Below are 57,671 nucleotides of genomic sequence, written 5' to 3'. Positions count from 1 at the left end.
GGTCTCGTTGCTGCGCAACATGGAACAGTTCTTTGCCCGTGAGTCGTGCGGTTTCTGCACCCCTTGCCGTGATGGTCTGCCGTGGAGCGTCAAGCTCTTGATGGCGATCGAGCACGGCGAAGGTCAGCCCGGCGATATCGAGACCCTGCTGGGTCTGGTCGGCTTCCTCGGCCCTGGCAAGACGTTCTGTGCTCACGCACCGGGTGCCGTGGAGCCATTGGGCAGCGCGATCAAGTACTTCCGTCCAGAGTTCGAAGCCGGTATTGCCCAGGCAAAACCCGGTGTACCGCCTCTGGCACGCCCGATTGTAATCGGCGCGTAACGCTCTGAAGGCGAGCGGTCCGTGCCGCTCCCTGATCGTTCGATAACGCCGCAGGGCTGAGTTGTTTCGAACGCATAACAAGATTCCATTAGCCACGCCCGCTGACACCGGGCCAACGAAGACCTTTGAACCATGGCCACTATCCACGTAGACGGCAAAGATCTCGAAGTCGATGGGGCAGACAACCTGTTACAGGCATGTCTGTCGCTGGGCCTCGATATCCCGTATTTCTGCTGGCACCCTGCCTTGGGCAGTGTTGGCGCTTGCCGCCAATGCGCCGTCAAGCAGTACACCGACGAGAACGACAAGCGTGGTCGTATCGTCATGTCATGCATGACCCCGGCCACCGACGGTAGCTGGATTTCCATCGACGACGAAGAAGCGAAAGTGTTTCGCGCCAGCGTCGTTGAATGGCTGATGACCAACCACCCGCACGACTGCCCTGTGTGCGAAGAAGGCGGCCACTGCCATCTGCAAGACATGACCGTGATGACCGGCCACAACGAGCGCCGTTATCGCTTCACCAAGCGTACCCACCAGAACCAGCAACTGGGCCCGTTCATTTCCCACGAAATGAACCGCTGCATCGCTTGCTACCGCTGCGTGCGCTTCTATAAAGACTACGCCGGCGGCACTGACCTCGGTGTGTTCGGCGCCCACGACAACGTGTACTTCGGTCGCGTTGAAGACGGCGTGCTCGAAAGCGAGTTCTCGGGCAACCTCACCGAAGTCTGCCCGACCGGCGTGTTTACCGACAAAACCCACTCCGAGCGCTACAACCGCAAGTGGGACATGCAATTCGCGCCAAGCATCTGCCACGGTTGCTCCAGCGGCTGCAACATCAGCCCGGGCGAGCGTTATGGCGAGCTGCGTCGTATCGAAAACCGCTTCAACGGTTCGGTCAACCAGTACTTCCTGTGTGACCGTGGCCGTTTCGGCTATGGCTACGTCAACCGCACCGACCGTCCACGTCAGCCTTTGCTGGCCGACGGCACCAAGCTGAGCCTGGACAACGCGCTGGATAAAGCCGCTGACCTGCTGCGCGGCCGCAACATCGTCGGTATCGGTTCGCCCCGCGCCAGCCTCGAAAGCAACTATGCGTTGCGCGAACTGGTGGGTGCCGAGCACTTCTACTCGGGCATCGAAGCCGGTGAGCTGGAACGCATCCGCCTGGTGCTGCAAGTCTTGAAAGACAGCCCGCTGCCAGTACCGAACATGCGCGAGATCGAAGATCACGACGCCGTGTTTGTGCTCGGTGAAGACCTGACCCAGACTGCCGCCCGTATGGCGCTGTCCGTGCGTCAATCGGTCAAGGGCAAGGCTGAGGAAATGGCCGACGCCATGCGCGTTCAGCCGTGGCTCGACGCCGCAGTGAAAAACATCGGTCAGCACGCGCTGAACCCGCTGTTTATCGCGACCCTGGCTGAAACCAAGCTCGACGACGTGGCTGAAGAATGCGTCCACGCAGCTCCGGATGACCTGGCCCGTATCGGTTTCGCCGTGGCCCACGCCATCGACGCCAGCGCCCCTGCCGTTGCCGGCCTGGACGCTGAAGCACTGGAGCTGGCCAAGCGCATCGCCGACGCCCTGCTCGCGGCCAAACGCCCATTGATCATTGCCGGTACTTCCCTGGGCTCCAAGGCCCTGATCGAAGCCGCAGGCAACATCGCCAAGGCCCTGCACCTGCGTGAAAAAGCCGGTTCCATCAGCCTCGTCGTGCCGGAAGCCAACAGCCTCGGCCTGGCCATGCTCGGCGGCGAATCGGTAGACGCTGCCCTGCAAGCGGTGATCGACGGTAAAGCCGACGCCATCGTGGTGCTGGAAAACGACCTGTTCACCCGTGTCGATGCGGTCAAGGTCAACGCGGCGCTGGACGCGGCCAAAGTGGTGATCGTTGCCGATCATCAAGCGACTGCTACCACCGAACGTGCCGATCTGGTACTGCCGGCGGCCAGCTTCGCTGAAGGCGACGGTACCCTGGTCAGCCAGGAAGGCCGCGCCCAGCGCTTCTTCCAGGTGTTCGACCCGACTTACCTGGACGCCAACATCCTGGTTCACGAAGGCTGGCGCTGGTTGCATGCCCTGCGCAGCACCCTGCTGAACAAGCCGGTTGACTGGACCCTGCTCGACCACGTGACGCAAGCCACTGCTGCCAGCACCCCGGCACTGGCCCGCATCGTCGATGCCGCGCCGTCTGCTGCGTTCCGCATCAAGGGCATGAAGCTGGCCCGCGAACCGCTGCGTTACAGCGGCCGTACTGCCATGCGCGCCAACATCAGCGTACACGAGCCACGCACCCCGCAAGACCCGGACACCGCGTTCGCCTTCTCCATGGAAGGTTACTCGGGCTCCGTTGAACCGCGCCAGCAAGTGCCGTTCGCCTGGTCGCCGGGCTGGAACTCGCCACAAGCGTGGAACAAGTTCCAGGACGAAGTCGGTGGTCATATCCGCGCTGGCGATCCGGGCACCCGCCTGATCGAAAGCAAGGGTGACTCGCTGAACTGGTTCGCCAGCATTCCGGGCGCTTTCAACCCGGCCCGCGGCACCTGGCAAGTCGTGCCGTTCTTCCACCTGCTGGGCAGCGAAGAGAACTCTTCGAAAGCCGCGCCGGTTCAGGAACGCATTCCAGCCGCCTATATCGCCCTGGCCAAGTCCGAAGCCGACCGCCTGGGGGTCAACGATGGCGCCCTGCTCAGCCTCAACGTTGCCGGCGTGACCCTGCGTCTGCCGCTGCGTATCAATGAAGAGCTGGGTGCCGGTCTGGTGGCACTGCCAGCAGGCCTGGCCGGGATCCCGCCAGCGATCTTTGGCCTTACCGTTGACGGTTTGCAGGAGGCAGCCCAATGACCTGGTTTACGCCTGAAGTGATCGACGTGATTATCTCGGTGGTCAAGGCCGTGGTAATCCTGCTCGCCGTAGTGGTTTGCGGCGCGCTGCTCAGCTGGGTGGAACGTCGCCTGCTGGCCCTGTGGCAGGACCGTTACGGTCCGAACCGCGTGGGCCCGTTCGGCGCGTTCCAGATCGCCGCCGACATGATCAAGATGTTCTTCAAGGAAGACTGGACGCCACCGTTCGCCGACAAGGCAATCTTCACCCTGGCGCCGGTCGTGGCCATGAGTGCGTTGCTGATCGCCTTTGCGATTATCCCGATCACCCCGACCTGGGGCGTGGCGGATCTGAACGTCGGTATCCTGTTCTTCTTCGCCATGGCCGGTCTGTCGGTCTATGCCGTGCTGTTCGCCGGCTGGTCGAGCAACAACAAGTTCGCCCTGCTGGGTGCCTTGCGTGCCTCGGCGCAGACCGTGTCCTACGAAGTGTTCATGGGCCTGGCGCTGATGGGCATCGTGGTTCAGGTCGGCTCGTTCAACATGCGCGACATCGTTGAATATCAAGCGCAGAACCTGTGGTTCATCATCCCGCAGATCTTCGGTTTCCTGACCTTCTTTATCGCTGGCGTGGCCGTGACTCACCGTCACCCCTTCGACCAGCCGGAAGCGGAACAGGAACTGGCCGATGGTTACCACATTGAATACGCCGGCATGAAATGGGGCATGTTCTTCGTCGGTGAGTACATCGGGATCGTATTGATCTCGGCGTTGCTGGTGACTTTGTTCTTCGGTGGCTGGCACGGACCGTTCGGTCTGCTGCCACAGATTCCGTTTATCTGGTTCGCCCTGAAGACCGCGTTTTTCATCATGATCTTCATCCTGCTGCGCGCTTCCATTCCGCGCCCACGGTATGACCAAGTGATGGACTTCAGCTGGAAGTTCTGCCTGCCGCTGACCCTGATCAATCTGCTGGTGACCGCCGCAGTCGTGTTGTTGAACACGCCTGCCGGCGCGGTTCAGTGAGGATAGAGACCCATGTTCAAGTATCTGTTTGACATCGTGCATGGCACCTACACCCAGCTTCGCAGCTTGGTGATGGTGTTTGGCCATGCCTTCCGCAAGCGTGACACGCTGCAGTACCCGGAAGAGCCGGTGTACCTGCCGCCGCGCTACCGTGGCCGGATTGTCCTGACCCGCGACCCGGACGGCGAAGAGCGTTGTGTAGCCTGTAACCTGTGCGCCGTGGCGTGCCCAGTAGGCTGTATCTCGCTGCAAAAAGCCGAAACCGAAGATGGCCGTTGGTACCCGGAGTTCTTCCGCATCAACTTCTCACGCTGCATTTTTTGCGGCCTGTGTGAGGAAGCCTGCCCGACCACCGCGATCCAGCTGACACCGGATTTCGAGATGGCCGAGTTCAAACGTCAGGATCTGGTGTACGAGAAAGAAGATCTGCTGATCTCCGGTCCCGGTAAGAACCCTGATTACAACTTCTATCGTGTTGCCGGGATGGCCGTGGAAGGCAAGCCGAAAGGCGCTGCCCAGAACGAAGCCGAGCCGATCAACGTGAAGAGCTTGCTGCCTTAAGGAAGAACGATGGAATTCGCTTTCTATTTCGCATCGGGTGTCGCTGTCGTGTCCACGCTACGCGTGATCACCAACACCAACCCTGTGCACGCCCTGCTCTACCTGATTATTTCGCTGATTGCCGTGGCGATGACGTTCTTTAGCCTGGGCGCACCCTTTGCCGGTGTGCTCGAAGTGATCGCCTACGCCGGTGCCATCATGGTGCTGTTTGTGTTCGTGGTGATGATGCTCAACCAGGGCCCCGCCTCGGTGACGCAAGAACGCCACTGGCTCAAGCCGGGCATCTGGATCGGACCGAGCATTTTGTCCGCCATCCTGCTGGCCGAACTGCTGTACGTGCTGTTCGCTCACCCGAGCGGTGCTGCGATCGGTCAAACCACCATTGATGCAAAAGCCGTGGGCATCAGCCTGTTCGGCCCGTATCTGCTGGTGGTCGAACTCGCCTCGATGCTGCTGCTTGCTGCAGCTGTGACGGCGTTCCACTTGGGCCGCACTGAGGCGAAGGAGCAATAACATGCCAGGAATACCTCTCGAACATGGTTTGGCCGTTGCCGGCATCCTGTTCTGCCTCGGTCTGGTTGGCCTGATGGTACGTCGCAACATTCTCTTCGTATTGATGAGTCTGGAAATCATGATGAACGCTGCGGCACTGGCCTTCATCGTTGCTGGTGCACGCTGGGCGCAGCCGGATGGACAAGTGATGTTCATCCTGGTGATCACCCTGGCAGCCGCCGAGGCCAGTATTGGCCTGGCGATCCTGCTGCAGCTGTATCGCCGCTTCCATACGCTTGATATCGATGCTGCCAGTGAGATGCGCGGATGAACCTTCTCTTTCTGACTTTCGTATTCCCCCTGATCGGCTTTTTGCTGCTGTCGTTCTCCCGTGGACGCTTCAGCGAAAACCTCTCGGCGCTGATCGGCGTCGGCTCCATCGGCCTGTCGGCCATTGTGGCCGCGTTTGTGATCTGGCAATTCAATGTCGCACCGCCACCGGGTGGCGAGTACACGCAAGTGCTGTGGCAGTGGATCTCGGTAGAAGGCTTCAAGCCCAACTTCGCCCTGCACCTGGACGGCCTGTCGGTCACCATGCTCGGCGTGGTGGTCGGCGTGGGCTTTCTGATCCACGTCTTCGCCTCGTGGTACATGCGCGGTGAAGACGGCTACTCGCGTTTCTTTGCCTACACCAACCTGTTTATCGCCAGCATGCTGTTCCTGATCCTGGCCGATAACCTGCTGTTCGTGTACTTCGGCTGGGAAGGCGTGGGCCTGTGCTCGTACCTGTTGATCGGTTTCTACTACAGCAACCGCAACAACGGTAACGCAGCACTCAAAGCCTTTATCGTGACCCGCGTCGGCGACGTGTTCCTGGCCATCGGCCTGTTTATCCTGTTCCAGCAACTGGGCACGCTGAACATCAAGGAGCTGCTGGTGCTGGCACCGCAGAAGTTCCAGGCCGGTGATTTCTGGATCGTGCTGGCAACCCTGATGCTGCTGGGTGGTGCTGTCGGTAAATCCGCGCAACTGCCGCTGCAAACCTGGTTGGCAGACGCGATGGCCGGCCCTACGCCGGTTTCGGCCCTGATCCACGCCGCAACGATGGTAACCGCCGGTGTGTACCTGATTGCCCGTACCCACGGCCTGTTCACCCTGGCCCCTGAAGTGCTGCACCTGGTCGGCATCGTCGGCGGTGTGACCCTGGTACTGGCCGGTTTCGCCGCACTGGTACAAACCGACATCAAACGTATCCTTGCCTATTCGACCATGAGCCAGATTGGCTACATGTTCCTGGCATTGGGCGTGGGTGCCTGGGATGGCGCGATTTTCCACCTGATGACCCACGCGTTCTTCAAGGCCCTGCTGTTCCTTGCGTCCGGTGCGGTGATCGTTGCCTGCCATCACGAGCAGAACATCTTCAAGATGGGCGGCCTGTGGAAAAAACTGCCACTGGCCTACGCCAGCTTTATCGTCGGTGGCGCGGCGCTGTCTGCCTTGCCATTGCTGACGGCCGGTTTCTACTCCAAGGACGAAATCCTCTGGGAAGCCTTCGCCAGCGGTAACAACGAACTGTTGTACGCCGGCCTTGTGGGCGCGTTCATGACCTCGCTGTACACCTTCCGCCTGATCTTCATCACGTTCCACGGTGAAGCCAAGACCGAAGCCCATGCAGGCCACGGCGTTACCTACTGGCTGCCACTGAGCGTGCTGATCGTACTGTCGACCTTTATTGGCGCCATGATCACCCCGCCACTGGCTGGCGTACTGCCACAAAGCGTTGGCCATGCTGGCGGTGAAGCCAAGCACAGCCTGGAAATCGCCTCGGGTGCCATTGCCCTGGCCGGTATCCTGCTGGCTGCCCTGTTGTACCTGGGCAAGCGTCGCTTTGTAACCGCAGTTGCCAACAGCGGCATCGGTCGCTTCCTGTCGGCCTGGTGGTTCGCTGCCTGGGGCTTCGACTGGCTGTACGACAAACTGTTCGTCAAACCGTACCTGTTGATCTGCCGCCTGCTGGCCAAAGATCCTCTGGACCAGACCATTGGTTTGATCCCGAAGATGGCCAAGGCCGGGCATAACGCTCTGAGCCGCAGCGAAACCGGTCAACTGCGTTGGTACGCTGCATCTATGGCCGCCGGTGCTGTACTGGTCATGGGCGCCATCGTACTGGTAGCGGTCTGATATGAACCTTCGACTTTGCGAAAGGAATTGAGCCCGTCATGATTCTGCCTTGGCTAATCCTGATCCCCTTTATCGGCGGCCTGCTGTGCTGGCTGGGTGAGCGCTTCGGCCCTACCCTGCCACGCTGGATTGCGTTGCTGACCATGTCCCTTGAGCTTGCCCTCGGCCTATGGCTGTGGTCCCAGGGGAACTACTCATTTGCACCGGCGCCTGGCGCCGATCCGACCTGGGCCCTTGAGTTCCAGCACACCTGGATCGCCCGCTTCGGTATCAGCGTGCACCTGGCGCTGGACGGCCTGTCGCTGCTGATGATCCTGCTCACCGGTTTGCTCGGTGTGCTGTCGGTGCTGTGTTCGTGGAAAGAAATCCAGCGTCACGTGGGCTTCTTCCACCTGAACCTGATGTGGATCCTGGGCGGTGTGGTGGGCGTGTTCCTCGCCATCGACCTGTTCATGTTCTTCTTCTTCTGGGAAATGATGCTGGTGCCGATGTATTTCCTCATCGCGCTCTGGGGTCATAGCTCGTCGGACGGCAAGAAAACCCGTATCTACGCCGCGACCAAGTTCTTCATCTTCACTCAGGCTTCCGGCCTGATCATGCTGGTGGCGATCCTGGGTCTGGTGCTGGTCAACTTCAACAACACCGGCGTGATTACCTTCAGCTACGCCGAGTTGCTGAAAACCAAGATGTCACTCACCACCGAGTACATCCTGATGCTGGGCTTCTTCATTGCCTTCGCCGTGAAGCTGCCGGTCGTACCGTTCCACTCCTGGCTGCCGGATGCTCACGCTCAGGCACCTACCGCAGGTTCGGTCGATCTGGCCGGTATCCTGTTGAAGACCGCTGCCTATGGTCTGCTGCGTTTTGCCTTGCCGCTGTTCCCGAATGCCTCGGCCGAGTTTGCGCCGATCGCCATGACCCTGGGTCTGATCGGGATTTTCTACGGTGCTTTCCTGGCTTTCGCACAAACCGATATCAAGCGTCTGATCGCGTTCTCCAGCGTTTCCCATATGGGCTTCGTGCTGATCGGTATTTATTCCGGCAGCCAGCTGGCCCTGCAAGGCGCCGTGATCCAGATGCTGGCCCACGGTGTGTCGGCCGCTGCGCTGTTTATCCTCAGCGGCCAGTTGTATGAGCGTCTGCATACCCGTGACATGCGTGAAATGGGTGGCTTGTGGTCGAAGATCGCCTACCTGCCGGCCATCAGCCTGTTCTTCGCGGCCGCGTCGCTGGGCTTGCCGGGCACCGGTAACTTTGTGGGTGAGTTCCTGATCCTGATTGGCTCGTTCGCCAGCTTCCCATGGGTCACGGCCATTGCCACAACCGGTCTGGTGTTTGGTTCGGTCTACTCGCTGATCATGATTCACCGTGCCTACTTCGGCCCGTCCAAATCGGACGCGGTACTGGCCGGCATGGATGCACGTGAACTGATCATGGTGCTCGGTCTGGCGGTACTGCTGGTATTTATCGGCGTGTACCCACAACCGTTCCTCGATACCTCCGCTGCGACCATGCATGGCGTGCAGCAATGGCTCGGCACCGCCTTCACTCAACTCGCTTCGGCCCGGTAAGAGCGCTATGGAATTCACGATCCAACACTTTATCGCGCTTGCTCCACTGCTGATTACCAGCCTCACCGTTGTTGTGGTGATGCTGGCAATCGCGTGGCGCCGCAACCATTCACAGACCTTCCTGCTTTCGGTGGCGGGTCTTAACCTGGCACTGCTGTCGATCTTCCCGGCGTTGAAAGTTGTTCCACTGGCTGTCACCCCGCTGTTGATGATGGACAACTTCGCCTACCTGTACATCGGCCTGATCCTGGTCGCGACCTTGGCGTGCGTCACCCTGGCGCATGCCTATCTGGGTGAAGGCGGCACGGGCTACCCGGGCAACCGCGAAGAGCTGTACCTGCTGATGCTGCTGGCTGCGACCGGCGGTATCGTGCTGGTCAGCGCGCAACACCTGGCCGGCTTGTTTATCGGTCTGGAGCTGCTCTCGGTACCGGTCTACGGCCTGGTGGCCTATGCCTTCTTCAACAAGCGTTCGCTGGAAGCCGGCATCAAGTACATGGTGCTGTCGGCTGCCGGTTCTGCGTTCCTGCTGTTCGGCATGGCCTTGCTGTACGCCGAAGCCGGCAGCCTGAGCTTCAGCGGTATCGGTCACGCCCTGGCGGCCACTGGCGCCCCTAGCGCCATTGCCCAGCTGGGCCTGGGCATGATGCTGGTGGGCCTGGCCTTTAAACTGTCGCTGGTGCCCTTCCACCTCTGGACCCCAGACGTGTACGAAGGTGCTCCGGCGCCGGTGGCCGCGTTCCTGGCTACCGCGTCGAAAGTGGCGGTGTTTGCGGTGATGGTGCGTCTGTTCCAGATCACCCCGTCGGCAACCACCGGCGTGATGAGCGATGTACTGACCGTGATCGCGATTGCCTCGATCCTGTTCGGTAACCTGCTGGCCCTGACCCAGAACAACCTCAAGCGTCTGCTGGGTTACTCGTCCATCGCCCACTTCGGCTACCTGCTGATCGCCCTGGTGGCGAGCAAGGGCATGGCTATGGAAGCCATCGGCGTGTACCTGATCACCTATGTGCTGACCAGCCTGGGTGCCTTTGGTGTGATCACGTTGATGTCCTCGCCGTACAAGGGCCGTGACGCTGACGCACTGTACGAGTACCGCGGCCTGTTCTGGCGTCGTCCGTACCTGACTGCGGTGATGACCGTGATGATGCTGTCGCTGGCGGGCATCCCGTTGACGGCCGGCTTTATCGGCAAGTTCTACATCATCGCCACGGGCGTTGAAGCTCACCAATGGTGGCTGGTGGGTTCCCTGATCCTGGGTAGCGCCATTGGCGTGTTCTACTACCTGCGTGTGATGGTGACCCTGTACCTGGTCGAGCCGAAGCTGCATCGCCACGATGCGCCGCTGAACTGGGAACAGAAAGCGGGCGGCGTGATGCTGCTGGCGGTCTCGGTACTGGTGTTCTTCCTGGGTGTATACCCGCAGCCGATGCTGCAACTGGTGCAACAAGCATCGCTGGGCCTGATTGGCTAAGCGTTGGCGGCTGTACCCAAAACCCCGTGGAGGCCTGGCCTTTGCGGGGTTTTTTGTTGCACCACAAATCATGTGGGAGTTGTAAATACTCAGGATTTCTATGCGACGCTAAACCTGTGGGAGCGGGCTTGCCCGCGATGGCAGCACTTCGGTCATCCAGACAGAACGAGGTGCCTGCATCGCGGGCAAGCCCGGCTCCCACAGAGAAAATATGCCGGTCGCAAATCCCGCCTCAAAACAGGCCGGCCGGTCGGCCGCCTCGGGCGCTTTTGATCTGGCTTTTGATCTTGATCTACCCGCCCATCGGGAGGCTGAGAGGAGGTTCTGTGGAGTGGCGTACTAAACCGGACGTAGCCTCGTTCTACTCGTCAACTGCTACAGGTGCCGGCGTGATCCGGGTGCCAACTCTGTAGATACTCTGTTGCCGGTCAAGTGCTCTTTATATGGGTTTCGGCCTTCTGTGAGGGACATTCGCGTGGCTACAGCAAAATCAAAACTTTTAAACAACGCCAATCCCTTGTGGGAGCGGGCTTGCCCGCGATGGCAGCACTTTGTTCCTCCAGATAGAACGAGGTGCCTGCATCGCGGGCAAGCCCGGCTCCCACAGTGGAAATATGCCGGTTGCAGATCCCGCCTCAAAACAGGCCGGCCGGTCGGCCGCCTCGGGCGCTTTTGATCTGGCTTTTGATCTTGATCTACCCGCCCATAGGGAGGCCGAGAGGAGGTTCTGTGGAGTGGCGTACTAAACCGGACGTAGCCTCGTTCTACTCGTCAACTGCTACAGGTGCCGGCGTGATCCGGGTGCCAACTCTGTAGATACTCTGTTGCCGGTCAAGTGCTCTTTATATGGGTTTCGGCCTTCTGTGAGGGACATTCGCGTGGCTACAGCAAAAGCAAAACTTTTAAACAACACCAATCCCTTGTGGTAGCGGGCTTGCCCGCGATGGCAGCACTTCGGTCATCCAGACAGAACGAGGTGCCTGCATCGCGGGCAAGCCCGGCTCCCACAGAGAAAATATGCCGGTCGCAAATCCCGCCTCAAAACAGGCCGGCCGGTCGGCCGCCTCGGGCGCTTTTGATCTGGCTTTTGATCTTGATCTACCCGCCCCATCGGTAGGCCGAGAGGAGGTTCTGTGGAGTGGGTCTCCCGGCATGGATGCCGGGAGAGCCGCGATGGGCCATGGATGGCCCGTGGCGGCGTGCCCACGGAGCAGGGCCGGAGCGAGGGAACCTGAGCGCAGCGAAGGCCGTACGCCAGGGGCAAGCCTTTTTGGTTACTTTTTCGGCGTCTGGAAAAAGTGACTCGCCGTAAGGGCGAAAACAATATTCCAGTTAGACACAAATGCCGGATATGTACTCAACGTATCAGTTAAACAAACAAGATCAAGCGGGCCGCAAACGCCAGCCCAGCACATCGAGCAAGTCACAACCGTCGCGCAACAATTGCGCCGAAACCGTGGCCAGATGTTTGAGATCAACAGCATCGGCCTGCTGCATTTCGCGGCTGGAGAACATTTCCATCAGCTGGGTTACGGCCAGAATGCGGGCAGCAGCGTTGGCATGGAGTACATCGAGCGGGGCGTTGCGGTCGATCAGCAAGGCGGGGATGGTGCAGTCGATGGCGGTAAGCGGAATGTACGGTGAATTCGTCATAAGCAAGCCTCTTAAAGTTGGATTTAACCATCCATTTTTGTCGCCAAACAAAAAAGGTGGCCGCTGTACGCGGGTTGGCGAACCGGTAACTTTAAGAAAACCCGGCAGACCCGAAGATCTCCCACGTACAGCTGCCATAAAACATTGCGAGCAAAATACACGCTCAACCGTATATAGCAATTATGTACTTATTTAAAGTTACTCCGGATCGCCAAATCCGCTCGCCTTATCAGCGAGCACCGACTATAGGCGTCGAACCATCTCCCCATCAATTGCCAAACCTGTGCGAAAAATCCCGAAAAAACGTGAGCTTGTAGCTTCGCGAGCAGGCTCGCTCCCACACCTGGAATGCAACCCGTAACAGTTGCGAGCGATTCTCGGCTTGTATAGGCTGGCGCGCCGCCCGCCCATCGATCTGGAACAGTTAACCAATGCGTCCCACCCTTTCTTCGCTTCTACCCTTGGCGCTGATCTGCGCCGCCCCGGCCCACGGCAATCCCCTGGAACTGGGCGAAGTACAGGTACGCAGCGAAGAAAGCAGCGAACTGCAAGCCGCCCAAAACGCGCTCAATGAAGTGCCCGGCGCCAGCAACCTGATCGACATGACCCGGGTCGAAAATGGCCGCACTGCCAGCAATGCCGATGTGCTGGCCTACCAGCCGGGGGTCTACGCGCAATCAGCGGGCAATGACGGGGCCAAGGTCTCGGTGCGCGGCTCGGGCATCAACCGCGCTCCCAGCGCCCACGCTTCGGGGCTGTACGTGATGTTCGACGGCCTGCCCCTGACCGGCCCCGGCGGCACCCCCTATGAACTGTTCGAGCCGCTGTGGCTGAGCCGCGCCGAAGTGCTGCGCGGCGCCAATGGCTTTGACACCGGCGCGCTGGCCCTGGGCGGCTCGATCAACTACGTCACCCACACCGGCTACGACGCGGCGCCGCTGCAGGTGCGCTACGAAACGGGCAGCTATGGCTATCAGAAACGCCAGATCAGTTCCGGGCAGGTACTGGGGGATCTCGACTACTACGTCGCCCTGACCGACTCCGACACCGATGGCTACCAGCATCACACCGCCGGCAGCAGCAAGGGCATCGCGGCCAATGTCGGTTATCGTTTCAGCCCGCAACTGGAAACCCGCTTTTACCTGCGCTATCGCGAAACCGATAACGAACTGGCCGGTCGCGTGACCAAAGCCAACATCCAGCATCACCCCCGCGCCGCCAACCCGGCCTATGTGGCAGGCGACTACACCCGCCCGCAGCCCGGCAGCACCTGGGTGGGCAACAAGACCACGATGTATCTGGACGACGATTCGCAACTGGAAGCCGGGCTGGTCTATCACGACTACCCAATGGATCTGCGTGAAGGCCCGAACCGTCTGAAAGTGGCGTACACCGACGTCAGCGGCACGCTCAACTACAAGCGTCGCGACACGCTGTTCGGCCTTGAAAGCAAGACCACCGTGGGCCTGCGCAACACCAAGCACCTGCCCAACAGTGGTGCCTCGGAATATGTACGCATCCCCGTGGGCAATACCGCAGGTTATGCTCCCGGCACAAAAATTCGCGACTTTAGTTACCAGGGTTCTGACACCGTACTGCACGCCAGCAATGACCTGGAGCTGATCCCCGATCTATGGCTAACCACCGGCATGGCGCTGATCTACACCCGCCGCGAGAGCGACGTGAGTTACCCCGAGAGCGGCGGCAAGGTCAGCCAGCATGACTGGGACTACGCGCCACGCCTTGGCCTGCGCTACGAGTTCAACCCGCACCTGCAGGTATACGGCAACCTGAGCCGTTCGGTCGAGCCGCCGCACCCGTGGTCGATGATCTGGGGCTCGCCGTTCACTTTCCCGGTCAACAGTGGCCCGGCTACCGGTCGCCAGAGCACCCCGGTAGCGCTGGACAATCAAACCGCCACCACCCTTGAACTGGGCACCCGTGGCGATTCCTGGTTCGGGCAATGGGATCTGGCCTGGTATTACTCGGCCGTGCGCCATGAACTGCTGAGCGTCGAAACCCAGGCCGCCACCCTCACCCAAAGCCCGATTGTCGGTGAGTCCAACGCCAGCCCCACCGTACACCAGGGCATCGAAGCCGGACTCAACAGCCTGCTGTGGGAAAAACAAGCAGTGGGCAAGGTATCCCTGCGTCAGGCCTACACCTTCAGCGATTTCCATTACCGTGACGACGAGCGCTTTGGCGACAACAAGCTGCCAGGTATCCCGCAGCACTACTACCAGGCCGAAGTGCGCTATGACCACCCGCAGGGCTTCTATGCCGGGGTGAACACGCAGGTTGCCTCACGCATGGCGGTGGACTACGCCAACTCGTATTACACGTCGTCCTACATGTTGTGGGGCGCAACCCTGGGCTACAACGCGCCCAAACAGGACTGGCAAGCCTGGCTCGACCTGCGCAACCTGAGCGGCGAGCGCTATGCCGCCACGGTCACGCCGGGGTATGACGACAAGGGGCTGGACGCCGCGCGCTCCACCCCGGGTGAAGGCCGGGGCGCCTATGTGGGGGTTTCCTACAGCTTCCGTTAATCAGCGGACGGGATATCAGCCGGCAACCGCACCTTGCGGCGGGTGCCGCTGAACAAGCCCCAGCTGGACAGGAACAGGGCGGCGATCAACGGCCCGATCACAAAGCCATTGAGGCCGAAGATCGCCATGCCGCCCAAGGTCGAGATCAAGATCAGGAAGTCCGGCATTTTCGTGTCCTTGCCCACCAGGATAGGGCGCAACACGTTGTCCACCATGCCGATCACAAAGACTCCGTACAGCGCCAGCACCACCCCCTGCCAGACCGAGCCGGTCACCACGAAGTAAACCGCCACCGGCGCCCAGACGATACCGGCACCGACGGCGGGCAGCAGCGACAGGAACATCATCAGCACCGCCCAGAACAGCGCGCTATGGATGCCCAGCACCCAGAAAATCACCCCGCCCAATGCCCCCTGGGTAATGGCCACCGCCAGGTTACCCTTGACCGAGGCCCGCACCACACGGCGCAACTTGAGCTGCAACAGGCGCTTTTGCTGTTCGGCCAGCGGTACCGCGTTGCGGATGGTACGCACCATCTGCTGGCCATCACGAATAAAGAAGTACAGCAGATACAGCATGATGAAAAAGCTCACTACCAGATCAAAGGTGCTCTGACCGAAGCTGAAGACCTGGGTGGCAAAAAACTGGCTGCCTTCAAGGGCACCCTTGGATACTTTCTCACTCAGCCCGTCGATGTTGCCCATGCCGAAACGGTCAAGCCAGTCCTGCGCGGTGGCCGGCAGGATGTCCTTGAACTGCATGACATAACTGGCGACGTTGATCCTGCCGCTTTCAACATCCTTGTAGAGCGTTGCCACTTCCTGCACCAGCAAGGTCGTGGTGATGATCACCGGAATGATCGCAATCACCGTACAGGCCCCCAGCGTGGCAAAGGTTGCCAGGTTGCGCCGCCCCTTGAGTTTGAGCAGCAGCTTGCGTTGCAGGGGTGCAAACAGGATTCCCAGGGCCACCGCCCAGAAAATCGCGCCATAAAACGGCAACAGGATCCAGATAAACGCGATGGTGACCAAGGCCAGCAACAGAAGCAGGGTTTTACGTTGCAGACTTGTTTCGTTCATGAGCCATCCATGTCAGTAAGGCGTGTAGGAATCTAGTGGTCGCAGTGTAGCCGCTGGCATTGACAACTCCCTAGACACTCTGTAAATAATCTGCGTAGTTGTACGACAACAGATAACAAAAATAATAATATTCAGGAGCTCTACGGATGATCGCACCTACCTGCGCCCCCGCCCTTTTCACACGCTCAAAAACCGCACAAGGCACCCGCTCGCTGATGTTGCTCGGACTTGGCAGCATGGGCCTGGCGTTGCCGTTGACGGGCCTGGCCGAAGGTTTCGTCGACGACACCAAAGCCACGCTGACCCTGCGCAACGCCTATATCAACCGCAACTACACCAACCCCGACTACCCGCAGAGCAAGGCCGAAGAGTGGACGCAAAACTTCATTCTCGACGTCAAGTCCGGCTTTACCCAGGGTACGGTGGGCTTCGGGGTGGATGTGCTGGGGCTGTACTCGCAAAAACTCGACGGTGGCAAGGGCACGGCCGGCACTCAACTGTTGCCGACCCACAGCGACGGCGAGCCCGCCGATAACTTTGGTCGTTTGGGGGTTGCGGCCAAGGCCAAAATCTCCAATACGGAACTTAAAATCGGCGAGTGGATGCCGGTACTGCCAATCCTGCGCTCGGACGATGGCCGCTCCCTGCCACAAACCTTCCGTGGTGGCCAGATCACCTCAAAGGAAATCGCCGGGCTGAACCTCTATGGTGGCCAGTTCCGCGCCAACAGCCCGCGCAACGATGCGAGCATGGAAGAGATGTCGCTCAACGGCAAAGGCGCATTTACCTCTGACCGCTTCAACTTTGCCGGCGGTGATTACAGCTTCAATGAAAAACGCACCCAGGTCGGCCTGTGGTACGCCCAGCTCGAAGACATCTATCAGCAGCAATTTTTAAACGTGTTGCACAGCCAGCCGGTTGGCGATGTGACACTGGGAGCCAACCTCGGTTATTTCTGGGGCCAGGACGACGGCAGCAAACTGGCGGGTGACCTCGACAACAGAACCGCCTACGCCCTGCTGTCGGCCAAATACAAGGGCAACACCTTGTATGTGGGCCTGCAGAAAATCAGTGGCGACGATGGCTGGTTCAAGGTCAACGGCACCAGCGGCGGCACCCTGGCCAACGACAGCTACAACTCCAGCTACGACCTGGCCAAGGAACGTTCCTGGCAAGTGCGTCACGATCTGGACTTTGCAGTACTCGGCGTGCCTGGCCTGACCATGATGAACCGCTATATCAGCGGCGATAACATCCATACCGGCAGTATCACCAATGGCAAGGAATGGGGCCGCGAATCGGAACTGGCCTACACCGTACAGGCGGGTACATTCAAGGATCTGAACGTGCGCTGGCGCAACGCGAGCATCCGTCGCGACTACAGCGCCCACGAGTTCGACGAAAACCGCATTTTTATCAGCTATCCGTTGTCGTTGCTGTAAGACCAGCAAACTGTGGGAGCGGGCTTGCTCGCGATGGCATCGCAGCAATTGTCCCGACAGAACGCAGCGTCTGTATCGCAGGCAAGCCAGCTCCCACAGATCACGCAGCACCGCTAAATCCGCAACTGCAAGCCCTCCCTTGTGGGAGCGGGCTTGCTCGCGATGGCATCGCAGCAATTGTCCTGACAGAACGCAGCGTCTGTATCGCAGGCAAGCCAGCTCCCACAGATCACGCAGCACCGCTAAATCCGCAACTGCAAGCCCTCCCTTGTGGGAGCGGGCTTGCTCGCGATGGCATCGAAGCAATTGCCCTGGCAGACCGCAGCGTCTGTATCGCAGGCAAGCCAGCTCCCACAGATCACGCAGCACCGCTAAATCCGCAACTGCAAGCCCTCCCTTATGGGAGCGGGCTTGCTCGCGATGGCATCGCAGCAATTGCCCTGGCAGACCGCAGCGTCTGTATCGCAGGCAAGCCAGCTCCCACAGATCACGCAGCACCGCTAAATCCGCAACTGCTAGCCCCCCCTTGTGGGAGCGGGCTTGCTCGCGATGGCATCGCAGCAATTGCCCTGGCAGACCGCAGCGTCTGTATCGCAGGCAAGCCAGCTCCCACAGATCACACAGCACCGCTAAATCCGCAACTGCAAGCCCTCCCTTGTGGGAGGGGGCTTGCTCGCGATGGCATCGCAGCAATTGCCCTGGCAGACCGCAGCGTCTGTATCGCAGGCAAGCCAGCTCCCACAGATCACGCAGCACCGCTAAATCCGCAACTGCAAGCCCTCCCTTGTGGGAGCGGGCTTGCTCGCGATGGCATCGCAGCAATTGGCCTGGCAGACCGCAGCGTCTGTATCGCAGGCAAGCCAGTTCCCACAAGTCATGCCGCGTCGCCAAATCCGCAGCGTGGCAGCCCTATGACAATCATTTTGCAGCCATTAGAAGTTCGGATTTGGCATTGACAACCACCACAATGGCTGTGAATAATTCAGGCCAAGTCATACGACAACAGATGACAATAACAAGAACGACAGGGAATTTTGATGACAACCACTCACACTGTCCAAACCCCCTTCAATCGCCTTCTTCTCACCGGCGCTGCCGGTGGCTTGGGGAAGGTGCTGCGCGAAACCCTCAAGCCCTACGCCAGGGTGCTGCGGCTCTCTGATATCGCCGCAATGGCCCCGGCTGCCGACAGCCATGAAGAAGTCTTCCCGTGCGATCTTGCCGACAAACAGGCCGTCCACCAGCTGGTTGAAGGGGTAGACGCCATCCTGCACTTTGGCGGCGTCTCGGTGGAGCGCCCGTTCGAAGAGATCCTCGGCCCCAATATCAGCGGCATTTTCCACATTTACGAAGCGGCACGCCGGCATGGCGTCAAACGGGTGATTTTCGCCAGTTCCAATCATGTCATCGGGTTCTACAAACAGGATCAGACCCTGGATGCCCACTCCCCGCGCCGGCCTGACAGTTACTACGGGCTGTCCAAGTCGTATGGCGAAGACATGGCCACTTTTTACTTCGACCGCTATGGCATCGAAACCGTCAGCATCCGTATCGGCTCCTCGTTCCCCGAGCCGCAAAACCGCCGGATGATGAGCACCTGGCTGAGCTTTGCCGATCTCACGCAATTGCTCGAACGCTCGCTGTACACGCCCAATGTCGGCCACACCGTGGTCTATGGCGCCTCCAATAACCTCAATGTGTGGTGGGACAACCGTTTTGCTGCCCACCTTGGGTTCGAGCCCAAGGACACGTCAGAAATTTTCCGCGACAAGATCGAAGCCCAGCCGATGCCCGCAGCCAATGACCCGGCCATGGTTTACCAGGGCGGCGCCTTCGTCGCTGCCGGCCCGTTTGGCGACGAGTAAACCCGCGCTGCCAGCAGAACAAGATCAACAGAGGCCAAGGCATCATGACAGCTGAACTGATTCTCGATGCACGCAACGCCACCGGCGAAAGCCCGGTCTGGAGCACCACGCAACAGGCACTGTACTGGGTGGATATCCCGGCAAAACGCCTGCATCGCTGGAGCCCTGCCGACGGTAAAGAGCAAAGTTGGCAAGCCTCGCAAATGCTCGCGTGCATCGCTCAGGCAGGTGATGGCCATTGGATCGCCGCGATGGAAAACGGGCTGTTCGCTATCACCCCCCACGCCGACGGCAGCCTGGACAGTCGTTTGCTGGCCAGCGTGACCCACGCCCAGCCAGGCATGCGCTTCAACGATGGCCGCTGCGACCGTCAGGGCCGCTTCTGGGCGGGCACCATGCTGATGGACATGGCCGCCGGCGCACCGGTGGGCGCCATGTATCGCTACAACGCAGGCCAGACCGAGCCGCTCACGGCGCAACTGCAAGGCTTTATCGTGCCCAATGGCCTGGCGTTCAGCCCCGATGGCAACACCCTGTACCTGTCGGACTCACACCCGGATGTGCAAAAAATCTGGGCTTTTGACTACGACACCGACAGCGGCACCCCACACAACCGGCGCCTGTTTGTGGACATGACCCAACACCCCGGCCGCCCCGATGGCGCGGCGGTTGATGCCGATGGCTGCTACTGGATCTGCGGCAACGACGCCGGTCTGATCCATCGTTTCACCCCCGAAGGCAAGCTCGACCGCTCCCTGGCCGTGCCCGTGAAAAAACCGGCGATGTGTGCCTTTGGCGGAGCAGACCTGGACACCCTGTTCGTAACCTCGATCCGCCCCGCCGGGGACCTGGCCGACCAGCCCCTGGCCGGGGGCGTGTTCGCCCTCAGGCCCGGGGTCAAGGGCCTGCCGGAGCCCCGCTTGAATCACTGAACAACTGATCCAACACCTTGAAATAACAAAAACAATATTTGGAGTGACCCATGGATTTCAAACGCACCCTCCTCATCGCTGCATTGCCCCTGGCTTTCTGCCTCTCAGGCGTGGCCCAGGCCGAAATCAAGATCAAGTTCGCCGAGGTTCACCCCACGGGCTACCCGCCGGTGGTGGCCGAACAGGAAATGGGCAAAAAACTCCAGGAGCAAAGCAACGGCGATATTTCCTTCAAGATGTTTGCCGGTGGCGTACTGGGCTCAGAGAAAGAAGTGGTCGAGCAATTGCAGTCCGGCGCGGTGCAGATGACCCGGGTCAGCCTCGGCATCCTCGGCCCGGTAGTGCCGGAGACCAACGCCTTCAACCTGCCGTTCGTGTTCCGCGACCAGGCCCATATGCGCAAGATCATCGACGGCGAAATCGGTCAGGAGATGCTGGATAAAATCACCAATTCCGACTTCAACATGGTCGCGCTGGCCTGGATGGATGGCGGTACGCGTAACCTGTACACGAAAAAACCGGTACGCGAGATGGCCGATCTCAAGGGCATGAAAATCCGCGTACAGGGCAACCCGGTGTTTATCGACACCATCAACGACATGGGCGGCAACGGCATCGCCATGGCCACCGGCGAGATTTTCAGCGCCCTGCAGACCGGCGTGATCGATGGCGCAGAGAACAACCCGCCGACCTTCCTGGAACACAACCACTACCAGAACGCCAAGTACTTCACCTGGACCGACCACCTGATCCTCCCCGAGCCGATCGTGATCGCCAAGACCACCTGGGCCAAGCTCAGCCCTGAGCAGCAAGCCCTGGTGCAAAAACTGGCGCGTGAAGCGCAGATGGAAGAGCGAGTGATCTGGGACAAAAAATCCGCCGAAAGCGAAACCAAACTCAAAACCGCAGGCGTGGAATTCATCACCCTCACCCCCGAGCAGAAAAAGGCCTTCTACGACGCCACCCAGCCGGTTCGCGACAAGTACGGTGCCAACTACAAGGACCTGATCTCGCGCATCGAAGCCGTCCAATAAGCCAGTTCGATAACGCCGCGGTGGCGGGCGTCAGCCCGTTTGCCGCGCAGTGGTGAGCCCCATGAAAAATACCGTACTGCGCTTTAACGACATGCTGTACAGGGTCTGTATCGGGATCGCCGGCTTGTCGGTGCTGACCATGACCCTGATCATCCCCTGGGGCATTTTTGCCCGCTATGTGTTGGGCAGCGGCTCCAGCTGGCCCGAGCCCACGGCCATCTTGCTGATGGTGGTGTTTACCTTCTTCGGCGCCGCCGCCAGCTACCGGGCCGGCGCCCATATGGCCGTGGCGATGGCCGTGGAGCGCATGCCGGCCCATGTCCGCAAACTGGCCGCGGTGCTGGTGCAAATCCTGATGGTCATCGTCTGTCTGTTTATGACGGTCAAGGGCTTCAAGCTGTGCGCGACCACCTGGAACCAGTTCCTTGGTGAAATGCCGGGTTTGCGCGTAGGCATCTCCTATCTGCCAATCCCCCTGGGCGGCATCGTGACCCTGATCTTCGTCCTGGAGAAACTCTTCCTGGGTGACCAAAGCCACCGCCGCGCCGTGCGGTTCGACATCGTAGAAGCCAGCGAAGAGGCCGTATAAATGGACGCTTTCGTACTGTTGGGCAGTTTTATCGCCCTGATCCTGCTCGGCATGCCGGTCGCCTACGCGCTGGGTCTGTCGGCACTGGTCGGCGCCTGGTGGATCGATATTCCGTTCGACGCCCTGATGATCCAGGTGGCGGGCGGCGTGAACAAATTTTCCCTGCTGGCAATCCCGTTTTTCGTACTGGCGGGGGCAATCATGGCCGAGGGCGGCATGTCGCGCCGGCTGGTGGCCTTTGCCGGGGTACTGGTGGGGTTTGTGCGCGGCGGCCTGTCGCTGGTGAATATCGTCGCCTCGACCTTCTTTGGCGCGATCTCCGGTTCGTCGGTGGCGGACACCGCGTCTGTCGGCTCGGTACTGATTCCGGAAATGGAACGCGCTGGCTACCCTCGCGAGTTCTCCACGGCCGTGACGGTCAGCGGTTCGGTGCAGGCCCTGCTCACCCCACCCAGCCACAACTCGGTGCTGTACTCGCTGGCAGCGGGGGGCACGGTATCAATCGCTTCGCTGTTTATGGCCGGGATCATGCCGGGGCTATTGCTCAGCGCGGTGATGATGGGCCTGTGCATGATCTTTGCGCGCAAGCGCAACTACCCCAAGGGCGAAGTCATCCCGCTGCGCCAGGCGCTGAAAATCGCCGGGGAAGCGATGTGGGGCCTGATGGCCATGGTTATCATCCTGGGCGGCATCCTCACTGGCGTCTTCACTGCCACCGAGTCGGCGGCGGTCGCGGTAGTGTGGTCGTTCTTCGTCACCATGTTCATTTACCGCGACTACAAGTGGCGCGACCTGCCCAAGCTGATGCACCGGGCGGTGCGTACCATTTCCATCGTGATGATCCTGATCGGCTTTGCTGCCAGCTTCGGTTACATCCTGACGCTGATGGAAATCCCGATGAAGATCACCACGGCGTTCCTGACGCTGTCGGATAACCGCTATGTGATCCTGATGTGCATCAACGTGATGTTGTTACTGCTGGGCACGGTGATGGACATGGCGCCGCTGATCCTGATCCTGACCCCGATCCTGCTGCCGGTGATTATCGGTATCGGTGTCGATCCGGTGCATTTTGGCATGATCATGCTGGTCAACCTGGGGATCGGCCTGATCACACCGCCGGTGGGCGCAGTGCTGTTTGTCGGCGCGGCGGTGGGCAAGGTGACGATTGAGAACACGGTTAAAGCGCTGCTGCCGTTCTACCTGGCGCTGTTTATGGTACTGATGCTGGTCACCTACGTACCGGCCATCTCGCTCTGGCTGCCAAGCCTGGTGCTGTAACCCGCCTTCCCCCTGTGGGAGCGGGCTTGCCCGCGATGCCGTCACCTCGGTGTATCTGAAATAACGAGGCGACCCCATCGCGAGCAAGCCGGCTCCCACAGAGGTATTCCAGCGGCTCTATTTCCAGCCAAGGAGGCTGGTTGCTTATGTCTGCTCCTGCATTGTTCCCCCGCCATATCGCGGTATTGATCCTGGTACTGCTGGCCTGCGCATTTGCGGGCAATCATATCGCCGCGCGCATTGCCTTCGACCACGACACCGGCCTGTTGCTGGCCATCCTGTGCCGCGCCGGCGTGACCCTGCTGGTGCTGACCAGCCTGGTACTGTGGCAACGCGAACGCCCCCGTTTAACCCCCGCCAACTGGCGCTGGCAGCTGCTGCTGGGGTTGTTGATCGCGGCGCAAAGCTTCTTTATCTATTCGGCCGTGGCCCGCATTCCCGTGGCCCTGGCGCTGCTGATCGGCAACATGGCGCCGATCCTGCTGGTGCTGCTGACCTGGGCCCTGGGCGGCTCGGCACCGACCCGGCGGGCCGCCCTGTTGATGGGGTTGATCATGTTTGGCCTGATCTTCGCCCTCGACGTGCCCGAGCGCCTGTCCAGCCAGGGCGGCAGCGAAACGCAATGGCTCGAAGGGATTCTGTTCGGCTTCGGCGCCGCCTGCGTGTTTGCCTGCGCGCTATGGATCACCGACCACAAGCTGTCGGGCCTGCGCGGCACCGTGCGCAGCATGCTGACCATGTTGATCGTCTTCAGCGCCGCGACCGTGGCCGGGCTCAGCGGCGTGCTACCCGGCGGCGTGTCCCTGCCCGGCTCCTCCACCGGCTGGGCCGCCCTCGCCTGCCTGGTGGTGCTCTATGGCCTGGGCTTTTGCCTGCTGTTTATCTGCATGACCCGCCTGAACATGGCCCGCAACGCACCGGTGATGAACGTCGAACCGGTGGCGAGCCTGCTGTTTGGCTGGCTGATCCTGGACCAGTTGCTCAGCAGCGGGCAAATCATCGGCAGCCTGATTGTGGTGGCGGGCATCGTCATGTTGACGTGGCCACGCAAGATCGAAACCTCAAGCTGATTGCATAGATCCAGATCAATAATCGCGCATCAAGGCTCGGCTACCATCGCGCCTTTTTGCGAACGAACCGACTATGCGCCTTGCTCCGCCCGAACTCCTCGCCCCTGCCGGCACCCTGAAAAACATGCGTTACGCCTTTGCCTATGGCGCCGACGCGGTGTACGCAGGCCAACCGCGCTACAGCTTGCGGGTGCGCAACAACGAATTCGACCACGCCAACCTGGCGATTGGCATCAAAGAGGCCCAGGCCCAGGGCAAGCGCTTTTATGTAGTAGTCAATATTGCCCCGCACAATGCCAAGCTGCGCACCTTCCTCAAGGATCTGGAGCCGGTGGTAGCAATGGCCCCGGATGCGCTGATCATGTCCGACCCGGGCCTGATCATGCTGGTGCGCAAAAACTTCCCCCATGTGCCGATTCATTTGTCGGTGCAGGCCAATACGGTCAACTGGGCCAGTGTCGAATTCTGGCGCCAGCAGGGCCTGAGCCGCATCATCCTGTCGCGCGAGCTGTCGCTGGAAGAAATCGAAGAGATTCGCCAGCATGTACCCGACATGGAACTGGAAATTTTCGTGCATGGCGCTCTGTGCATGGCCTACTCGGGGCGCTGCCTGTTGTCCGGCTACATGAACAAGCGCGATGCCAATCAGGGCAGCTGCACCAATGCCTGCCGCTGGAAATACGACGCCAAACCGGCCACGGAAAACGAGCTGGGCAATATCGTCAATGTGGTGGAGCCGACCCTGGGCGTGGGTGCGCCGACTGACGAAGTGTTTGTGTTGAGCGAGGCCAACCGTGCCGATGAACCGATGACCGCGTTCGAGGACGAGCACGGAACGTACATCATGAACTCCAAGGATCTGCGTGCCGTACAGCATGTGGCGCGGCTGGCGGAAATGGGCGTGCACTCGCTGAAGATCGAGGGCCGCACCAAGTCGCACTTTTACTGCGCACGGGCCACTCAGGTGTATCGCAAGGCCATCGATGATGCGGTGGCGGGTCGTGAGTTTGACCGCAGCCTGATGACCGATCTGGAGTCACTGGCCCAGCGCGGCTATACCGAAGGGTTTTTGCGCCGCCATGTTCACGATGAATATCAGAACTACCTGCATGGCAGCTCGCTGTCCCATCGCCAGCAGTTTGTCGGGGAATTGACCGGCGCGCGGCGCAACGGCCTGGCCGAGGTCAAAGTGAAAAACCGATTTGCATTGGGCGATCATCTGGAGCTGATGACACCCCACGGCAACTATCACTTCGATCTGGAGCGGCTACTGAACAGTGCAGGTTTGCCGACCCAAGTGGCGCCGGGTGATGGCCACACAGTGTACCTGCCGATCCCCGAACAGGTGGACTTGAACTACGGGTTGTTAATGCGGGATTTGACGGTGAGCGAGGTGATGGAACGTTCGGCGTGACCACTGTGGGAGCGGGCTTGCTCGCGATAGCATCGCCCGGTTTTGTCTGACAGACCGAGCCGTCAGCATCGCGAGCAAGCCCGCTCCCACAGACTGTCGTGATTGCGATTAATCGCGAAACACTTCATCCAGCAGGTTATGCATGGCGGTAAACGCCCGACCCGCCGTTTTGGCGTCGTACATCATCTTGCCCGGCACATTGGCGTGGGGGTCGGTGAATGAATGCACTGCGCCGCCATAGCTGGTCAGTTGCCAGTCCACACCCGCCGCGTTCATCTCCGCCTCGAACGCTGGCAGCTGCTCGTTGGGCACCAACGGGTCAGACGCGCCGTGCAACACCAGCACCGCACCCTTGATGCTCTGGGCATCGATAGGGTTAGGTGTGTCCAGCGTGCCGTGGAAGGACACCGCAGCTTGCAACGGCGCACCGCTGCGTGCCAGTTCCAGTGAACAGCAACCGCCAAAACAGAAACCAAAGGTTGCCAGCTTGTTGCTGTCGACCTGGGCCAGGCCCTGATTCTTCAGCATGTCATAGGCAGCCCACATGCGCTTGCGCAGCAAGGCGCGGTCATTCTTGAGCGGCATCATTGCCGCCCCCGCCTCGTCGGCGTTGCCGGGCCGGGTGCCCTGGCCATACAAATCGGCGATCAATACCACATAGCCCTGCTCGGCCACCGACTTGGCAATCTCTTCGGCGCCCGCGCTGATGCCCATCCAGTTGGGCGCCATCAGCAAACCCGGCAACGGGTCTTCACGGCTCGGGTCAAAGGCCAGACGGCCTTCGTAGGGTTGGCCGTCGATTTGATAAGCCACAGAGCTGACCGAAATGGATTTCATCAAAAACTCCTGAATTTGAAACAAAAAAAACCCGCCGAAGCGGGTTTTTATAGCGCGGTTAGACCGACAACTCTACTAACAATTTGTTTAGCCGAAGGACATAGGCCGCAGGGTCTTTCAAACTGTCACCGGCTGCCAGGGCTGCCTGGTCGAAGAGGATGTGCGACAGGTCGCCAAAACGCTCTTCGCTCTGCTCGGCATCGAGTTTCTCGATCAGCGGGTGAGCCGGGTTGAACTCGAAGATCGGCTTGGATTCAGGCACTTTCTGACCGCTGGCTTCGAGGATCTGACGCATTTGCATGCCCAGGTCCTGCTCACCGATGGCCAGGATTGCCGGCGAGTCGGTCAGACGATGCGATACACGCACTTCGCTGACGCTTTCGCCCAGCGCGGCCTTGATACGCTCAACCAGACCTTCTTTGGCCTTGGCCACTTCTTCTGCGGCTTTCTTGTCCTCTTCCGAGTCCAGGTTGCCCAGGTCGAGGTCGCCACGGGCCACGTCGACAAAGCTCTTGCCGTCGAAATCGCTGAGGTAGCTCATCAGCCACTCGTCGATGCGGTCGGTCAACAGCAGGACTTCGATGCCTTTCTTGCGGAAGACTTCGAGGTGCGGGCTGTTTTTAACCTGCGCGTAGGTTTCGCCGGTCAGGTAGTAAATCTTGTCCTGACCTTCCTTGGCGCGGGCCAGGTAGTCGGTCAACGAAACATTCTGTTCGCCGTCGTCGCCGTGGGTCGAAGCAAAACGCAGCAGACCGGCAATTTTTTCCTTGTTGGCGAAATCTTCAGCCGGGCCTTCTTTCATCACCTGACCAAAGTTTTTCCAGAAGCCCTGGTATTTCTCCGGCTCGTTCTTCGCCAGTTTTTCCAGCATGTCGAGTACACGCTTGGTCAGCGCCGTCTTCATCGAGTCGATGATCGGGTCTTTCTGCAGGATTTCCCGCGACACGTTCAACGACAGGTCGTTGGAGTCGATCACACCCTTGATAAAGCGCAGGTACAGCGGCAGGAACGACTCGGCCTGATCCATCACGAATACGCGCTGTACATACAGCTTCAGGCCTTTAGGCGCTTCACGCTGGTACAGATCGAACGGCGCACGGGCCGGCACATACAGCAGGGAACTGTATTCAAGCTTGCCTTCAACCTTGTTGTGGCTCCAGGCCAGCGGGTTCTCGTAGTCGTGGGCAATGTGCTTGTAGAACTCCTGGTATTCCTCGTCCTTTACTTCAGTGCGAGGACGGGTCCACAGGGCACTGGCACGGTTAACGGTTTCCCATTCCAGTGCAGGCGCCTCTTCGCCTTCGGCCACGGTCTGCTCTTTAGGCAGCTCGATCGGCAAGGCGATATGGTCGGAGTACTTCTTGATGATGTTGCGCAGGCGCCAGCCGTCAGCGAATTCGGATTCGCCCGGCTTGAGATGCAGCACGATCTTGGTGCCGCGGTCGGCCTTCTCGACGGTGGCCACTTCAAACTCGCCCTCGCCCTTCGAAGACCAATGTACGCCTTCGCTTGCCGGGGTACCGGCACGGCGGCTGTACACGTCAACCTTGTCGGCAACGATAAAGGCCGAGTAGAAGCCCACGCCGAACTGACCGATCAGGTGCGAATCTTTTTTCTGGTCGCCGGTGAGGTTTTTCATGAAGTCGGCAGTGCCAGACTTGGCGATCGTACCCAGGTGGGTGATCACGTCGTCACGGTTCATGCCGATACCGTTGTCTTCGAGGGTGACGGTGTTGGCGTCCTTGTCGAAGCTCACGCGGATTTTAAGCTCGGCACCGCCCTCCAGTAGATCTGGCTTGGACAGTGCTTCAAAACGTAATTTGTCGACAGCATCAGAGGCGTTCGAGATCAGTTCGCGAAGGAAAATTTCCTTGTTGGAGTACAGCGAATGGATCATGAGGTGCAGCAGTTGCTTGACCTCGGTCTGGAAGCCCAGGGTTTCTTTTTGAGTTTCCACGCTCATTGTTATCAAACTCCGATTGGATGGCAGTGGCCACGCCCGTGAGGGTTAGCGGCGGGATGAGTTGAAAGTTGGGGCCAGCGCTGCAAATTTCAAGGCCTGATAGAGACGCTCAAGTTTTTACCAGTAGTTTCAGCCCATGCTGCTTTACTTATATATGTGTTCGAGCATGGAACTTAAGCGATCAGCCCATGCTCAAACGCCCCGTAGATCTACTCACAAGGAGAAACACCCCATGCGTAATACTTTTGCTGTTGCCTTGATGCTCGCTGCTTCGCTTGGCCTGGCGGCCTGCGATAAAAAATCCGAAGACAAAGCCCAGGATGCTGCTCAGCACTCTGAGCAAGCTCAAGAAAAAATGTCTGAAGCACAAGACAAAGTAAACGACGCGGCCAAAGAAAACGCCGAAGCTGCAAAAGCACAAGCCGAGTCCAACAAAGCCGCTGCTGAAGAAGCCGGCCAGACTGCTCCGGTTGCACCTGCGGCAACTCCAGAAAGCAAGTAACACGACTTTCTGCGTTATAAAACCAAGCCCGCCAAGTGCGGGCTTTGTTGTATCTGGACGTTAATGGCGACTGAGGGCATGTATAAATACACGGCCATTAAAAAAGCCCTGCATCCATTCAGATGCAGGGCTTTTTAATTGGCTCGGCTGCGCTTTTGGCGAGCCGGGCAATTACGCCATTGCTTCAACTCGTTTGCCCAGCAGGCGGTCACAGATCACTGCGCCCAGCAAGGTCACAAGACTAGGCACCAACCAGGCCAGGCCCTGTTCGCTAAAGGGCATATTGGCCAATTGGGCTGGAATCCAGTCGCCCATGCCAGCACCTTTAAGCGCATCGATCGAACCAAAGAAGAACGACACCAGCATCACCGGACCCACGATCCGCGCCTGGGCATTCCACAAGCCTTTGCAGAAGCTCAAGGCCACCAGCACGATGCACGGCGGGTAGATCGCCGTCAGCACCGGGATGGAGAACGCGATCAACTGGGTCAAGCCAAGGTTCGACACAGCCAGCGAAAACAGCGCAAGGATGATCACCAGCGTCTTGTAGGACAGTGGCAATACGGTGCTGAAGTATTCAGCGCAGGCACAGGTCAGGCCAACGGCCGTTACCAGGCAAGCCAGAGCGATCAGCACGGCCAGGAAACCGCTGCCCAGCGAGCCGAAAGTGTGCTGTACATAGGCATGCAGTACCGCCGCGCCATTGGTTGCGCCTGCTGCCACTTCATGGCTGCCGGCACCCAGGCGGAACAGGCTGATGTACACCAGCGCCAGGCCAACACCGGCGATCAGGCCGGCAATGATGGCATAACGGGTGATCAGCTTGGGCGACTCGACGCCACGGGAGCGGATGGCGTTCACGATCACGATGCCGAACACCAGTGCGCCCAGGGTATCCATGGTCAGGTAACCATTGATAAAGCCCTGGGAGAACGGGGCGGCGACGTATTCGGGGGTTGCTACGCCGACATCACCCGCAGGCAAGGCAACGGCAGCAATGCCGAGAATGGCCAGGGCGATGATTTTCAGCGGGGCGAGAAAGCGCCCTACCGTGTCCAGCAAGCGACCCGGGTACAGCGACACAAAGAACACGATCAGGAAGTACACCGAGCTGTACAGAAACAGCGCCAGCGGGCTTTCACCGGTCAAGGGGGCCAGGCCCACTTCGAAAGATACGGTGGCGGTACGCGGGGTAGCGAACAGCGGGCCAACAGCCAGATAGGCCACAGCCGCCAGCAGGCCGCCGGCGATCTTGCCGATCGGGCTGCTCAGTGCATCCATGCCGCCGCCGACCTTGGCCAGGGCAATAACGGTGACTACCGGCAGGCCGACTGCGGTGATCAGGAAGCCCAATGCGGCCATCCAGACATTAGGTCCGGCTTGCAGGCCAACGATTGGCGGGAAAATGATGTTGCCAGCCCCAACGAACAGGGCAAAGGTCATAAACCCAAGTGCCAGGATGTCCTGGCCTTTCAATACTTTCATTACGGAAATACCACACTACTGAATCGGGATTTAGAGGGGAATTTCCCGTGCGGATGTGGGAAATGCTGTCGATCCGTATAAGACCAACCCGTCTAGCGCGTGGCTTCCTTTTGGGATGCGCACGCAGAACAGCGGAATGCTGGCAAGATTACCGAGTTTTTTCCTACAACGCACTGTTAGAGGGCGGACTGTCCGATGAACGAACGCAGTTGTCGCCTGGATGACATCGAAAAATGGTTTGGTGTGATTTTCCTACCCCGAGTGGTGCAAAGCCGCACGTTGTGCGAGCGGGCTTGCTCGCGATGCAGGCGCCGCGGTCATTCAGATAAACCGCGTAGTGACCATCGCGAGCAAGCCCGCTCCCACAAGGGATTAGCCTGACCCCAAACGCACAAAGGCCACCCGAAGGTGGCCTTTGTCTGGTGTAACAGTCAGCTAAGCCAATGGCTTATTTGATTGCCCAGCCAGTCAGCTCGGACAGAGCCTTGCCGATGTCTGCCAGCGAACGCACGGTTTTAACGCCTGCGTCTTCCAGGGCAGCAAACTTCTCGTCTGCAGTACCCTTGCCGCCAGAGATGATTGCGCCAGCATGGCCCATGCGCTTGCCTGCAGGGGCAGTCACACCAGCGATGTAGGAAACAACCGGCTTGGTCACGTTTGCCTTGATGTAGGCAGCCGCTTCTTCTTCAGCCGAACCGCCGATCTCACCGATCATGACGATCGCTTCGGTCTTCGGGTCTTCCTGGAACAACTTCAGGATGTCGATGAAGTTGGAACCCGGGATCGGGTCACCACCGATGCCTACGCAAGTTGACTGACCGAAACCGGCGTCAGTGGTTTGCTTGACGGCTTCGTAAGTCAGGGTGCCGGAACGCGACACGATGCCTACTTTGCCTGGCAAGTGAATGTGACCTGGCATGATGCCGATCTTGCATTCGCCCGGGGTGATAACGCCAGGGCAGTTAGGGCCGATCAGGGTAACACCCAGTTCGTCGCACTTAACTTTAGCGTCCAGCATGTCCAGGGTAGGAATGCCTTCGGTGATGCAAACGATCAGCTTGATGCCGCCGAACGCTGCTTCAAGGATGGAATCCTTGCAGAAAGGAGCCGGTACGTAGATAACGCTGGCGGTTGCGCCAGTGGCAGCTACGGCTTCTTTCACGGTGTTGAACACTGGCAGACCCAGGTGCTCGGTGCCGCCTTTGCCCGGAGTAACGCCACCCACCATCTTGGTGCCGTATTCGATGGCTTGCTGGGTGTGGAAGCTGCCCTGCGAACCTGTGATGCCCTGGCAGATAACTTTGGTGTCTTTATTGATCAGGACGCTCATTACTTGCCCTCCGCAGCTTTAACAACTTGTTGAGCAGCGTCGGTCAAGCTGGTAGCAGCGATGATGTTCAAGCCGCTTTCTGCCAGTACTTTAGCGCCCAGATCAGCGTTGTTGCCTTCAAGGCGCACAACTACCGGGATTTTCACGCCGACTTCTTTCACTGCACCGATGATGCCTTCGGCAATCATGTCGCAACGAACGATGCCGCCGAAGATGTTAACCAGCACTGCTGCGACATTGCTGTCGGACAGGATGATCTTGAACGCTTCGGTAACGCGTTCTTTGGTAGCACCACCGCCAACGTCGAGGAAGTTGGCTGGCTTGCCGCCATGCAGGTTAACGATGTCCATGGTGCCCATGGCCAGACCAGCGCCGTTAACCATGCAGCCGATGTTGCCTTCCAGCGCTACGTAGTTCAGTTCGAACTTGGCAGCGTGCGCTTCGCGCGGATCGTCTTGCGACGGATCGTGGAAAGTTTTCAGCTTTGGCTGACGGTACATGGCGTTTGCGTCGATGTTGATTTTTGCATCGAGGCAGTGCAGATCGCCGTCAGTCTTGATAACCAGCGGGTTCACTTCCAGCAGGGCCAGATCGTGATCCTTGAACAGCTTGGCCAGACCTACGAAGATCTTGGCGAACTGAGCAACTTGCTTGCCTTCCAGACCCAGCTGGAAAGCCAACTCGCGACCCTGGAATGGCTGTGCGCCAACCAGTGGATCGATAGTTGCTTTCAGAATTTTTTCTGGAGTGTCGTGAGCGATTTTCTCGATGTCCACGCCACCTTCGGTGGAAGCCATGAACACGATGCGGCGGCTCGAACGGTCAACGACAGCGCCCAGGTACAGCTCTTTAGCGATATCAGTGCACGACTCAACCAGGATCTTGGTGACCGGCTGACCATTGGCGTCAGTCTGGTAAGTCACCAGACGCTTGCCCAACCACTGTTGTGCGAATGCTTTAGCGTCTTCTTTGCTGCGAACCAGCTTAACGCCGCCCGCTTTACCGCGACCACCTGCGTGAACCTGGGCTTTTACAACCCATTCGGTCCCGCCGATCTTGTCGCAAGCTTCTGCGGCTGCTTCCGGGGTGTCTACTGCATAACCCTTGGATACTGGCAGGCCGTATTCAGCGAACAGCTGCTTACCCTGATACTCGTGAAGATTCATGCTTTTTACCGTCTTCGTTAGGTACTGCGCATTCGGCGCTGCACTATTATTAGTGCCGCACCACCTGTGACTGCTGCTTGTACTGTTTCAACAAACCCGACAGCCGCGTGAGCGGAGCCGGGCCCGGTTAAAACAAAACAAGACTGCGTCCGGCGGAAGTTCCGCGGTGAGGCTTGCTAGCAAGGCTCACGACGGGCAAACCGCCGTGGTTTCTTATTGTCTGGTCTTAACGTTTCTTACGGTTGGCAATGTGGATGGCGCCGCCATTCACTGCCAGCGCTGCTTCGTGCAACGCTTCGGACAGGGTTGGATGGGAGAAAACCATCATGCCCAGATCCTCGGCACTGGTGCCGAATTCCATACCGATCGCGCCCTGCTGTACCAGCTCTGCAGCGCTCGGGCCAATCACGTGGACGCCCAGTACGCGGTCAGTTTTGGCATCAGCAATGACCTTGACAAAGCCACCGGTGTCGTTTGCTGCCATGGCACGGCCACTGGCTGCGAACGGGAAGGTGCCGACGTTAACCTCAACGCCTTCAGCTTTCAAGGCCTGCTCGGTTTTACCGACCCACGCGATCTCCGGGTGAGTGTAAATAACCGATGGAATCAGGTCGTAGTTCATCTCGGTCTTGTGACCTTTGATGCGCTCGACAACCATGATGCCTTCTTCCGAAGCCTTGTGTGCCAGCATCATGCCGCGAACCACGTCACCAATGGCGAATACGCCCGGTACGCTGGTTGCGCAATGATCGTCAACAAACACGAAACCGCGCTCGTCGATGGTCACGCCGCTGTCAGCTGCCAGCAACTCGGTAGTCACCGGACGGCGACCCACGGCTACGATCAGCTTGTCGAAGGTGATGGTCTGTTCGCCGTTGGCGTCGGTGTAGGTCACAACGACTTCTTCGCCGTTAACCTTGGAACCGGTCACGCGAGCGCCCAGCTTGATGTCCAGACCTTGTTTGGTCAGGGTTTTGTAGGCTTCTTTGGAAACGGCAGCGTCAGCAGCCATCAAGAAGGTGTCCAGGGCTTCCAGGACAGTCACTTCAGCGCCCAGACGGGACCATACCGAACCCAGCTCCAGACCGATCACGCCAGCGCCGATAACGCCCAGACGTTTTGGCACGGACTGGAATTCCAGGGCGCCGGTCGAATCAACGATCACGTTGTTGTCGACAGGAGCAGGTGGAATGTCGATCGGACGCGAACCCGAAGCCAGAATCACGTTCTCGGCTTCGATGATTTCAACGCTGCCGTCAGGCTTGGTCAGTTCAACACGCTTGCCGGCCAGCAGCTTGCCGTGGCCTTGCAGGGAAGTCACGCCGTTGGCCTTGAACAGGGTCGCAACGCCGGAAGTCAGACCTTTAACGATGTTGGCTTTACGGCCAACCATCGCAGCAACGTCCATCTTCACTTCACCGGTGGTGATGCCGTGGATGGCGAACGCATCCTTGGCTTCGTGATACTTCCAGGAGCTGTCCAGCAGCGCCTTGGATGGAATGCAGCCAACGTTCAGGCAAGTACCGCCCAGCGCGAGTTTGCCTTCCTTGTCGGTGTATTTTTCGATGCAAGCAGTCGAAAGGCCCAGTTGCGCGGCCTTGATGGCTGCAACGTAGCCGCCAGGGCCCGCACCAATCACTACAACGTCAAATTTCTGAGACATGAAAATAGATCCTCTATTAGCTACAAGCTGTCAGCAGCAAGCTGCAAGCCAATGCCAGACTGCTTTTTCCCGCAGCCTGGCACCTGAAACTTGCAGCCGCTTCTATTAGATATCCAGCAGCAGACGAGCCGGGTCTTCCAGCAGGTTTTTGATTGCTACCAGGAAACTTACAGCTTCTTTGCCATCGATCAAGCGGTGATCGTAAGACAGAGCCAAATACATCATCGGACGGATAACTACCTGACCGTTGACTGCCATTGGACGCTGAAGGATGTTGTGCATGCCCAGGATCGCGGCTTGCGGCGGGTTAACGATCGGGGTCGACATCATCGAACCGAAAGTACCACCGTTGGTGATGGTGAAAGTACCACCGGTCATTTCGTCGATCGACAGTTTGCCGTCACGGGCTTTTTTACCGTAGGCAGCGATGCCGCCTTCGATTTCAGCCAGGCTCATCAGTTCGGCGTTACGCAGAACCGGAACCACCAGACCACGGTCGCTGGAAACAGCCACACCGATGTCGGCGTAGCCGTGGTAAACGATGTCGGAACCGTCGATCGAGGCGTTAACGGCCGGGAAGCGTTTCAGTGCTTCGGTAGCTGCTTTCACGAAGAACGACATGAAGCCCAGGCGTACGCCGTTGTGGGACTTCTCGAACAGGTCCTTGTACTTCGAACGCAGTGCCATGATTTCAGTCATGTCCACTTCGTTGAAAGTGGTCAGCATCGCCATGTTCGACTGTGCTTCAACCAGACGCTTGGCCACGGTGGCACGAACGCGGGTCATCGGAACGCGTTTTTCCACGCGGTCGCCAGCAGCGAATACCGGAGCAGCAGCGGCAGGTGCAGCGGCCTTGGCCGGCGCAGCAGCAGGCGCGGCTTTTTTGGCAGCAACTGCAGCAACTACGTCTTCCTTGGTCACACGACCGCCTTTGCCAGTACCGGCAACGGAAGCGATGTTGATACCGTTTTCTTCAGCGATCTTGCGCGCAGCAGGTGCGGCAACAGGATCGTCTTCGCCATCGGCAGCAGGAGCAGCAGCCTGGGCAGCCGGTGCAGCGGCAGCCGCAGGGGCGGCAGCAGCAGCGCCACCTTCAACGATGGAGCCCAGCACTTCGTCGGACAGAACGGTGTCGCCTTCGTTCTTGACGATAGCGCCCAGCACGCCGTCAGCAGTGGCCAGTACTTCCAGCACTACCTTGTCGGTTTCGATATCAACGATCAGGTCATCGCGCTTTACAGCGTCGCCCGGTTGCTTGTGCCAGGTGGCAACGGTGCCATCGGCAACCGATTCCGGAAATGTTGGGGCTTTGATCTCGATAGCCATGTTCTTTGGTTCCTTAAATTCGGTTTCAGTGCGCGAAGGCGTTAAACAGTGAACGCGTCTTGCAACAGTTTTGCCTGTTGCTCAGCGTGCATCGATGCGTAACCACAAGCAGGTGCAGCAGAAGCGTCACGGCCCGCGTACTCGAGTACGAGAGACTTGTCGTGACCGCTGATGATGCGGCGCATGTGATGCTGGCTGCAGTACCAGGCACCCTGGTTCATCGGCTCTTCCTGACACCAGACAATATGCTTGGCGTTTTTGTACGGAGCCAGGACTTCAATCAAGTCGTCCTCAGGGAACGGGTACAGCTGCTCAAGACGCACGATGGCGATGTCATCACGACCTTCGGCACGGCGTTTTTCCAACAGGTCGTAGTAGACCTTGCCGCTACACAGAACGATGCGACCGACGTTGGCCGGATCCTGTGCATCGATTTCCGGAATAACGGTCTGGAACGAACCTTCGGCCAGATCTTCCAGGGTCGAGATTGCCAGTTTGTGACGCAGCAACGACTTCGGTGTCAGGACGATCAGCGGCTTGCGCAGCGGACGGATAACCTGACGGCGCAGCAGATGGTAGATCTGTGCCGGAGTGGTCGGTACGCACACCTGAATGTTGTGCTCGGCACACAATTGCAGGTAACGCTCAAGACGTGCAGAGGAGTGCTCCGGGCCCTGACCTTCATAACCGTGTGGCAGCAGCATGGTCAGACCGCACAGACGGCCCCACTTGTGCTCACCGCTGGTGATGAACTGGTCGATTACAACCTGGGCGCCGTTGGCGAAGTCGCCGAACTGGGCTTCCCAGATCACCAGCGCGTTTGGCGTGGTGGTCGAGTAGCCGTATTCGAACGCCAGGACCGCTTCTTCGGACAGCAGCGAGTCGTACAGGTCAAAGCGTGGCTGACCCTCGAACAGGTGCTTGAGAGGAATATAGGTGCCAGCATCTTTCTGGTTGTGCAACACGGCGTGACGGTGCGAGAACGTACCGCGGCCAATGTCCTGACCGGTCATGCGAATCGGGTGACCTTCGAACTGCAGGGTTGCGTATGCCATTGTTTCGGCATAACCCCAGTTGATCGGCAGGCCGCCGGCTTGCATTTTTTGACGGTCTTCGTAGATCTTCGCCACCTGACGCTGCACCACGAAGCCTTCCGGAATTTCCAGCAGCTTGGCGGACAGTTCTTGCAGGGTTTTCAGATCAAAACGAGTGTCGTGGCGAGCAGTCCAGGCGTGACCCAGGTATGGGCGCCAGTCTACGAACAGCTCTTTGTTCGGTTCCTTGACCAGACTTTTCACAACATGCAGGCCGTTGTCCAGCGCGTTGCGGTATTCGTCGATCTTGGCCTGAACGCGTTCTGCGTCGACCACTTTCTCTTGCGTCAGGCGCTCGGCATACAGTTCACGGGTAGTGCGCTGCTTGGCGATCTGCTGATACATCAGTGGTTGAGTACCGTTTGGCTCGTCGGCCTCGTTGTGACCGCGACGGCGGTAGCAGAACAAGTCGATCACGACGTCACGCTTGAACTGCATGCGGTAGTCGATAGCCAGCTGGGTCACGAACAATACGGCTTCCGGATCATCACCATTGACATGGAGGATCGGCGCCTGAATCATTTTCGCAACGTCAGTGCAGTACTCGGTGGAACGGGAGTCTTCCGGGTTGCTGATGGTGAAGCCGACCTGGTTGTTGATCACCAGGTGAACCGTACCGCCAGTCTTGAAGCCGCGGGTCTGCGACATCTGGAAGGTTTCCATGACCACGCCCTGACCTGCGAATGCAGCATCACCGTGGATGGAAATTGGCAGTACCTTTTCGCCGGTGCTGTCGTTACGACGGTCCTGGCGAGCACGTACAGACCCCTCAACCACTGGAGAAACGATTTCCAGGTGGGACGGGTTAAACGCCATTGCCAGGTGAACTTCACCACCGGCAGTCATGACGTTGGAGGAGAAGCCCTGGTGGTATTTAACGTCACCGGAACCCAGCTCGATCTTTTTCTTGCCTTCGAACTCGTCGAACAACTCGCGCGGGTTTTTGCCGAAGGTGTTCACCAATACGTTCAGGCGACCACGGTGGGCCATGCCGATAACGATTTCCTTGGTGCCGTAGTTGCCCGAACGCTGGATCAGCTCGTCCAGCAAAGGAATCAGGCTCTCGCCGCCTTCCAGGCCGAAACGCTTGGTGCCCGGGTATTTGGTACCCAGGTACTTTTCCAGACCTTCAGCAGCAGTCACGCGCTCAAGCAGATGGCTTTTGACTTCAGCCGAGTACGTCGGGCGGCCGCGTACGCTTTCGAGGCGCTGTTCAAACCAGTGGCGCTGCTCGGAATCGACGATGTGCGTGAACTCTGCGCCAATGGTGCGGCAATATGTCTGCTGCAACGCTTCGAGAATTTCGCGTAGGCTCGCTTCCTCTTTGCCGATATACAGGTCGCCGGCACGGAAGGTCGTATCAAGATCGGCATTGGTCAAGCCGTAATGATTGATCGACAGGTCTGCAGGTGCAGGACGCTGCCACAGCCCCAGCGGATCAAGCTGGGCTGCCTGGTGGCCGCGCATCCGATAGGCCTGGATCAATCGCAGCACTTCAACCTGCTTCTTCTCGTGCTCACTGCTCACGCTCCCGGCAGAAACCGGTTGGGCGCGGCGCTGGTTCTTTGCCAGCAGCACGAAATGGTCGCGGATTGTGGAGTGCGAAACATCGTTGGCAGAGTTGCCTTCAACAGGCAACGTCTGAAATTTGGTGCGCCATTCTTCTGGCACAGCGTTAGGGTCGTGCAGGTAGAGCTCATAGAGCTCTTCCACATAGGCAGCGTTACCACCTGAAAGATAGCCGCTGTTCCACATGCGCTGCATCACGCTTTCTTGCATGCTTGGTCACCCTCGGTTAGGGGACACCATCGACGAGAACACCAGAGCATGCTTGAGAAAGTCCGAATACAGCGACTAAAACAAGCCACTTAGGATCACGCTGATAGTCCGGGTACCAGCCCGGATGCCCCTGCTGGTCTCATTTCTTCAAAATAAGAGCCGCAGCTTTATGAGCTGTTGCTCAGGTTATAACTACGGCGCCGGTTGAAGCCTGCGCCGTAGCATCTACGGTTACAGCGGTGCTGCGGTACTGCTTTGGATCACACGCCGCTTTGCAGCAGCATGCTACGCACGTGACCGATGGCCTTAGTCGGGTTCAGGCCCTTCGGACACACGTTTACGCAGTTCATGATCCCGCGGCAGCGGAATACGCTGAACGGGTCATCCAGTGAAGCCAGGCGTTCGCTGGTCCGGGTGTCACGGCTGTCAGCCAGGAAACGATAGGCTTGCAGCAGTGCAGCAGGGCCCAGGAACTTGTCCGGGTTCCACCAGAAGGACGGGCACGAGGTCGAGCAGCAAGCGCACAGGATGCACTCGTACAGACCGTCGAGCTTTTCACGCTCTTCTGGCGATTGCAGACGCTCGATGGCCGGAGCCGGCGTGTCGTTCTGCAGGAACGGCTTAACTTTCTCGTATTGCTTGTAGAAGATGCTCATATCAACGACCAGGTCACGGATAACCGGCAAACCTGGCAGAGGACGAACGATCAGCTTGTTGCCTTTAACGACAGCGGACAGCGGCGTTACACACGCCAGGCCGTTCTTGCCGTTGATGTTCATGCCGTCGGAGCCGCAAACGCCCTCACGGCAAGAGCGACGATAGGAGAAACCCTCGTCCTGCTCTTTGATCAGGGCCAGTACGTCCAGCACCATCAGGTCTTTACCGTTGGTATTGACCTCGAATTCCTGCATGAACGGAGCGGCGTCCTGATCAGGGTTGTAACGATAAACACTGACTTTCAACATATCGGCCACCCTTAGTAAGTCCGAACCATAGGTTCGAAGGTCGGAACGGTTTTCGGCGAGAAGTTCACCGCACGCTTGGCTACGCGCTTGTCACCCGGGAAGTACAGGGTGTGGCACAGCCAGTTAACGTCGTCACGATCTTCGAAGTCTTCACGGGCGTGAGCACCGCGCGATTCCTTACGAACTTCAGCAGCGATTGCAGTCGCTTCAGCCACTTCGAGCAGGTTTTGCAGCTCAAGGGCTTCGATACGGGCCGTGTTGAACGCCTGGCTCTTATCGTTGATTTTCACGTTGGCGATGCGCTTGCGCAGGTCAGCCAGCTGGGCAATACCCTTCTGCATGTATTCGCCAGTACGGAATACACCGAAGTAGTTCTGCATGCAGCTTTGCAGCTCTTTACGCAGGGTAGCCACGTCTTCGCCGTCGGTACGCGAGTTCAGGCCGTCCAGACGTGCCAGGGCAGCGTCGATGTCGGACTGGCGTGGACGGGCGTAATCAACGCCTTCTTTCAGGGTCTGTTCCAGGAACAGGCCGGCAGCACGACCGAATACCACCAGGTCGAGCAGCGAGTTGCCGCCCAGACGGTTGGCACCGTGTACGGATACGCAAGCCACTTCACCCACTGCAAACAGGCCAGGGATGATCTGGTCGTTGCCGTCGGCGTCCTGGGTGATCGCCTGGCCATGAATGTTGGTAGCAACGCCGCCCATCATATAGTGGCAAGTCGGAACCACTGGAACTGGAGCCAGAACCGGGTCAACGTGTGCGAACGTTTTCGACAGTTCGCAGATACCTGGCAGGCGGCTGTGCAGAACTTCTTCACCGAGGTGATCGAGTTTCAGCATCACGTGGTCGCCGTCAGGACCGCAACCGTTGCCCGCGATGATTTCCTTAACCATCGAGCGAGCAACTACGTCACGACCGGCAAGGTCTTTGGCGTTCGGAGCATAACGCTCCATGAAACGCTCGCCGTGCTTGTTGATCAGGTATCCACCTTCACCACGGCAACCTTCGGTAACCAGTACACCGGCGCCGGCAATACCGGTCGGGTGGAACTGCCACATTTCGATGTCCTGTACCGGCACGCCAGCACGCAGCGCCATGCCAATACCGTCGCCGGTGTTGATCAGTGCGTTGGTAGTGGACGAGTAGATACGGCCTGCACCGCCAGTCGCCAGTACGGTCGCGTTAGCGCGAACGTAGGAGGTCTCACCGGTTTCGATGCAGATAACGATCATGCCGACGAAATCGCCAGCCTCGTTTTTAACCAGGTCGACACCGTAGTATTCGTTCAGGAATACAGTGCCGGCCTTGAGGTTGGCCTGGTACAGGGTGTGCAACAGTGCGTGACCGGTACGGTCGGCTGCAGCGCAAGTACGCGCAGCCTGGCCGCCCTTGCCGAAGTCCTTGGACTGACCGCCGAAAGGACGCTGGTAGATACGACCCTGTTCGGTACGGGAGAACGGCAGACCCATGTGCTCGAGTTCGAACACGGCTTCCGGACCTACGGAACACATGTATTCGATAGCGTCCTGGTCACCGATATAGTCGGAACCCTTGACGGTATCGTACATGTGCCAGCGCCAGTCATCGTTTGGATCTGCAGACGCGATCGCGCAGGTAATGCCACCCTGAGCCGATACGGTGTGCGAACGAGTCGGGAAAACCTTGGTGATTACGGCAGTCTTGTGACCGCCTTGAGCCAGCTGCAGAGCAGCGCGCATGCCAGCACCGCCGCCGCCAATGATGATGGCGTCGAACGAAAGTGTATTAACTGTGTTAGCCATGAATCAGATACCCCAAAGAATCTGCACACCCCAGACGAAGTAAGCGAACATTGCAACGCCGCAGACTGCCTGGAAGAGGAAACGTACTGCTGTCGCGGACTTGCCCAGCGCCATTGGCGTCAGGTAGTCGGTCGCGATGGTCCACATGCCGACCCAGGCGTGAGCGCCGAGTGCAACAAGGGCCAGCAGGCTGAAGATACGCATCCAGTTGCTTGCGAACAGCTCATGCCATTGGGCGTAGCCAATGCCTGGGTTCGCAACGAGGTACCCGATCAGGAAAATGAAATAAGCCGCTAGAACAACCGCAGACACACGCTGTGCCATCCAGTCATAGAGGCCCGAACGCGACAGGTTCGTAACGCTGGTTACCATATCCAAACTCCCGCCAGAACAATCATCACCACGGAAATGACGATTACGATTTTCGAGCCCAGTCGGCCGCCTTCAAGCGTCTCACCGATGCCCATGTCCATGATCAAGTGGCGCACACCGGCAACCAGGTGATACAGCAAGGCAGAGAGCAGGCCCCACGCAACGAATTTGGCCAGCGGACTGGTCAAGCATGCCTTCACCTCGGCAAAGCCTTCTTCCGAACCCAGGGATTTGCTCAATGCATAAAGCATGATGCCCAGGCCGAGAAAAAGAATAATGCCCGATACACGGTGCAGAAATGACGTAACGCCGGTGATGGGGAGTTTGATGGTCCTTAGGTCTAGGTTTACAGGTCGTTGGCTATTCACGGCTTTTTTCACACTGAAGAGCCCCTAACAATCAGGGCAAGTTTGTTGGGATGCGCACTGGTCAGGTACCCACCACCCGGGAGTGACGACCCCCATCTAAACAGGCCCAAAAGCCTCTGGCGGTCGGCTGCCGAGTATAGACAGTTAGGTTACTAATGACAACGCAAACACCCACCCCCTAATAGCGCATTGCGCTCGGGCTATAAAAGGCGTAAACGGCAGGGATAATCGCGAAAAAATGCTTCTCAAAGCCTTGTACAGCAAGACTTTAGGCAAATTGACATTCGAATTTATCTCACTATAGTGGTGCGGGCCCTGCGTGGGGGGTCTGTCTGATGATTTCAAGCATAAATAGGAGGCCACATGGCTGACAAAAAAGCGCAGTTGATCATCGAGGGCGCAGCCCCCGTCGAGCTGCCCATTTTAACTGGCACCGTGGGTCCCGATGTAATCGATGTGCGAGGCCTGACGGCCACGGGCCGATTCACATTTGACCCTGGCTTCATGTCGACTGCATCTTGCGAGTCGAAGATCACCTATATTGATGGTGACAACGGTATCCTGCTGCACCGCGGCTACCCGATCGAACAGCTGGCCGAACATTCTGATTACCTTGAGACCGCTTACCTGCTGCTGAACGGCGAACTGCCGACCGCAGAGCAGAAGGCTCAATTTGTCAGCACCGTGAAGAACCACACCATGGTTCACGAGCAGTTGAAGACCTTCTTCAACGGCTTCCGTCGTGACGCCCACCCGATGGCGGTCATGTGCGGTGTAGTCGGCGCCCTCTCGGCCTTCTACCACGACTCCCTGGACATCAATAACCCGCAGCATCGTGAAATTTCCGCGATCCGCCTGGTTGCCAAGATGCCAACCCTGGCCGCGATGGTTTACAAGTACTCAATGGGTCAACCCATGATGTACCCGCGTAACGACCTGACCTACGCCGAAAACTTCCTGCACATGATGTTCAACACGCCGTGCGAGATCAAACCGATCAGCCCGGTACTGGCCAAGGCGATGGACAAGATCTTTATCCTGCACGCCGACCACGAACAGAATGCCTCGACCTCTACCGTGCGTCTGGCGGGCTCTTCGGGCGCCAACCCGTTCGCCTGTATTGCTGCCGGTATTGCTGCACTGTGGGGCCCTGCCCACGGCGGCGCCAACGAAGCCGTGCTGACCATGCTCGACGAAATTGGCGATGTGTCCAACATCGACAAGTTCATCGCCAAGGCCAAGGACAAGAACGATCCGTTCAAGCTGATGGGCTTCGGTCACCGGGTTTACAAAAACCGCGACCCACGCGCCACAGTGATGAAAAAGACCTGCGACGAAGTGCTCAAGGAACTGGGGATCCAGAACGATCCGCAACTCGAACTGGCCATGCGCCTGGAAGAGATCGCCCTGACCGACCCGTACTTCATCGAACGCTCGCTGTACCCGAACGTCGACTTCTACTCGGGGATCATCCTCAAGGCGATCGGCATTCCGACCAGCATGTTCACCGTGATCTTCGCCCTGTCGCGTACAGTGGGCTGGATCTCGCACTGGAAAGAAATGCTCTCCAGCCCGTACAAGATTGGCCGTCCACGCCAGCTGTACACTGGCTACGAGCAGCGTGACATCACCAAGCTGGAAGACCGCAAGTAAGGCCTGTCCCACGACAGCGTCCTGATTGCAGACAATACGGCCTCTATTTATAGAGACCGTATTTTTTTGTGCCCATGATTTTTGATTGCCGCGAAGCCCTCAAAGCCTGATGTTGGCCTGATCCACTGTGGGAGCGGGCTTGCCCGCGATGGCATCACCGCGCTTTGCCTGCCAGACCCTATCGCCTGCATCGCAGGCAAGCCAGCTCCCACAAGTTTTGTGGTGCCATCACAGCTTGATGCCGGCCTGACCCACTGTGGGAGCGGGCTTGCTCGCGATGGCATCACCGCGCTTTGCCTGCCAGACCCTATCGCCTGCATCGCAGGCAAGCCAGCTCCCACAAGTTTTGTGGTGCCATCACAGCCTGAAGCCGGCCTGCCCCACTGTGGGAGCGGGCTTGCTCGCGATGGCATCACCGCGCTTTGCCTGCTAGACCCTATAGCCCGCATCGCAGGCGAGCCAGCTCCCACAGACAGCACAGCCCCAAGATTGCCCGACACAAAAAAATCCCCCTGCCTCACGACAGGGGGATTCGATTAAACATACTGTCTATCTATTGCGGATCAATGATCCACCGCCCCGCTCGCCCCCAACCCCGTCTGCGAACGCACAAACTGAGGGAAGAACAGCGCACGCTCTTTCTCTGCCGACTTGGATTTGTCAGTAATGGAGAAGAACCAGATACCCGCGAACGCAATGATCATGGAGAACAGTGCCGGGTACTCGTAAGGGAAGATCGCTTTTTCATGATGCAGGATCTGCACCCAGATGGTCGGACCCAGGATCATCAGGCCAACCGCGCTCACCAGCCCCATCCAGCCGCCGATCATGGCGCCACGGGTGGTCAGGTTTTTCCAGTACATGGAAAGCAGCAAGACCGGGAAGTTGCAGCTCGCCGCAATGGAGAACGCCAGGCCCACCATAAACGCGATGTTCTGGCTTTCAAACAGGATACCCAGGCCAATCGCCAATACCGCCAATGCAATGGTGGTGATCTTCGAAACCCGGATCTCTTCCTTGTCGTTGGCCTTGCCCTTCTTGATCACGCTGGCATACAGGTCATGGGATACCGCAGAAGCGCCCGCCAGGGTCAGCCCCGCAACCACCGCCAGGATGGTGGCGAAAGCCACTGCCGAAATAAAGCCCAGGAACATGCTGCCGCCAACCGCATCCGCAAGATGCACAGCCGCCATGTTGTTACCACCCAGCAGGGCGCCAGCAGCGTCCTTGAAGTCCGGGTTAGTACTCACCAGGATGATCGCGCCAAAACCGATGATAAAGGTCAGGATATAGAAGTAGCCGATAAAGCCCGTTGCGTAGAACACGCTTTTACGTGCTTCCTTGGCATCGCTCACGGTGAAGAAGCGCATCAGGATGTGTGGCAGGCCGGCAGTACCGAACATCAGGGCCAGGCCGAGGGAGAATGCAGAGATCGGGTCTTTCACCAGCCCGCCCGGGCTCATGATTGCTTCACCTTTAGGGTGAATCTTCACCGCTTCGGCAAACAGGGCGTTGAAGTCAAAGTTGACATGTTTCATGACCATCACAGCCATGAACGTGGCACCCGACAGCAACATGACCGCCTTGATGATCTGCACCCAGGTCGTTGCCAGCATGCCGCCGAACAACACATACATGCACATCAGGATACCCACCAGGACCACCGCAACATGGTAATCCAGGCCAAACAGCAACTGGATCAGCTTGCCGGCACCGACCATTTGCGCGATCAGGTAGAACGCTACCACCACCAGCGAACCACACGCCGACAACGAGCGAATCTGGGTTTGACCCAATCGGTACGAGGCCACGTCGGCAAAGGTGTACTTACCCAGGTTACGCAGACGCTCGGCAATCAGGAACAGAATGATCGGCCAGCCCACCAGAAAGCCGATCGAATAGATCAGGCCATCGTAGCCGGAGGTGTAGACCAGCGCGGAAATACCCAGAAAAGATGCTGCCGACATATAGTCGCCCGCAATCGCCAGGCCGTTCTGGAAACCGGTGATCTTGCCGCCAGCCGCATAATAGTCAGCCGCCGACTTGTTGCGCTTGGATGCCCAGTAAGTAATGCACAGGGTTGCGCCCACAAATACGACGAACATGATGATCGCCGAAATATTGAGCGGTTGTTTTTGCACTTCACCTGTCAGGGCCTCCCCCGCCCAAACTGCCGGTGCAAGGGCTGAAGCGCCCAGTGTTGCCAATAAGCGCCCGATCATTGCCCAGCCTCCTTGAGAATTGCATTGTTCAGCTCATCAAACTCGCCATTGGCCCGACGCACATAGATACCGGTCAGCACGAAGGCCGAAACAATCAGCCCTACACCAATCGGAATACCCCAGGTAATGGAAGAGCCGGGGCTCAACTTGGCCCCCATGATGTGCGACCCATATGCAATCAACAGGATAAAGGCGGCATATAACCCGAGCATGATTGCCGAAAGAATCCAGGCAAAACGCTCTCTCTTTTTGACCAGCTCCTTGAAACGCGGGCTGTTTTGAATCGAGATATAAATGCTGTCGTTCATTATTTTTGTCCTCGCAGCACAGATGAGATGGAACGATTTCACTATTAGGGCGGCGCAAATTCAATTCCAGACGACTTTAGTAGTAGAGCCTCTGATTTGCTGCAGCCCCCGGTTTCTCTAGGCTGTAAGGACGATGACAACTTTTGCGACCCGCCTGACAAGCAAAAACCGCCTGGCGAAAACACCCGGCGGTCTTGTGTACTGCGAGCTAGACGCTTCGCGATTATTTAGCGGTCCATTGCGCTACCCGCTCCGGATGTTTGGCCACCCACTCTTTGGCCGCTACATCGGGTTTTGCCCCCTCCTGAATGGCCAGCATTACCTCACCAATTTCGTCTTTTGAATTCCAGGAAAACTTCTCCAGAAACGCCGCCACTTCCGGCGCCTTGGTGTTCAACTCTTTACTGCCGATGCTGTTTACAGTTTCAGCAGCGCCAAACACGGACTTGGGATCCTCAAGAAAACGCAGTTTCCACTTGGCAAACATCCAGTGCGGCACCCAGCCGGTCACGGCTATCGGTTCGTTTTTAGCATAGGCACGACCCAGTTCCGAGGTCATTGCCGCCCCGGAGCTGGCCTGCAACTTGTAACCCTTGAGGTCGTAATCCTTGATTGCCTCATCGGTTTTAAGCATCACGCCCGACCCGGCATCGATACCGACAATCTTGTTTTTGAACTCAGCACTGCCCTTCAAGTCAGCAATGGACTGGGCTTTTACATATTCAGGGACGATCAGGCCAATTTTGGCGTCTTTAAAGTTGGGGCCGTAATCCACAACCTTGTCTTTATTCTTGGCCCAGTATTCGCCGTGGGTTACCGGCAGCCAGGCGGACAGCATGGCGTCCAGCTTGCCCGTGGCCACGCCCTGCCACATGATGCCGGTGGCCACGGGCATCAGCTTCACGTCATAACCCAGCTTCTGTTTAATCACCTCGGCCGCTACATGGGTGGTCGCCACGCTGTCGGACCAACCATCCACATAACCGATATTCAGGGTCGGCTTGCCCTGGGCACTGGCCAGGCCCGCACTCATCGCCAGCACCAAGGCTGCTCCCGCGCTCAAAATTCGTCGCATCTTCATCTTTGATTCCCCACAGTGCCGGGCCCGACGAGTGCCGGGCCGCTCAAGATTCCTACAGAGTTATTCCACCCCGTATCACTTGCACCGGATAATCAACCGCGCCTGCCAAGCGCCCTGCTCTGACGACGACCCCCATGCAACCCGCAGCGACATGGCCACCCTAGCCAGATGGATGCGCGTGACCTTGCATGGCCGGGCAGACCAACAATACATGTCAAAATTATACGCAGCCGCTGCGCCCGCCCAATTGCAGGTAAGATGCGCGGCTTTGCTCCCATACGGCCTGACCATGTCCGCGACTGCCCGCTTCCCTGTGCTGCCTTATCTCCTTGCCTGCCTGCTGGGCGTATTTGCCATTGCCGGCTTCTGGTACGGCCTGGGCCAACCGGTGATATTGCCTGACGCGGCAACACCGACCCATAAACTGCAATGCGCGTCCTACACGCCGTTCGACAAGGACCAGTCACCGTTCGACCAGCCTTTCGTGCCCCGGGCTGAGCGGATGGACGCCGACCTGGCGTTGCTGGCCACGCGCTTTCAATGCATTCGCACCTATTCCCAAGCGGGCCTTGAAACCCTGCCGGAGTTGGCGCGCAAACACGGCCTCAAGCTGATGATCGGCGCGTGGGTGAGCAGCGACCCGATTGCCACGGAACATGAAGTCGACGCGCTCATAGCCTCGGCCAACGCCAACCCGGACGTGGTCAGTGCGGTGATCGTCGGCAACGAAGCCTTGCTGCGCAAGGAAGTCACGGCGCCACAGCTGGTCAGGCTGATCAACAAGGTAAAAAGCCAGGTCAAGCAACCGGTTACCTATGCAGACGTCTGGGAGTTCTGGCTGCAGCACCCGGAAATCGCCCCGGCGGTGGACTTCCTGACCATTCACCTGCTGCCGTACTGGGAAGATGACCCGGCCGGTATTGACCAGGCGGTACAGCATGTCGCCCAGGTCCGTCAGGTATTCGGCAACAAGTTTGCCCCCAAGGACATCCTGATCGGCGAGACCGGCTGGCCCAGCGAAGGTCGTCAGCGCGAAACCGCCCAGCCAAGCCGGATCAACGAAGCAAAATTCATTCGCGGCTTTGTCACCCTCGCCGAGCAAAATGGCTGGAAGTACAACCTGATTGAAGCCTTCGACCAACCCTGGAAACGTGGCAGCGAAGGCGCGGTAGGCGGTTATTGGGGGTTGTTCGATGCGGATCGCCAGGACAAGGGCATCCTCGCCGGCCCGGTCTCCAACCTGCCGCACTGGCCGGTCTGGCTGGGTTTTGGCGCTGTGCTGTTTCTGGGCACACTGCTGATGGGCGGCAAGGTCCGCACAAAACGTGCAGCGGTATTACTGCCAGCACTGGGTGCGGTGGCAGGATGCAGCATCGTGGCATGGGCTGAACTGGCCTCCGTGACCAGCCGCTTTGCTGGCGAGTGGCTATGGGCTGGCTTGCTGGTTGGCCTGAACCTGATCGTGCTGACCCACGGCGCATTGGCCCTTGGCCAGAAAGACGGCTGGCGCGAACGCCTGTTCAATGTGCTGGAGCGCCGTGCCGGCTGGTGGCTGGCCGCCGCCGGGTTTGCCGGTGCAGTGATGATGCTGGGGCTGGTGTTCGAGCCGCGCTATCGCAGCTTCCCCAGTGCCGCCCTGCTGCTGCCTGCGCTGGTTTACCTGCTGCGCCCGGTGGGCGGCCCCCGCCGTGAGTTCGGCCTGCTGGCCTTGATCATTGGGGCAGGCATACCGGTACAGTTATACCGCGAAGGCCTGCATAACCAACAGGCCTGGATATGGGCACTGGTTAGCGTCTTGCTGGTGATGGCGCTGTGGCGCAGTGTGCGCAAGCGCGCCTGACTCACTGCAGACTTTAAGCGGCTAGTTTTTTGTGGGAGTTGGCTTGCCTGCGATGCAGGCCCCGCGGTCTGTCAGGTAAACCGCAGCGACGCCATCGCGAGCAAGCCCGCTCCCACAGAGGATCAGGCCAGCATCAGGCTTTGAGGGCACCACGACATCTGTGGGAGCTGGCTTGCCTGCGATGCAGGCCACGAGGTCTGTCAGGTAAACCGCGGTGATGCCATCGCGAGCAAGCCCGCTCCCACAGAGGACCAGGCCAGCATCAGGCTTTGAGGGCACCACAACATCTGTGGGAGCTGGCTTGCCTGCGATGCAGGCCCCGCGGTCTGTCAGGTAAACCGCGGCGATGCCATCGCGAGCAAGCCCGCTCCCACAGAGGATCAGGCCAGCATCAGGCTTTGAGGGCACCACAACATCTGTGGGAGCTGGCTTGCCTGCGATGCTTGCAACTCGATCTGCCTGAAAAACCTGGGGGCTGCCATCGCGGGCAAGCCCGCTCCCACAGAGGACCAGGGTTTACTTTGCCGCGCGCACCAAGCGCAACCCGGCAATTACCACGGCAAACACTGCCAGGCTGGCGTTATACAGCGCCAGTGCGGGCAGGCCGAACAGCAGGGCCAGCACCGCCAGTGCGCAGCCGACACGCCCACGCACGCAAAAAGCAATAATCGACAGCACCAGCGCAACCCAGCCCAACACCCGGAAATGAATCAACAAGCCCAGGTTAGCCCGCAACTGGCATTCCCAGCGCGCGGCCTCGGCAACACAGGTTCCTACCCACTGCGAGTCCTCCATCAAGCCGTATCGCAACCCATAACTGGCGAGCAACCAAACAGGCAGGGCAACAAGCAGCAAGATCCACGGTAAACGAGGTCGCATAAAAACTCCGATAGGCAAAAGCGGCGCCCAGCTTAATCCCCATCTTCGGCTATGCAAGCCTTGCAATCAGATATCTGTTAACTAAAGTCATTCAGCGTGTATCTTGGGAGGCTTTTTGCCTGTTCGGGACTCTTTGGGGAAATATTTGGTGCCGCCAAATGGCACTTCAGTACTAGCCCTGTGGTCATAGCCTGCGAATCTTTTGCGCACCTTATTAGGGATAGTCTTCATGCTCCGTTCTCTGCCCTTCGCTGCCTTATTGGGCGGCCTTATCTTGAGTGCGTCCGCGCAGGCGGTCGATGTCGACCCCGCCACGTATGGCTATCCGATAACCAATCCGTTCGAAGCCACGATTGCCACCACCCCGCCACAAATGCGCCCGTTGCTGCCCGACGAAGATGATATCAACCAGTCGGACTACACCCTCAACCTGCGCCCTGAACGTGAGCACATACTGCCGGCCAATTTCTGGGCAGTGAAAAAACTCACTTACCGCATGGCCAAACAGGATCACCCGGCACCGCTGATGTTCCTGATTGCCGGCACCGGCGCCGCCTACGACAGCAGCCTCAACGAATACCTGAAAAAGCTCTTCTACCAGGAGGGCTATCACGTCGTGCAGCTGTCCTCACCGACCAGCTATGACTTCATGAGCTCGGCTTCGCGCCTGGCCACACCCGGCATCAGCCAGTACGACGCCGAGGATTTGTACCATGTGATGCAAGCCGTGCGCGCCCAACAGGCCAAGCTGCCCGTCACCGACTACTACCTGGCGGGCTATAGCCTGGGCGCACTGGATGCGGCCTTTGTCAGCCATCTGGATGAAACCCGCAAAAGCTTCAACTTCAAAAAAGTCTTGATGCTCAACCCGCCGGTCAATCTGTTTACCTCCATCAGCAACCTCGACAAGCTGGTGCAGACCGAGGTCAAGGGCATCAACAACTCCACCACGTTCTACGAACTGGTGCTGGGCAAGTTGACCCGCTACTTTCAGGACAAAGGCCGGGTCGACCTCAATGCGGCCCTGGTCTATGACCTGCAAAACTCCAAGGAGCGCCTGACCAACGAGCAAATGGCCATGCTGATCGGCACGGTGTTTCGTTTCTCTTCGGCCGATATCGTGTTCACCTCGGACCTGATCAACCGCCGTGGCCTGATCACCCCGCCGAACTACCCGATCACCGAAGGCACCAGCCTCACGCCGTTTCTCAAGCGTTCGTTGCAGTGTGACTTTGACTGCTACCTGACCGAGCAGGTGATTCCCATGTGGCGCGCCAAGACCGATGGCGGCAGCCTGTTGCAACTGATCGACCAGGTCAGCCTGTACGCCCTGCAGGACTACTTGAAAAACAGCCCGAAGATTGCCGTCATGCATAACGCCGACGACATTATCCTTGGCCCTGGTGACTTGGGCTTTCTGCGTAAAACCTTCGGTAATCGCCTGACGGTTTATCCGTATGGTGGCCACTGCGGCAATCTCAACTACCGAGTCAACGCTGACGATATGCTGGAGTTCTTCCGTGGCTAAACAATTACTGCTTCTCGCCGCCCTGCTCGGCGCAGGCTTCGCCCATGCCGACAACAGCAAGGCTCACACGGAACTGACCCCGGATGTCGACGGGTTTACCCAGCCGTTAAAACTGCTTAAGTTCAATCCGGGCCTGGATCAGCGTGAGTTCGAGCGCGCCACCATGAACGCACTGAGCATCTATGACCCGCTGGAGCCGCTCAACCGCCGGATCTACCACTTCAACTACCGCTTCGATCAGTGGGTGTTCCTGCCGGTGGTCAACGGCTATCGCTATGTCACGCCAAGCTTCCTGCGCACGGGCGTAAGCAATTTCTTCAACAACCTGGGGGATGTCCCCAACCTGTTCAACAGCCTGCTGCAGCTCAAGGGCCATCGCTCGCTGGAAACCACTGGGCGTTTGCTGCTGAACACAACCATAGGTATCGGTGGCTTGTGGGACCCTGCCACGGCAATGGGCCTGCCCCGCCAAAGTGAAGACTTCGGCCAGACCCTGGGCTTTTACGGCGTACCGGGCGGTGCTTACCTGATGCTGCCGATCCTTGGCCCGTCGAACCTGCGCGACACCACGGGGCTGGTGGTCGACTTTGGCGTCAACCAGGAAATCAACTTCCTCAACGTACCGCACGAGAGCACCCGCCACCCCGAGATCTGGGTGCTGGGCGCGGTCGACAAGCGCTACAACACCAGCTTCCGCTATGGCCAGTTCGACTCACCGTTTGAGTACGACAAGCTGCGTTACATTTACACCGAAGCGCGCAAGTTGCAGATTGCGGAGTAGCATCAGCATGGACGCATACCCTCGTAGCAGCTGACGAGCAACGCGAGGCTGCGTCCGACGATGCAATCGTCGTCAAGCCTTTAAACGCGGTGTATCTGTAACACCCGGGGAAATGGTTTTACGACTGCTGCGCAGCCGGACGTAGCCTCGCGTTGCTCGTCAACGGCTACAGGACACCCGCAAAAACTGGCACAGCGCTTCGCGCTTGGCCATCGCGTCACGACGCCCCAGCTCGATCAACTCCCGACAATAACCCGCCTCGAACAGCAGGTAGCTGAGCACCCCTGCACCACTGGTTTTGGTCGCACCCGGGCCACGCAAGAACATGCGCAGCGCGGCCGGCAGCTCATGCCGATGGCGGGCCGCGATCTCGTCAATCGGCTGGCTCGGCGCAATCACCAGGACTTCCACGGGCGACAAGCCCAGGTTGTCGGAGTGCCTGGGCAGCAGGCGGCTAAAGTGATTGAGCCGCTCAAGCAGCTCGATATCGCTCTCCAGGCTGTCGATAAACGTACTGTTGAGCATATGCCCGCCAATTTGCGCCAGGGTTGGCTGCTGCGCGTTGTAGTAGCGCGGCTGGTCGTCCTGCAGGTCGGGCCCGCGCGGGTTACCGCTCACGCCCACCACCAGCACCCGGCTGGCCCCCAGGTGCAGTGCCGGGCTAATGGGCGCCGACTGACGCACGGCGCCATCACCGAAGTACTCCTCGCCAATCTTGACCGGGGCAAACAACAGCGGAATGGCCGAGCTGGCCAGCAAGTGCTCCACCGTCAACGCCGTGGGCATGCCGATACGCCGGTGGCGCAACCAGCCATTGATGGTGCCCTTGCCCTGGTAAAAGGTCACCGCCTGGCTGGACGAGTAGCCAAATGCCGTGACGGCGACGGCCCGCAGATGCTGCTGGGCAATCGCCTGCTCGATACCGGGAAAATTGATTTTGGCCTGCAACAGAGAGCGCAAGGGCGAGCTGTCGAGCAGCGCCACCGGCACATGGGCGCCCAGCCCGAGCAGGCTGTGCCCCAGGAAGCGTGTGGCCTGGTGCAGCACCCCGGGCCAGTCGCTGCGCAGCACACGCCGGCTTTCAAAGCCCTGCCAGAACGCGGTCAGGTGCTCGACCGCGCGGGTGAAATCCATCGCCCCGCTGGCCAGGCTGACCGCGTTGATCGCCCCCGCCGAGGTGCCGACAATAACCGGGAACGGGTTGGCGGCACCGGCTGGCAGCAACTCGGCAATCGCCGCCAGCACGCCGACCTGATAAGCCGCCCGCGCGCCACCGCCAGACAGGATCAGACCCGTCACCGGCGCCGCCGTCACGGCCGGGCGGCCGCCTCAGCGGCGTTTGTCGTAGAGCTTGGGCTCGCCGGGCGGGCGGGTCTTGAAACGGCGATGGGCCCACAGATACTGCTCGGGGCATTCACGCACCGCCCGTTCAACCCATTGATTGATTCGCAAGCAATCAGCCTCATCGCTTTCTCCGGGGAAATCCCTCAGTGGCGGATGAATGACCAGCTTGTACCCACTGCCGTCGGCCAGTCTTTGTTGAGTAAAGGGCACAACCTGCGCTTTGCCCAGTTTGGCAAACTTGCTGGTAGCCGTAACGGTAGCCGCAGGAATACCGAACAGCGGCACAAAGATACTTTGCTTGGCGCCGTAGTCCTGATCGGGTGCATACCAGATCGCCCGCCCGGAGCGCAGCAGCTTGAGCATGCCACGCACATCATCACGCTCGACCGCCAGCGAATCGACGTTATGCCGCTCTCGGCCGCGACGCTGGATAAAATCGAACAGCGGGTTCTTGTGCTCGCGGTACATGCCGTCGATGGTGTGCTGCTGGCCGAGCAAGGCGGCACCGATTTCCAGGGTGGTGAAGTGGAACGCCATCAGGATCACGCCCTTGCCTTCGAGCTGGGCCTGCTTGAGGTGCTCCAGCCCTTCGACATGGGCCAGTTTGGCCAGACGCGGTTTTGACCACCACCAGCTCATGGCCATCTCAAAAAAGGCAATGCCGGTGGAGGCGAAGTTTTCCTTGAGCAATTGCTTGCGCTCGGCGGCCGACTTTTCAGGGAAACACAACTCAAGGTTGCGCGTGGCAATCCGCCGACGATCACCGGCCACCCGATACATCAGGGCGCCAAGGCCACGGCCGATATACAGTTGTACTTTATAAGGCAGTTGCACCACCAACCACAGCACGCCCAGGCCCAGCCATAGCAGCCAGAAGCGCGGATGAAAAAAAGCGGCACGAAAACGCGGGCGATCCATTAATGATTCCGGACAGACACAAGGGTCGGCCATTCTACATCGTTAGACCCGGCTTGCGGCCTGCGGGCGTTCTCGTTATAAGTCTCAGCACTTTAAGTGACAAGTCGCGTTAAGCAACCATGAGCCAAACCGAATCGCTAGACCAAGCCCCCGTGTTCCAGCTTAAGGGCAGTATGCTCGCCATCACGGTGCTGGAACTTGCGCACAACAACCTTGAAGCCCTGGACCGCCAACTGGCTGCCAAAGTGGCCCAGGCGCCGAACTTTTTCAGTAATACCCCACTGGTACTGGCGCTGGACAAGCTGCCCGCCAGTGAAGGCGCCATCGATTTGCCCGGGCTGATGCGTGTCTGCCGCCAGCATGGCCTGCGCACCCTGGCCATTCGCGCCAGCCGCATCGAAGACATTGCCGCCGCCATTGCCATCGACCTGCCCGTGCTGCCGCCTTCAGGCGCGCGTGAGCGACCGATCGACCCGATTGAAGTGGTGGTCGAGCCAAAAAAACCGGAAAAACCGCCGGAGCCGGCCATCAAGCCGACCAAAATCATCACCAGCCCGGTACGCGGAGGCCAGACCGTGTATGCCGAAGGCTGCGACCTGGTGGTCATCGCTTCCGTCAGCCCCGGCGCGGAACTTATGGCCGATGGCAACATCCATGTTTACGGGCCAATGCGGGGTCGCGCACTGGCCGGACACAAAGGCAACACCAAGGCAAGGATTTTTTGCCAGCAGTTGAGCGCCGAGCTAGTGTCAATTGCGGGCAAGTACAAGGTCTCTGAAGACCTGCGTCGGGATCCGCTATGGGGAACAGGGGTTCAGATCAGTCTGTCAAGTGACATGTTGAACATCACCCGGCTTTAACGGATACTCTCGCCATTTTCCAACCATCTCAAAATCGTAGTGAAAACAGTCTTTTCCTTGTGGGGCCAATGCCCGCCAGGGCTGTTCACCTGCAGTCGTCAGTAGAGATGTTATTCAGGGGCTAAAAAGTCCTTTTTCCTTAGGGGTGAAACACCTTGGCCAAGATTCTAGTGGTTACATCCGGCAAGGGTGGTGTGGGTAAGACCACCACCAGCGCCGCTATCGGTACCGGCCTCGCTCTGCGCGGCCACAAAACAGTGATCGTCGACTTCGACGTTGGCTTGCGTAACCTCGACCTGATCATGGGTTGCGAGCGCCGCGTGGTGTATGACTTCGTCAACGTGGTCAACGGCGAAGCCAACCTGCAGCAGGCCCTGATCAAAGACAAGCGCCTGGAAAACCTCTACGTGCTGGCCGCCAGCCAGACCCGTGACAAGGATGCGCTGACCAAGGAAGGCGTCGAAAAAGTTCTGATGGAACTTAAGGAAACCTTCGAATACGTGGTCTGTGACTCCCCGGCCGGTATCGAAACCGGTGCTCACCTGGCCATGTACTTCGCTGACGAAGCGGTCGTGGTGACCAACCCGGAAGTGTCCTCGGTACGTGACTCGGACCGCATGCTGGGCCTGCTGGCCAGCAAGTCGCGCCGCGCCGAACTGGGCCAGGACCCGATCAAGGAACACCTGCTGCTGACCCGCTACAACCCGGACCGCGTGTCCAAGGGCGAGATGCTCGGGGTTGAAGACGTCAAGGAAATCCTGGCCGTGGCCCTGCTGGGCGTGATCCCGGAGTCCCAGGCCGTGCTGAAAGCATCCAACCAGGGCGTGCCGGTGATCCTTGACGATCAGAGCGACGCCGGTCAGGCCTACAGCGATGCCGTTGATCGCCTGCTGGGCAAAACCGTGGAGCATCGGTTCCTTGATGTACAGAAGAAGGGATTCTTCGAGCGCCTGTTTGGAGGCAACTAAACAATGAACATTTTTGACTTCTTTCGTACTCGCAAAACGCCAACAACCGCGTCGGTTGCGAAAGAGCGTCTACAGATCATCGTGGCGCACGAGCGTGGCCAACGCAGCACCCCGGACTACCTGCCTGCCCTGCAAAAGGAACTGGTTGAGGTGATCCGCAAATACGTAAACATCGGCGATGATTCGGTACAGATCGCCCTTGAAAACGAAGGTAGCTGCTCGATTCTGGAACTCAACATCACACTGCCAGATCGTTAATCGATCCGGCGGGCACCACGGCGACTTGGGCGCCTTCCCTGCGGGGGAGGCTCCCTCGTCGCCGTTGGCGTTTTTCAAGAGGCTGTTTTAATGCCGTTGTCCAATATTCACATCATCCATGAGGACGCTGGCGTTCTGGTGGTCAACAAGCCCACCCTGCTGCTGTCGGTGCCGGGCCGGGCCGATGACAACAAGGATTGCTTGATTACCCGCCTGCAAGAAAACGGCTACCCCGAGGCGCGTATTGTCCACCGCCTGGATTGGGAAACGTCCGGCATTATCCTGCTGGCGCGGGATGCCGACACTCACCGCGAATTGTCCCGTCAGTTTCACGACCGTGAAACCGAAAAAGCCTACACCGCACTGGCCTGGGGCCAACCCGAGCTGGACAGCGGCAGCATCGACCTGCCCCTGCGCTACGACCCGCCGACCAAACCCCGGCATGTGGTCGACCATGAGTTCGGCAAAAATGCGCTGACCTTCTGGAAAGTGCTGGAACGTTGCGGCGATTACTGCCGGGTTGAGCTGACGCCGATTACCGGGCGTTCGCACCAGTTGCGCGTGCATATGCTGTCTATCGGCCACCCGTTGCTCGGTGATGGCCTGTATGCCCACCCGCAGGCCTTGGCGGCGTGGCCGCGCTTGTGCCTGCACGCCAGCATGCTCAGCTTCACCCACCCGCAAACCGGCGAGCGCCTGCGCTTTGAGTGCCCGGCACCGTTTTAAATACATGCCATCCCCTGTGGGAGCGGGCTTGCTCGCGATACAGGCGACGCGGTTTTGCAGGCACACCGCGCTGAGGCCATCGCGAGCAAGCCCGCTCCCACAAGAGCCGCCGTTTATCGTTGGATATTTGGCGGCCAAATCTTGCGATCAATGCGCTAAACTCGCGGCCTTGCTGTCTGGAGTAACTTATGCGCGAAGAGTTGAACCAAGGCCTGATCGACTTTCTGAAGGCCTCCCCTACCCCCTTTCATGCCACTGCCAGTCTTGTTCAGCGCCTTGAGGCCGCCGGTTACCAGCGCCTCGAC

48 protein-coding genes (2 of these 48 cut by a window edge) are annotated in these 57,671 nt (G+C 58.9%); 28 read left to right on the top strand and 20 right to left on the bottom strand.

All coding sequences use genetic code 11. From position 1 onward, the window contains the following. From nuoF to nuoN, 9 genes are all read left to right on the top strand, one after another. A protein-coding gene (gene nuoF, locus BFC21_RS00815; RefSeq protein WP_086796175.1) for an NADH-quinone oxidoreductase subunit NuoF crosses the window boundary here: on the top strand, nt 1-322 show its end. 1,034 nt of this gene lie to the left of the window's left edge; the window shows 322 of its 1,356 coding nt (coding positions 1,035-1,356); the start codon falls outside the window, past its left edge; it ends in the stop codon at nt 320-322. A gap of 132 nt (nt 323-454) precedes the next feature. Next, complete coding sequence (nuoG, locus tag BFC21_RS00810; protein WP_120265509.1) at nt 455-3,169, top strand: NADH-quinone oxidoreductase subunit NuoG; 2,715 nt, start codon at nt 455-457, stop codon at nt 3,167-3,169. Next, nucleotides 3,166-4,173 carry an NADH-quinone oxidoreductase subunit NuoH gene (nuoH, locus tag BFC21_RS00805; protein WP_016780195.1) on the top strand — a complete coding sequence of 336 codons (1,008 nt, stop codon included), beginning with the start codon at nt 3,166-3,168 and terminating at the stop codon, nt 4,171-4,173. Before nuoG ends, nuoH begins: the two co-directional genes overlap by 4 nt. 12 nt (nt 4,174-4,185) lie before the next feature. After that, nucleotides 4,186-4,734 (top strand): NADH-quinone oxidoreductase subunit NuoI, encoded by a 549-nt coding sequence (gene nuoI / locus BFC21_RS00800; RefSeq protein ID WP_016780194.1) that lies wholly within the window; start codon nt 4,186-4,188, stop codon nt 4,732-4,734. A 9-nt stretch (nt 4,735-4,743) separates the two neighbouring features. Then, the gene (nuoJ, locus tag BFC21_RS00795; protein ID WP_019412102.1) at nt 4,744-5,247 is read left to right on the top strand and encodes an NADH-quinone oxidoreductase subunit J; all 504 of its coding nucleotides are present in this window, start codon (nt 4,744-4,746) and stop codon (nt 5,245-5,247) included. 1 nt (nt 5,248) lies between these two features. After that, entirely contained in the window at nt 5,249-5,557 is a 309-nt protein-coding gene (nuoK, locus tag BFC21_RS00790) for an NADH-quinone oxidoreductase subunit NuoK (protein WP_019412103.1), read from the top strand. Further along, entirely contained in the window at nt 5,554-7,407 is a 1,854-nt protein-coding gene (gene nuoL, locus BFC21_RS00785; protein ID WP_088379403.1) for an NADH-quinone oxidoreductase subunit L, read from the top strand. Before nuoK ends, nuoL begins: the two co-directional genes overlap by 4 nt. A gap of 38 nt (nt 7,408-7,445) precedes the next feature. Further along, nucleotides 7,446-8,978: an NADH-quinone oxidoreductase subunit M gene (gene nuoM, locus BFC21_RS00780; protein WP_088379402.1), complete on the top strand. Its 1,533-nt coding sequence runs from the start codon at nt 7,446-7,448 to the stop codon at nt 8,976-8,978. 7 nt (nt 8,979-8,985) lie between these two features. After that, nucleotides 8,986-10,455, top strand: a complete 1,470-nt coding sequence (gene nuoN, locus BFC21_RS00775) for an NADH-quinone oxidoreductase subunit NuoN (protein ID WP_088379401.1) — start codon at nt 8,986-8,988, stop codon at nt 10,453-10,455. A gap of 1,383 nt (nt 10,456-11,838) precedes the next feature. On the opposite strand, the gene BFC21_RS00770 is transcribed toward nuoN, so the two are convergent. After that, the gene (locus BFC21_RS00770) at nt 11,839-12,108 is read right to left on the bottom strand and encodes a short-chain dehydrogenase (RefSeq protein ID WP_120265508.1); all 270 of its coding nucleotides are present in this window, start codon (nt 12,106-12,108) and stop codon (nt 11,839-11,841) included. Nucleotides 12,109-12,539: 431 nt separating this feature from the next. On the opposite strand from BFC21_RS00770, the gene BFC21_RS00765 reads away from it, so the two are divergent. Continuing rightward, nucleotides 12,540-14,657, top strand: a complete 2,118-nt coding sequence (locus BFC21_RS00765; RefSeq protein ID WP_088379400.1) for a TonB-dependent receptor domain-containing protein — start codon at nt 12,540-12,542, stop codon at nt 14,655-14,657. On the opposite strand, the gene BFC21_RS00760 is transcribed toward BFC21_RS00765, so the two are convergent. Beyond that, on the bottom strand, nt 14,654-15,736 hold the full coding sequence (locus BFC21_RS00760; protein ID WP_016780187.1) for an AI-2E family transporter: 1,083 nt from the start codon (nt 15,734-15,736) through the stop codon (nt 14,654-14,656). The two genes, BFC21_RS00765 and BFC21_RS00760, sit on opposite strands and share 4 nt — an antisense overlap. A gap of 146 nt (nt 15,737-15,882) precedes the next feature. Here BFC21_RS00760 and BFC21_RS00755 point away from each other — a divergent pair, with 146 nt between their 5' ends. From BFC21_RS00755 to yegQ, 8 genes are all read left to right on the top strand, one after another. Further along, complete coding sequence (locus BFC21_RS00755) at nt 15,883-17,178, top strand: OprD family porin (protein ID WP_088379399.1); 1,296 nt, start codon at nt 15,883-15,885, stop codon at nt 17,176-17,178. Nucleotides 17,179-18,215: 1,037 nt separating this feature from the next. Next, entirely contained in the window at nt 18,216-19,043 is an 828-nt protein-coding gene (locus BFC21_RS00750; RefSeq protein WP_120265507.1) for an NAD(P)-dependent oxidoreductase, read from the top strand. Between the two features lie 44 nt (nt 19,044-19,087). Next, nucleotides 19,088-19,975 (top strand): SMP-30/gluconolactonase/LRE family protein, encoded by an 888-nt coding sequence (locus BFC21_RS00745; protein WP_095004166.1) that lies wholly within the window; start codon nt 19,088-19,090, stop codon nt 19,973-19,975. Nucleotides 19,976-20,025: 50 nt separating this feature from the next. Beyond that, nucleotides 20,026-21,009, top strand: coding sequence for a TRAP transporter substrate-binding protein (locus BFC21_RS00740; RefSeq protein ID WP_086796171.1), 984 nt, complete (start codon nt 20,026-20,028; stop codon nt 21,007-21,009). Between the two features lie 61 nt (nt 21,010-21,070). After that, complete coding sequence (locus BFC21_RS00735) at nt 21,071-21,598, top strand: TRAP transporter small permease (protein WP_088379396.1); 528 nt, start codon at nt 21,071-21,073, stop codon at nt 21,596-21,598. Further along, complete coding sequence (locus BFC21_RS00730; protein WP_016780181.1) at nt 21,599-22,879, top strand: TRAP transporter large permease; 1,281 nt, start codon at nt 21,599-21,601, stop codon at nt 22,877-22,879. Nucleotides 22,880-23,025: 146 nt separating this feature from the next. Then, complete coding sequence (locus tag BFC21_RS00720; protein ID WP_088379395.1) at nt 23,026-23,949, top strand: DMT family transporter; 924 nt, start codon at nt 23,026-23,028, stop codon at nt 23,947-23,949. Between the two features lie 73 nt (nt 23,950-24,022). Further along, a complete protein-coding gene (gene yegQ, locus BFC21_RS00715; RefSeq protein WP_088379394.1) occupies nt 24,023-25,363 on the top strand; it encodes a tRNA 5-hydroxyuridine modification protein YegQ in 1,341 nt (446 codons plus the stop codon). Between the two features lie 108 nt (nt 25,364-25,471). On the opposite strand, the gene BFC21_RS00710 is transcribed toward yegQ, so the two are convergent. Continuing rightward, nucleotides 25,472-26,200 (bottom strand): dienelactone hydrolase family protein, encoded by a 729-nt coding sequence (locus BFC21_RS00710; protein WP_016780178.1) that lies wholly within the window; start codon nt 26,198-26,200, stop codon nt 25,472-25,474. Between the two features lie 58 nt (nt 26,201-26,258). Next, nucleotides 26,259-28,163: a molecular chaperone HtpG gene (htpG, locus tag BFC21_RS00705; protein ID WP_088379393.1), complete on the bottom strand. Its 1,905-nt coding sequence runs from the start codon at nt 28,161-28,163 to the stop codon at nt 26,259-26,261. Nucleotides 28,164-28,395: 232 nt separating this feature from the next. Here htpG and BFC21_RS00700 point away from each other — a divergent pair, with 232 nt between their 5' ends. Beyond that, nucleotides 28,396-28,665 carry a hypothetical protein gene (locus BFC21_RS00700; RefSeq protein WP_016780176.1) on the top strand — a complete coding sequence of 90 codons (270 nt, stop codon included), beginning with the start codon at nt 28,396-28,398 and terminating at the stop codon, nt 28,663-28,665. 171 nt (nt 28,666-28,836) lie between these two features. On the opposite strand, the gene brnQ is transcribed toward BFC21_RS00700, so the two are convergent. The 10 genes from brnQ to sdhC all read right to left on the bottom strand — a co-directional run bounded on the left by brnQ (nt 28,837) and on the right by sdhC (nt 42,012). Beyond that, the gene (gene brnQ, locus BFC21_RS00695) at nt 28,837-30,150 is read right to left on the bottom strand and encodes a branched-chain amino acid transport system II carrier protein (RefSeq protein WP_088379392.1); all 1,314 of its coding nucleotides are present in this window, start codon (nt 30,148-30,150) and stop codon (nt 28,837-28,839) included. Nucleotides 30,151-30,598: 448 nt separating this feature from the next. Next, the gene (sucD, locus tag BFC21_RS00685) at nt 30,599-31,480 is read right to left on the bottom strand and encodes a succinate--CoA ligase subunit alpha (RefSeq protein ID WP_095004169.1); all 882 of its coding nucleotides are present in this window, start codon (nt 31,478-31,480) and stop codon (nt 30,599-30,601) included. Continuing rightward, on the bottom strand, nt 31,480-32,646 hold the full coding sequence (gene sucC / locus BFC21_RS00680; RefSeq protein WP_016780173.1) for an ADP-forming succinate--CoA ligase subunit beta: 1,167 nt from the start codon (nt 32,644-32,646) through the stop codon (nt 31,480-31,482). The genes sucD and sucC overlap by 1 nt, the downstream gene beginning before the upstream one ends. A gap of 226 nt (nt 32,647-32,872) precedes the next feature. Next, nucleotides 32,873-34,309 (bottom strand): dihydrolipoyl dehydrogenase, encoded by a 1,437-nt coding sequence (gene lpdA, locus BFC21_RS00675; protein WP_016780172.1) that lies wholly within the window; start codon nt 34,307-34,309, stop codon nt 32,873-32,875. A gap of 105 nt (nt 34,310-34,414) precedes the next feature. Then, the gene (odhB, locus tag BFC21_RS00670; protein WP_088379390.1) at nt 34,415-35,635 is read right to left on the bottom strand and encodes a 2-oxoglutarate dehydrogenase complex dihydrolipoyllysine-residue succinyltransferase; all 1,221 of its coding nucleotides are present in this window, start codon (nt 35,633-35,635) and stop codon (nt 34,415-34,417) included. Between the two features lie 41 nt (nt 35,636-35,676). Next, nucleotides 35,677-38,508: a 2-oxoglutarate dehydrogenase E1 component gene (locus BFC21_RS00665; protein WP_020467780.1), complete on the bottom strand. Its 2,832-nt coding sequence runs from the start codon at nt 38,506-38,508 to the stop codon at nt 35,677-35,679. A gap of 260 nt (nt 38,509-38,768) precedes the next feature. Beyond that, on the bottom strand, nt 38,769-39,473 hold the full coding sequence (locus tag BFC21_RS00660) for a succinate dehydrogenase iron-sulfur subunit (RefSeq protein ID WP_088379389.1): 705 nt from the start codon (nt 39,471-39,473) through the stop codon (nt 38,769-38,771). Nucleotides 39,474-39,484: 11 nt separating this feature from the next. Further along, entirely contained in the window at nt 39,485-41,260 is a 1,776-nt protein-coding gene (gene sdhA, locus BFC21_RS00655) for a succinate dehydrogenase flavoprotein subunit (RefSeq protein ID WP_016780168.1), read from the bottom strand. A 3-nt stretch (nt 41,261-41,263) separates the two neighbouring features. Continuing rightward, nucleotides 41,264-41,632 (bottom strand): succinate dehydrogenase, hydrophobic membrane anchor protein, encoded by a 369-nt coding sequence (gene sdhD, locus BFC21_RS00650; RefSeq protein ID WP_003446906.1) that lies wholly within the window; start codon nt 41,630-41,632, stop codon nt 41,264-41,266. Continuing rightward, complete coding sequence (sdhC, locus tag BFC21_RS00645; protein WP_088500128.1) at nt 41,626-42,012, bottom strand: succinate dehydrogenase, cytochrome b556 subunit; 387 nt, start codon at nt 42,010-42,012, stop codon at nt 41,626-41,628. The genes sdhD and sdhC overlap by 7 nt, the downstream gene beginning before the upstream one ends. A gap of 351 nt (nt 42,013-42,363) precedes the next feature. Between sdhC and gltA the strand changes: the two genes are divergently transcribed. Beyond that, the gene (gene gltA / locus BFC21_RS00640; RefSeq protein WP_016780166.1) at nt 42,364-43,653 is read left to right on the top strand and encodes a citrate synthase; all 1,290 of its coding nucleotides are present in this window, start codon (nt 42,364-42,366) and stop codon (nt 43,651-43,653) included. Between the two features lie 563 nt (nt 43,654-44,216). On the opposite strand, the gene BFC21_RS00635 is transcribed toward gltA, so the two are convergent. The 3 genes from BFC21_RS00635 to BFC21_RS00625 form a co-directional block, all read right to left on the bottom strand. Next, nucleotides 44,217-45,875 carry a cation acetate symporter gene (locus BFC21_RS00635; protein ID WP_088379388.1) on the bottom strand — a complete coding sequence of 553 codons (1,659 nt, stop codon included), beginning with the start codon at nt 45,873-45,875 and terminating at the stop codon, nt 44,217-44,219. Continuing rightward, a complete protein-coding gene (locus BFC21_RS00630; protein ID WP_016780164.1) occupies nt 45,872-46,183 on the bottom strand; it encodes a DUF485 domain-containing protein in 312 nt (103 codons plus the stop codon). The genes BFC21_RS00635 and BFC21_RS00630 overlap by 4 nt, the downstream gene beginning before the upstream one ends. 223 nt (nt 46,184-46,406) lie before the next feature. Continuing rightward, complete coding sequence (locus BFC21_RS00625) at nt 46,407-47,264, bottom strand: glycine betaine ABC transporter substrate-binding protein (RefSeq protein ID WP_088379387.1); 858 nt, start codon at nt 47,262-47,264, stop codon at nt 46,407-46,409. Between the two features lie 289 nt (nt 47,265-47,553). On the opposite strand from BFC21_RS00625, the gene BFC21_RS00615 reads away from it, so the two are divergent. Then, nucleotides 47,554-49,104 carry a glycosyl hydrolase family 17 protein gene (locus BFC21_RS00615; protein WP_095004172.1) on the top strand — a complete coding sequence of 517 codons (1,551 nt, stop codon included), beginning with the start codon at nt 47,554-47,556 and terminating at the stop codon, nt 49,102-49,104. 516 nt (nt 49,105-49,620) lie between these two features. On the opposite strand, the gene BFC21_RS00605 is transcribed toward BFC21_RS00615, so the two are convergent. Then, nucleotides 49,621-49,983, bottom strand: coding sequence for a hypothetical protein (locus BFC21_RS00605; RefSeq protein WP_088379385.1), 363 nt, complete (start codon nt 49,981-49,983; stop codon nt 49,621-49,623). A gap of 229 nt (nt 49,984-50,212) precedes the next feature. Between BFC21_RS00605 and BFC21_RS00600 the strand changes: the two genes are divergently transcribed. Both BFC21_RS00600 and BFC21_RS00595 read left to right on the top strand, forming a co-directional pair. Beyond that, the gene (locus tag BFC21_RS00600) at nt 50,213-51,511 is read left to right on the top strand and encodes a serine protein kinase PrkA (protein ID WP_016780160.1); all 1,299 of its coding nucleotides are present in this window, start codon (nt 50,213-50,215) and stop codon (nt 51,509-51,511) included. Next, a complete protein-coding gene (locus BFC21_RS00595; protein ID WP_088379384.1) occupies nt 51,504-52,292 on the top strand; it encodes a VacJ family lipoprotein in 789 nt (262 codons plus the stop codon). Before BFC21_RS00600 ends, BFC21_RS00595 begins: the two co-directional genes overlap by 8 nt. 159 nt (nt 52,293-52,451) lie before the next feature. Here BFC21_RS00595 and BFC21_RS00590 read toward each other — a convergent pair whose 3' ends face one another. Together BFC21_RS00590 and BFC21_RS00585 are read right to left on the bottom strand one after the other, a co-directional pair. Next, the gene (locus tag BFC21_RS00590) at nt 52,452-53,591 is read right to left on the bottom strand and encodes a patatin-like phospholipase family protein (protein ID WP_256557613.1); all 1,140 of its coding nucleotides are present in this window, start codon (nt 53,589-53,591) and stop codon (nt 52,452-52,454) included. 30 nt (nt 53,592-53,621) lie between these two features. Next, the gene (locus tag BFC21_RS00585; RefSeq protein WP_088379382.1) at nt 53,622-54,554 is read right to left on the bottom strand and encodes a lipid A biosynthesis lauroyl acyltransferase; all 933 of its coding nucleotides are present in this window, start codon (nt 54,552-54,554) and stop codon (nt 53,622-53,624) included. A 119-nt stretch (nt 54,555-54,673) separates the two neighbouring features. On the opposite strand from BFC21_RS00585, the gene minC reads away from it, so the two are divergent. From minC to BFC21_RS00555, 5 genes are all read left to right on the top strand, one after another. After that, nucleotides 54,674-55,414, top strand: coding sequence for a septum site-determining protein MinC (gene minC, locus BFC21_RS00580; RefSeq protein WP_088379381.1), 741 nt, complete (start codon nt 54,674-54,676; stop codon nt 55,412-55,414). 155 nt (nt 55,415-55,569) lie between these two features. Further along, complete coding sequence (minD, locus tag BFC21_RS00575) at nt 55,570-56,382, top strand: septum site-determining protein MinD (RefSeq protein WP_029611321.1); 813 nt, start codon at nt 55,570-55,572, stop codon at nt 56,380-56,382. 3 nt (nt 56,383-56,385) lie between these two features. Next, on the top strand, nt 56,386-56,640 hold the full coding sequence (minE, locus tag BFC21_RS00570; protein ID WP_016780154.1) for a cell division topological specificity factor MinE: 255 nt from the start codon (nt 56,386-56,388) through the stop codon (nt 56,638-56,640). A 90-nt stretch (nt 56,641-56,730) separates the two neighbouring features. Then, a complete protein-coding gene (locus tag BFC21_RS00565) occupies nt 56,731-57,366 on the top strand; it encodes an RluA family pseudouridine synthase (protein ID WP_016780153.1) in 636 nt (211 codons plus the stop codon). A 188-nt stretch (nt 57,367-57,554) separates the two neighbouring features. Then, on the top strand, nt 57,555-57,671 hold the 5' portion of the coding sequence (locus tag BFC21_RS00555; protein ID WP_086796162.1) for a M18 family aminopeptidase. The gene runs 1,173 nt beyond the window's last position; only the first 117 of its 1,290 coding nucleotides appear in the window; its start codon is at nt 57,555-57,557; its stop codon lies beyond the right edge, outside the window.

The organism is Pseudomonas sp. TMW 2.1634 (assembly GCF_001703595.1).
Classification (GTDB): Bacteria; Pseudomonadota; Gammaproteobacteria; order Pseudomonadales; family Pseudomonadaceae; genus Aquipseudomonas; species Aquipseudomonas fragi.
This window is presented reverse-complemented; position numbering and strand designations above follow the sequence as displayed.

Coding starts and splice junctions, on each gene's coding strand:
- minE (WP_016780154.1), top strand. CDS start 56,386: ATGAACATTTTTGACTTCTTTCGTACTCGCAAAACGCCAACAACCGCG.
- brnQ (WP_088379392.1), bottom strand. CDS start 30,150: ATGAAAGTATTGAAAGGCCAGGACATCCTGGCACTTGGGTTTATGACC.
- BFC21_RS00700 (WP_016780176.1), top strand. CDS start 28,396: ATGCGTAATACTTTTGCTGTTGCCTTGATGCTCGCTGCTTCGCTTGGC.
- nuoL (WP_088379403.1), top strand. CDS start 5,554: ATGAACCTTCTCTTTCTGACTTTCGTATTCCCCCTGATCGGCTTTTTG.
- BFC21_RS00770 (WP_120265508.1), bottom strand. CDS start 12,108: ATGACGAATTCACCGTACATTCCGCTTACCGCCATCGACTGCACCATC.
- sucC (WP_016780173.1), bottom strand. CDS start 32,646: ATGAATCTTCACGAGTATCAGGGTAAGCAGCTGTTCGCTGAATACGGC.
- BFC21_RS00735 (WP_088379396.1), top strand. CDS start 21,071: ATGAAAAATACCGTACTGCGCTTTAACGACATGCTGTACAGGGTCTGT.
- nuoG (WP_120265509.1), top strand. CDS start 455: ATGGCCACTATCCACGTAGACGGCAAAGATCTCGAAGTCGATGGGGCA.
- nuoM (WP_088379402.1), top strand. CDS start 7,446: ATGATTCTGCCTTGGCTAATCCTGATCCCCTTTATCGGCGGCCTGCTG.
- sdhD (WP_003446906.1), bottom strand. CDS start 41,632: ATGGTAACCAGCGTTACGAACCTGTCGCGTTCGGGCCTCTATGACTGG.
- sucD (WP_095004169.1), bottom strand. CDS start 31,480: ATGAGCGTCCTGATCAATAAAGACACCAAAGTTATCTGCCAGGGCATC.
- BFC21_RS00615 (WP_095004172.1), top strand. CDS start 47,554: ATGTCCGCGACTGCCCGCTTCCCTGTGCTGCCTTATCTCCTTGCCTGC.
- gltA (WP_016780166.1), top strand. CDS start 42,364: ATGGCTGACAAAAAAGCGCAGTTGATCATCGAGGGCGCAGCCCCCGTC.
- nuoI (WP_016780194.1), top strand. CDS start 4,186: ATGTTCAAGTATCTGTTTGACATCGTGCATGGCACCTACACCCAGCTT.
- BFC21_RS00740 (WP_086796171.1), top strand. CDS start 20,026: ATGGATTTCAAACGCACCCTCCTCATCGCTGCATTGCCCCTGGCTTTC.
- BFC21_RS00585 (WP_088379382.1), bottom strand. CDS start 54,554: ATGGATCGCCCGCGTTTTCGTGCCGCTTTTTTTCATCCGCGCTTCTGG.
- BFC21_RS00625 (WP_088379387.1), bottom strand. CDS start 47,264: ATGAAGATGCGACGAATTTTGAGCGCGGGAGCAGCCTTGGTGCTGGCG.
- sdhA (WP_016780168.1), bottom strand. CDS start 41,260: ATGGCTAACACAGTTAATACACTTTCGTTCGACGCCATCATCATTGGC.
- minC (WP_088379381.1), top strand. CDS start 54,674: ATGAGCCAAACCGAATCGCTAGACCAAGCCCCCGTGTTCCAGCTTAAG.
- BFC21_RS00630 (WP_016780164.1), bottom strand. CDS start 46,183: ATGAACGACAGCATTTATATCTCGATTCAAAACAGCCCGCGTTTCAAG.
- htpG (WP_088379393.1), bottom strand. CDS start 28,163: ATGAGCGTGGAAACTCAAAAAGAAACCCTGGGCTTCCAGACCGAGGTC.
- BFC21_RS00730 (WP_016780181.1), top strand. CDS start 21,599: ATGGACGCTTTCGTACTGTTGGGCAGTTTTATCGCCCTGATCCTGCTC.
- lpdA (WP_016780172.1), bottom strand. CDS start 34,309: ATGTCTCAGAAATTTGACGTTGTAGTGATTGGTGCGGGCCCTGGCGGC.
- BFC21_RS00600 (WP_016780160.1), top strand. CDS start 50,213: ATGCTCCGTTCTCTGCCCTTCGCTGCCTTATTGGGCGGCCTTATCTTG.
- nuoH (WP_016780195.1), top strand. CDS start 3,166: ATGACCTGGTTTACGCCTGAAGTGATCGACGTGATTATCTCGGTGGTC.
- BFC21_RS00755 (WP_088379399.1), top strand. CDS start 15,883: ATGATCGCACCTACCTGCGCCCCCGCCCTTTTCACACGCTCAAAAACC.
- BFC21_RS00720 (WP_088379395.1), top strand. CDS start 23,026: ATGTCTGCTCCTGCATTGTTCCCCCGCCATATCGCGGTATTGATCCTG.
- BFC21_RS00750 (WP_120265507.1), top strand. CDS start 18,216: ATGACAACCACTCACACTGTCCAAACCCCCTTCAATCGCCTTCTTCTC.
- nuoN (WP_088379401.1), top strand. CDS start 8,986: ATGGAATTCACGATCCAACACTTTATCGCGCTTGCTCCACTGCTGATT.
- BFC21_RS00565 (WP_016780153.1), top strand. CDS start 56,731: ATGCCGTTGTCCAATATTCACATCATCCATGAGGACGCTGGCGTTCTG.
- BFC21_RS00760 (WP_016780187.1), bottom strand. CDS start 15,736: ATGAACGAAACAAGTCTGCAACGTAAAACCCTGCTTCTGTTGCTGGCC.
- yegQ (WP_088379394.1), top strand. CDS start 24,023: ATGCGCCTTGCTCCGCCCGAACTCCTCGCCCCTGCCGGCACCCTGAAA.
- nuoK (WP_019412103.1), top strand. CDS start 5,249: ATGCCAGGAATACCTCTCGAACATGGTTTGGCCGTTGCCGGCATCCTG.
- BFC21_RS00605 (WP_088379385.1), bottom strand. CDS start 49,983: ATGCGACCTCGTTTACCGTGGATCTTGCTGCTTGTTGCCCTGCCTGTT.
- nuoJ (WP_019412102.1), top strand. CDS start 4,744: ATGGAATTCGCTTTCTATTTCGCATCGGGTGTCGCTGTCGTGTCCACG.
- BFC21_RS00765 (WP_088379400.1), top strand. CDS start 12,540: ATGCGTCCCACCCTTTCTTCGCTTCTACCCTTGGCGCTGATCTGCGCC.
- BFC21_RS00710 (WP_016780178.1), bottom strand. CDS start 26,200: ATGAAATCCATTTCGGTCAGCTCTGTGGCTTATCAAATCGACGGCCAA.
- BFC21_RS00660 (WP_088379389.1), bottom strand. CDS start 39,473: ATGTTGAAAGTCAGTGTTTATCGTTACAACCCTGATCAGGACGCCGCT.
- BFC21_RS00635 (WP_088379388.1), bottom strand. CDS start 45,875: ATGATCGGGCGCTTATTGGCAACACTGGGCGCTTCAGCCCTTGCACCG.
- odhB (WP_088379390.1), bottom strand. CDS start 35,635: ATGGCTATCGAGATCAAAGCCCCAACATTTCCGGAATCGGTTGCCGAT.
- BFC21_RS00665 (WP_020467780.1), bottom strand. CDS start 38,508: ATGCAAGAAAGCGTGATGCAGCGCATGTGGAACAGCGGCTATCTTTCA.
- BFC21_RS00745 (WP_095004166.1), top strand. CDS start 19,088: ATGACAGCTGAACTGATTCTCGATGCACGCAACGCCACCGGCGAAAGC.